The sequence below is a fragment of the Vibrio sp. sp1 genome (assembly GCF_016920955.1).
GTDB classification, from domain to species: domain Bacteria; phylum Pseudomonadota; class Gammaproteobacteria; order Enterobacterales; family Vibrionaceae; genus Vibrio; species Vibrio alginolyticus.
In genome coordinates, this window is the sequence record NZ_CP060589.1 from 922,744 (window position 1) to 980,414 (window position 57,671).

The window sequence follows — 57,671 nt, forward strand, 5'->3', positions numbered from 1 at the left end:
CCATACCCTTGGGACCGACTTCAGCCCCAGGATGTGATGAGCCGACATCGAGGTGCCAAACACCGCCGTCGATATGAACTCTTGGGCGGTATCAGCCTGTTATCCCCGGAGTACCTTTTATCCGTTGAGCGATGGCCCTTCCATTCAGAACCACCGGATCACTATGACCTGCTTTCGCACCTGCTCGAATTGTCATTCTCGCAGTCAAGCGGGCTTATGCCATTGCACTAACCTCACGATGTCCAACCGTGATTAGCCCACCTTCGTGCTCCTCCGTTACGCTTTGGGAGGAGACCGCCCCAGTCAAACTACCCACCAGGCACTGTCCGCAACCCCGATAAGGGGTCAACGTTAGAACATCAACACTACAAGGGTGGTATTTCAAGGACGGCTCCACGCAATCTAGCGACTGCGCTTCAAAGCCTCCCACCTATCCTACACATGTAGGGTCAATGTTCAGTGCCAAGCTGTAGTAAAGGTTCACGGGGTCTTTCCGTCTAGCCGCGGGTACACTGCATCTTCACAGCGATTTCAATTTCACTGAGTCTCGGGTGGAGACAGCGTGGCCATCATTACGCCATTCGTGCAGGTCGGAACTTACCCGACAAGGAATTTCGCTACCTTAGGACCGTTATAGTTACGGCCGCCGTTTACCGGGGCTTCGATCAAGAGCTTCGACCGAAGTCTAACCCCATCAATTAACCTTCCGGCACCGGGCAGGCGTCACACCGTATACGTCATCTTACGATTTTGCACAGTGCTGTGTTTTTAATAAACAGTTGCAGCCACCTGGTATCTGCGACTCTCAATAGCTCCATCCGCGAGGGACTTCACCGTCGAGAGCGTACCTTCTCCCGAAGTTACGGTACCATTTTGCCTAGTTCCTTCACCCGAGTTCTCTCAAGCGCCTTGGTATTCTCTACCCGACCACCTGTGTCGGTTTGGGGTACGATTCCTTACAATCTGAAGCTTAGAGGCTTTTCCTGGAAGCATGGCATCAATGACTTCACATCCGTAGATGCTCGACGTCGTGTCTCAGCCTTAGAAAGAGCCGGATTTACCTAACTCTTCAGCCTACGCACTTGAACCTGGACAACCGTCGCCAGGCCCACCTAGCCTTCTCCGTCCCCCATCGCAATTGTAAGAAGTACGGGAATATTAACCCGTTTCCCATCGACTACGCCTTTCGGCCTCGCCTTAGGGGTCGACTTACCCTGCCCCGATTAACGTTGGACAGGAACCCTTGGTCTTCCGGCGAGGAGGTTTTTCACCCCCTTTATCGTTACTCATGTCAGCATTCGCACTTCTGATACGTCCAGCATGCGTTACCACACACCTTCAACCGCTTACAGAACGCTCCCCTACCCAATATACAAAAGTATATTGCCGCAGCTTCGGTTTACTACTTAGCCCCGTTACATCTTCCGCGCAGGCCGACTCGACCAGTGAGCTATTACGCTTTCTTTAAATGATGGCTGCTTCTAAGCCAACATCCTGGCTGTCTGAGCCTTCCCACATCGTTTCCCACTTAGTAGTAATTTGGGACCTTAGCTGGCGGTCTGGGTTGTTTCCCTCTCCACGACGGACGTTAGCACCCGCCGTGTGTCTCCCGGATAGTACTTACTGGTATTCGGAGTTTGCAAAGGGTTGGTAAGTCGGGATGACCCCCTAGCCTTAACAGTGCTCTACCCCCAGTAGTATTCGTCCGAGGCGCTACCTAAATAGCTTTCGGGGAGAACCAGCTATCTCCAGGTTTGATTGGCCTTTCACCCCTAGCCACAAGTCATCCGCTAATTTTTCAACATTAGTCGGTTCGGTCCTCCAGTTGATGTTACTCAACCTTCAACCTGCCCATGGCTAGATCACCTGGTTTCGGGTCTATATCCAGAGACTGAACGCCCAGTTAAGACTCGGTTTCCCTACGGCTCCCCTAGATGGTTAACCTTGCCACTGAATATAAGTCGCTGACCCATTATACAAAAGGTACGCAGTCACAGGACAAGCCTGCTCCTACTGCTTGTACGTACACGGTTTCAGGTTCTATTTCACTCCCCTCACAGGGGTTCTTTTCGCCTTTCCCTCACGGTACTGGTTCACTATCGGTCAGTCAGTAGTATTTAGCCTTGGAGGATGGTCCCCCATATTCAGACAGGATATCACGTGTCCCGCCCTACTCGATTTCACTGAACACACGTCGTCAACTACGGGACTATCACCCTGTATCGTCGGCCTTTCCAGGCTGTTCGTCTAACGCGTGTAAAGCTTAAGGGCTAGTCCAATTTCGCTCGCCGCTACTTTCGGAATCTCGGTTGATTTCTTTTCCTCGGGGTACTTAGATGTTTCAGTTCCCCGGTTCGCCCTGTTGAGCTATGTATTCACTCAACAGTAATACCTTATGGTATTGGGTTTCCCCATTCGGAAATCCCAGACTCAAATGGTTTTTACTACCTAATCTGGGCTTATCGCAAGTTAATACGTCCTTCATCGCCTCTGACTGCCAAGGCATCCACCGTGTACGCTTAGTCACTTAACCATACAACCCGAAGGAGTTTCGAGTTGATGTTCAAATCACCAAAGTTGTCTCTCATTATTTGAATGAGCGAGAGACATATCGATTTTGCCGGACTCAATTTCGAATAATCACTGTAAAAGTGATATTCCCAAGAACACTTGAATGTGTTTTTTGGTGTTTGTCATAAAGACAAACATTGAGAACTTTACAAACAATCTTAAAAGATTGTTTTGTCAGCTTTCCAAATTGTTAAAGAGCTAGATTTTCTGATGAAAACCATTTTTAAAGATTCTTTTTCAAGAACACTTAAAGATGGTGGAGCTATGCGGGATCGAACCGCAGACCTCCTGCGTGCAAGGCAGGCGCTCTCCCAGCTGAGCTATAGCCCCATCAAGGTGTCGATACTGTCGCCAATTCCTTGGGAAAGAAATTGGTGGGTCTGAGTGGACTCGAACCACCGACCTCTCGCTTATCAGGCGAACGCTCTAACCACCTGAGCTACAGACCCAGTATCGTCTCTATTACTTTATAAACCGTATCAATCTGTGTGAACACTCATCGCAATAATCATCGTTTAAGGAGGTGATCCAGCGCCAGGTTCCCCTAGCGCTACCTTGTTACGACTTCACCCCAGTCATGAACCACAAAGTGGTAAGCGTCCCCCCGAAGGTTAAACTACCTACTTCTTTTGCAGCCCACTCCCATGGTGTGACGGGCGGTGTGTACAAGGCCCGGGAACGTATTCACCGTGGCATTCTGATCCACGATTACTAGCGATTCCGACTTCATGGAGTCGAGTTGCAGACTCCAATCCGGACTACGACGCACTTTTTGGGATTCGCTCACTTTCGCAAGTTGGCCGCCCTCTGTATGCGCCATTGTAGCACGTGTGTAGCCCTACTCGTAAGGGCCATGATGACTTGACGTCGTCCCCACCTTCCTCCGGTTTATCACCGGCAGTCTCCCTGGAGTTCCCGACATTACTCGCTGGCAAACAAGGATAAGGGTTGCGCTCGTTGCGGGACTTAACCCAACATTTCACAACACGAGCTGACGACAGCCATGCAGCACCTGTCTCAGAGTTCCCGAAGGCACCAATCCATCTCTGGAAAGTTCTCTGGATGTCAAGAGTAGGTAAGGTTCTTCGCGTTGCATCGAATTAAACCACATGCTCCACCGCTTGTGCGGGCCCCCGTCAATTCATTTGAGTTTTAATCTTGCGACCGTACTCCCCAGGCGGTCTACTTAACGCGTTAGCTCCGAAAGCCACGGCTCAAGGCCACAACCTCCAAGTAGACATCGTTTACGGCGTGGACTACCAGGGTATCTAATCCTGTTTGCTCCCCACGCTTTCGCATCTGAGTGTCAGTATCTGTCCAGGGGGCCGCCTTCGCCACCGGTATTCCTTCAGATCTCTACGCATTTCACCGCTACACCTGAAATTCTACCCCCTCTACAGTACTCTAGTCTGCCAGTTTCAAATGCTATTCCGAGGTTGAGCCCCGGGCTTTCACATCTGACTTAACAAACCACCTGCATGCGCTTTACGCCCAGTAATTCCGATTAACGCTCGCACCCTCCGTATTACCGCGGCTGCTGGCACGGAGTTAGCCGGTGCTTCTTCTGTCGCTAACGTCAAATGATGCAGCTATTAACTACACCACCTTCCTCACGACTGAAAGTGCTTTACAACCCGAAGGCCTTCTTCACACACGCGGCATGGCTGCATCAGGCTTGCGCCCATTGTGCAATATTCCCCACTGCTGCCTCCCGTAGGAGTCTGGACCGTGTCTCAGTTCCAGTGTGGCTGATCATCCTCTCAGACCAGCTAGGGATCGTCGCCTTGGTGAGCCCTTACCTCACCAACTAGCTAATCCCACCTAGGCATATCCTGACGCGAGAGGCCCGAAGGTCCCCCTCTTTGGCCCGTAGGCATCATGCGGTATTAGCCATCGTTTCCAATGGTTATCCCCCACATCAGGGCAATTTCCTAGGCATTACTCACCCGTCCGCCGCTCGACGCCGTTATCGTTCCCCGAAGGTTCAGATAACTCGTTTCCGCTCGACTTGCATGTGTTAGGCCTGCCGCCAGCGTTCAATCTGAGCCATGATCAAACTCTTCAATTTAAGATTTTGTCGGCTCAATGAATACTGAACATTCCTTTCGCTAATAAATAGCAGAAGTAATGTTTGAATTGACTGTGCTCTTATTGGTTTTTACTTTTGAAAAAGTAAAACAAAACAGCTCAAGGCTGCTTCCCAATTCAAATGGTCACTTCGTTTCATTGAAACCTAATTTGATACCGAAGTATCGAATTGGATTATCATCAACGAGTGCCCACACAGATTGATAGGTCTATATTGTTAAAGAGCTTGCTTTGCGAGAAGTTTTTCTCTCAAAGCGGAGGTGCATTCTAGCGATTTAGTTGTTAGTGTCAAACACTTTTTTAAACTAATTTTTTGTAGAAGCTTTTTACCTCTTCGACCCTGCTGAAGCCTTGTGACGTCTGCTGTGTCGATGGATGCGCATTATAGGGAGAAGATTTTCTTTGGCAATACTAAAAATGCATTTTTTCTAAAAAAACATGCCAAATGGATACTTTCCATCCAACCCTAAAATTACCCAGAAATAACGCTCAGGATTTATACAATTTACCCACAAAAAGCTGTGGATAACTACTCATCACTATCAAAGAAATAAGAAATACGCGAACGCGGATTTAGATACTCTTTTACTTTATCCGGTAATTTTGACGGATGAATCGCGTTAACTATCTTTATATCTTTTGAGGCAAGATCAATGATTGGCGCTTGAGTCCTTGGTACTGATGGATCGTAAACCAAGACATTCGGGAATAATAAATGCGATGCATTCACTGAGATAACCAGGCCGACCATATTATTAGAAAGCTGAACTACGGTACCCGGAGGAAACACGCCCATAAACTTAATTAGGATGTTCAGGTTCTCTTCTTTATATAGGTGTTTACAGTTCTTATATAAATGAGAGAGTGCGGTATAAGGAATCTTTTGATCTGAGACTATCGGTGTATGACACAAGTTATCAAACGCATTGGCTACAGCAATAATTTGAGCAAACTCGTTGATCTCATCTCCTTTCAGGCCTTTAGGATAACCAGACCCATCTCTTAGCTCATGGTGCTGCGCAATCACAATTCTCGCGACTTCGGGAAAAGCCTCGATTTGACTCGCAAGATCGACGCCATATTTAGTGTGCAACTTTAAGTAGTTGGTTTCTGGCTCTGTTAGAGGTAGTTGCTTTCTTAATATTGCAGTCGGGATTTTTATTTTCCCGATATCATGGAATAGTGCGGAGAAGGAAAGCTCTTTCAACTGTGCTGCTGAGTACCCTTTAGCACGGCCAATCATCATCGAGATAACAGCCACGTTCAATGAGTGGAAATAAATATCTTCAAACTCATTTTTTCCGTTCATCAGATGTAACGTAACATTATCATCGCACATTAACTTCTCGACGATATCTTCAATAAGAAGCTTTGCTTCATCAACTGCTGCTGTCGGACGGTTACGGATTTTAGTCATGACTGAACGCATACGTGCCAGAGAGCGCTCAAACTCTTTTTCACACTGAATCACGCGTCGACGGTATGCACTTAACTTTTCTATGCGGTTCTGTTTTTCTTGCCACATTTTTTGAGTTTCATGATCTAACGACGCTTCATTTGTTACTCTGTCAGCTTGTCTTTGATCAACAGGGAGTGGAACGGCATCGCTTTGCTCTGGATTAAAGTAAACGAACTTTACGCCGAGGTGGCGGATCATCTCGACTTGCTCTTGGTCTTTAATCTTAAAGCTATTGAGTAGAAAGGGGTGATCGTTCCACTTTAGCGGAAGACGGATATGTAATCCGGGTTGAATACGATCGACCGTTAGTTTAATGGCTGCCACTTATTCACTACTGATTTATATTTCTTAAGAGAGTTAGAATACTAGTAAATTTTGTGAATAAATTCATCAGTAACTATCAAAACATCAAACCGTTATTTCTAAGCGACTCACTTAATTAGATAGAAGTAAGCTACTTTAAGGAGCGATCTGCTTTGCGTATTTTAAGCTTGGCCTCGAACACTGGCTTGTCTATTACTTCTTGATCTTTGACTAGCCCCATTAACGTTTGTACCGCTACACGGGCCATGTCACTGATAGGAAAGTGCACTGCTGATACTGTAGGGTAAAGACTTTCACAAAGATCAACACTGTCATAGCTAGTTAATGAGATTTGCTCTGGTACAGAAATACTGTGCTCGTGTAAGTACTGCATTGCGCCAACCGTCATTTCTTCACTGCACGAAAAGACAGCCGTCACATCAGGGTGTCGTTGTAAAATTGCAGCCATTGCATCATAACCACTTTGCCGACCATAATTCCCTTCTTCACACCAGCTTTCATCAATATCTATACCAGCATCCTTCATTGCATCAATATACCCAAGCTTTCTCAATACACTGTTATGACGTTGGGATGGACCGGCAATACAAGCAATCTTTCGATGACCACCAGCTAAAAGGTGCTCAACGGCAATACGGCTTGCATGATGATGGTTAAAGGTAACACAACGCTCTTCTATTCCTTCCACGTAGCGATCCAGGAGAACGAAAGGTGTTGGCTGTTTAGCTAATTCACGTAAGTCATCATCTGACAAATAACGACTATGAAGTACATAGCCGTCACAACGTAAATCATTAAAACGCTGAATTGCCTCTTTTTCACCTTGTGCAGAATGATGGCCTTGAGCTGTAATCAAAAACTTCTTATGAATATCCAGCTCGGTCTGAACCTGCTCCATCATCTCGCCAAAGAAGCCCCCCGTATAGTAAGTCACCAATAACCCAACCATATTACTGGATGAGGTTGCGAGTGAACGAGCAATTGCACTAGGACGATAATTCAATTGCGCCATAGCTTGCTCTACTTTTTTTCGAGTTTCCTCGCGAAATTTCCCCTCTCCATTAATAATTCGAGAAACGGTAGAGCGATTTACACCGGCGAGTTCGGCTACATCTTTAATCCTTGCCATAATGCTATTGGGTCCAACTGCAATTGTTATTAAATATTCGTTTGTGTAGAACGGCTGCCAGCAATTCGTAAGGTGCTATAGGGGGCGAAGCTGGCAGCCTTTAATCATACACCGACCATTTGATTGGTAGAAACAAGCTCAGAGTAATCCGTGACAGTTATGCCATGATGAGCTAACTGTTCTTTTAAAATGGGAGAGGTAAGAACTTGTAACTCTAGCTCTCGCTGAAGCGCATAACCACTCTTTAAGATAAGCGCCTGATCGGCCTCTGCCGGGTGGCACATCACCTCAACCAAGTCATAGTCAGCTTTTAAGCTCAATAGATGTGCCATTAAGCCATCCAAGCTCACTTTTTGATCATAAAACTCATCAGTAAAGATATACCTGATTGTCATCGATTCTTGACACAAGCCAGTGCCCCGCAGTGGCACTCTGTATTCATTCGCTACTTCTTTAATAACGGGCAAAATTTGAGGGTGAGTATGCGCGTGATGATGGCTATCTAAGTGGCTTAGCTCTAACCCAAGCGATAAAAAATGTTCCACCTGAGCTTTTGCTTCATCATAAATGACCTGAGTTTCGAAATCCTGCTTACTCCAAAGTTCGTCATAGTTGATAAAGTGCGCTCGGCCGTTGGTCAAGTTAGGATGCTTCGTTATAGGCACACCTGCTGTAAACCTAAGATGAACGCCAATTTTCAAGTCTGGATTATGGCGAGCTAGTTCTAAGGCATGTTGCTCAGCATCCATACCCACCATCATGGTGGTTGAATGAACCACACCTTGCTGATGAGCTTTAACGATGCCGCTATTTACACCTCTCGTTAAACCAAAATCATCAGCATTAAAAATGACTTTCATCGGCGCCCTTCCTTAGTCTTACAACGTCGTTAGTTTAAATTGAGGTAAATACGGAGCGTTCACCGCTAGGATATCATCCAGGATTGACTTGGCGCGGCCAATGTCAGGCACCAATGGGTTATTGGTTAATGCCATAAGCGCCTTGTCATAATTACCTTCGACAGCAGCTTCTATTGTTAGCTGCTCATACGCTTTAACTTGATGGAGTAATCCTTTGATATTGTTTGACAACTCGCCAACCGCAAGAGGTTTCGCCCCCCAGCTACCAATCACGGCACTACATTCAATCACAGCATCGTCAGGTAGGCCGTTGATCGCTCCATTATTTAAAACGTTAACAACATGAATACTATTACGATTGTTATAAATTGAATCAACTAGGTTCAGTGATGCATCAGAATAATAAGCACCACCCCGCTCCTCTAACTCTTTCGGCTTATGATCGAGGGTAGGATCTTGATAGAGCTTAAATAGCGCATTTTCTGTTTCCATTACCTGCTCAGCACGAGTGCCTTTTTCATCGGCACTTTGTTTCTCTTCAGCAAGCATGGCATCAGTTTGGTAGAAGTAACGATGATAAGGACATGGTATCGCCCCCAGTGCTTTTAGAAATGCCGGATCCCACGGCTCTTCCCAGATATTCTTCATACTGAAGTTGGCACCATCACCGACTTTCTCTAATACCGTTTGAGTAATATCTTCCCCATTGAGCCATGCTTTGTGTACCCACACGAGATGGTTTAACCCAGCAAACTCAAGTTGCAGCTCTTTTGGCTCGCACTCCATCATTTCTGCAATCATCATTTCCATTGAAACGGGCACATTGCATAAACCAATACTCTTTACTTTGGTGTACTTACTGACCGCTTCGGAAACTAAACCCGCTGGGTTGGTGAAATTGAGCATCCATGCGTTTGGAGCCAACTCTTCAATGTCTTTACAGATATCAAGAATGACCGGAATGGTTCGCAGTGCTTTAGCAAAACCACCAGGGCCCGTTGTTTCTTGGCCGATGACGTCGTACTTGATTGGGATTCGCTCATCGTTAGCGCGTGCAGCAAGGCCACCAACACGAAACTGCGTCATCACAAAATCCGCATCTTTTATCGCAGCACGGCGATCGAAACCGGCTTTTATCTCAATTTTTGCTCCGGCTTTATCGACCATTCGCTGAGCCAATCCTTTGATGATCTCAAGCTTCTCAGCTCCTGACTCAATGTCCACAAAATGGATTTTCTTAACGGGTAAATATTCTAAGCGCTTAATAACCCCTTCAACCAATTCCGGGGTATAGCTACTACCACCGCCAATAATGGCAAGCTTGATCGCCTCTCTAGACATTTTCATCCCCCTTTATTTGTTCGAGATTTTTTTGTTCAGTGCGACGATTTCTACAGCCATCTCTTGAGCCAAAATCGTAGTCATTAGGTGATCTTGAGCATGCACCATCACTAACGTCATCGGGACTTTCCCTTCTCCCTGATCTTCTTCAATAAGCTGAGTCTGTATTAAGTGGGCTTTATTAATGCACTCTCTTGCTTGAGAGAGCTTCTCATCAGCCGCTTCAAAATCTTGTTCTCGAGATAAACGCAATGCCTCGTAGCTTAAACTTCTGGCTTCACCAGCATTGCAAATGATCTCCATTACAACCAATTCTTGTTCCATCATTTTCTCTCCGAAAATCGGGCCGCGGTAATTGCGGCCCATTAAGCACAGTTAAGCAGTAACGCCTTCGCCTGACGGCTGCGTGTCACCTTTAGTTTCCTTCGTCGTTGGTAGTTCTTGCTCCAACATTTGCTTCTCAAACATTTTGAAGAATGGGAAGTAGATGATTAGATCAAGAATTAATAAACCAATGACGAGCAATACTGGCGCAAAGGTCCAACCGCTACCCCACGAAGCACCTATCAGTGCCGGTGTTGTCCAAGGTGTTGTAGCGACACCCATACCCACAAAGCCGACATGCACAGCAAAATACGCAATCGTAGCGTTGATGACTGGAGCGAAGACGAACGGGATAAACAAGGTCGGGTTCATCACAACTGGGCTACCGAAGATCACTGGTTCGTTGATTTGGAAAAAGCCAGGCACCGCACTCATTCGACCAATGCTCTTAAGGTGAACAGAACGGCTAAACGACATCAGCATAACAAGAGCAAGTGTTGCACCAGAGCCGCCAATAAAGATGTAAAAATCCCAGAACGGTTGAGTAAATACATTTGGAATCGGTTCACCTGCAACAAAGGCTTCAATGTTGGCACCAATGTTGGTCAAAAAGATTGGAGAAAGCAGTCCAACAACAATTGCAGCACCATGAATACCCGCAAACCAAAGCAGCTGGCAAAGCAATAAAGCGCCAATAATGGCAGGCAATGAGTTAGACGCACTAATTAGCGGTTTAAAGATAGCCATAACAGCATCTGGAATCAGCATGTCGTACTGGTTTTGTACGAAAAGGCTAAGTGGATATAAGGTAATGAATATCGCTAAGACTGGTAGCAATACTTCAAATGATCGCGCAATCGCCGGTGGCACCTGCTCTGGCATGCGAATCGTAATATTGTGCTTTTTCATAAAACGGTAGAGCTCCACCGAGAAAAATGCACACATCACTGCGGTGAAGATCCCGGTTCCGCCCATGTGAGACATAGACAACGCGCCATCTTTAGCTGGGGCCGCAATGAGTAAAAAAGACATTAGTGACAATACAGCACTCGTGATCCCATCCATCTTGTAAGCCTTCGCTAAACTATAAGCAACGCCCAGCGAAACAAAAATGGTCATGATCCCCATCGACATGTTGTAGGGCATCATTATGGTATCAAAATGTGTAGTGGCGAAATCGAGCCAAATTCGACCAAAAGTAAAGGTTGTATCTTCGGCAAATGGGGGGAATGCAAAAATCAAAATGAAACTACCGACAATAATAAACGGCATTGCGACAATAAAACCGTCTCTCATTGCGCGAACATGGGGCTGATTCCCCACTTTAGCTGCTATAGGGGCTATATGCTTTTCGACTGCGCCTATAATTGCGTCATAAAGCTTCATAGAATCCATCCTTATTTTAGACAAAAGAATCCCGCATCAAATATTTATATTTGATGTACAGTTATCTTTTTAATTTAAAACTATAGTTTAGTTAATTAATTCTAATGCTTGCTCTAGTACTTCTTCTCCCTTCATCATTCCATAATGCTGAGGAGAAATAGCATCAATGTTTTTACCATGCTCTTGCGCCGTTTTTCTTAGCTCTTCTAGCTGAAAACGTACTTGAGGCCCGAGAAGACAAACATCGTACTCTTTAATTACATCTTCAAACGCATTCACTGACATTGCATCAATTTTGCACTCAATTCCTTTATTTTCAGCAGCTTGCTCCATTTTCTTAACAAGCATACTGGTTGACATCCCTGCGCTACAGCATAAAAGGATCTTTTTCATAGCCTTACTCCCGTTGTGTAAATTTCAACCTGTAAAAACTGTAGCAAAAATAACCAAGACAAAAAAGCGCAACCGGTTGCATTATTCGTGAACACAATCCCAATTTAGAAAATACCACCTATTTTTTTGTAATTATTTAGGTCTAGGATAAAAGTCATAAAATAATTTAAGACATCACATTAAGTTTCAAATTATCAATATTTTACTACTGACAACGTCGTTATTAATTTCTTAAAAGGAATAGAGAATGAAATTTAATAAATTGGCTATTGCAGCGCTTGTAAGTGCCGCACTATCACAGCACTCATTTGCTCAAACCGACTCTAAAGGCACCATTTATCTAACGTTTGATGATGGACCAATCAATGCATCTATTGACGTTATTCAAGTACTTAACCAGGAAGATATCAAAGCGACGTTTTACTTTAATGCTTGGCATTTAGATGGAATTGGTGATGAGAATGAAGACCGTTCGCTAGAAGCCTTAAAGCTCGCATTAGACACTGGTCATATTGTCGCGAACCACAGTTACGATCATATGGTTCATAATTGCGTTGATGAGTTTGGACCGAACAGTGCTGCGGAGTGTAATGCGACCGGGGACCACCAGCTTAACTCGTATCAAGACCCTGTTTACGATGCCTCAATGTTTACGGAAAACTTATCTGTGTTAGCAAAGTATTTGCCGAACATTACAAGCTACCCGAACTACAAGGCAACAGAGTTTGCTAGACTGCCCTACACCAACGGTTGGCGCGTGACGAAAGACTTCAAAGCAGATGGGTTATGTGCCACGTCTGATGACCTGAAACCTTGGGAACCAGGATATGTATGCGATACATCCAACCCATCCAACAGTGTAAAAGCAGCTATCGAGGTTCAAAATATCCTAGCGAATAACGGCTATCAAACTCACGGTTGGGATGTGGACTGGGCACCTGAAAATTGGGGCATTGAAATGCCAGCAAACAGCCTTACAGACGCAGAAGCATTTCTTGGATATGTGGATTCCGCGTTAAACACTTGTGCACCAACAACGATTAACCCGATCAACTCCAAAGCTCAAGAGTTCCCATGTGGTACACCTTTACACGCCGATAAAGTTATCGTTTTAACTCACGAGTTCCTATTTGAAGATGGTAAGCGTGGCATGGGGGCAACGCAAAACTTACCTAAGCTCGCTAAGTTTATACAGTTAGCAAAACAAGCGGGTTATGACTTCGACACAATGGATAACTACACACCGAACTGGCAAGTTGGTCATAACTACGACGCTGGCGATTACGTCTTACACCTAGGTACTGTATACCAGGCTGTAACAAACCATACTGCACAACAAGATTGGGCACCGTCTCCAACCTCTAGCCTCTGGACAAATGCAGACCCAGCCACTAACTGGACTCAGAATGTTTCCTATAAACAAGGTGATGTGGTGACTTATCAAGGTTTGCGTTATCTAGTTGATGTACCGCACGTGTCCCAAGCAGACTGGACTCCGAACACTCAAAATACCTTGTTCACAGCTCTATAGGCTGTTCCTACTATCACCATGTAGTAGTTTGCGCGAGGCATACCCCTCGCGCTTTTTTGTTTTGAAGATCCAGATACAACAAAGCCCCGACTTTCATCGAGGCTCTGTCTTAAAATATGGTACCGGTGGACGGAGTTGATTGGACTGGCATTCCTGCCGTCACCGCGAAGGCAACGCTAACTTCCTTTTGATATTTACGAGCACCTAAAACGACGAAAGGCCGCTATAAAAGCGACCTTTCTATGTATGGTACCGGTGGGCGGACTTGAACCGCCACGCCCGAAGGCAACGGATTTTGAATCCGTCGTGTATACCAATTTCACCACACCGGCATCTTTGGGCTATTGCCCTTTGATGGTTGGCATTATACGTAAGCTTTTGACCTGCGCAAGCAGAAATACCTTAAATAACTATCGTTTGCTGATAATTTCGCCACAAAGTGTGACAAAGCTGTACTCATAAGAAACGTACGCTCCATTTTCTACTACTCTTCCAGATGAAAAAGAGTATACGAAACTCTTTTTAAGTTCTATTCACTGTAATATCAGAAACATAACCATTCCCAATGCTCGACAGCGCATTATGGAGCATCTCTGCGGCATCTTGTGCTTGCATGAAGTGACTCGTGTCCATCGTATTGCCGCTTGTTTTCCAGAATTCCGTATCCATTCCACCAGGATAAACCGCGATAATTTTCATAGGTTTTCCTTTTAGCTCCAAACGAACCGACTCAATTAATCCTTTGATGGCCCATTTCACTGCACAATACGTAGACTCTTGCGCTTTAGGTTGTTGCGCGGCTGTGGACATGATCATGACCACTTTTATTGGATGATCTTTGTAACGCTTTACTAACTCTCTTAGCACATGAATCGCAGAATTCAGGTTGTTATCAATCAACTTTTGAATCTCTTTCGGCTCCTGCTCTTCCAGTAAGCCAAAATAACCACTTCCCGCACTATGAATGACCATTTCAGGGGACTGTTTCACCCCATCAAAGAGCTGTTTCACATTTTGGTGCAATGAGAGGTTGCAAGCTTGATAACCAACGTTATGAGAGAGTTGTTTTGCTAGTGCGGATAGTTTTTCTGTATTTCTTCCTATTACATACGTCTCTTTGCCTTCCGCATCATAACGCTTTGCTAGTTCCGCCCCTAAGCCGCTACTTGCACCTGTAATTACAATCATGCGCTACCTCTTTTCAATCACATACTTTTAATTCATCTATCAATTAAGGTAACAGAATCGTGGTAATTCACACCTCAAGAGCACCATTCTTTGAAGCAAGCAGCTTTCTTACTTTCGTGATGCATGAAATATCAAGCAGAACGACGGGCATTTAACCTATGCTTAAGCAAGAATAACTTTCTGAATTTTCTATCGACTTTCTAGTGAGAACTGAATAGGAGCAAAGAATGACTGGGTCAAAATGGCAGTGGTTACTGAAACAGATGACGCGAAAACTGTGGGTCCGGACGTCACTCTACGCATTACTTGCTGTTGCTACCGCCTTAATGTCGATTGTTTTAAACCAGTTCATTACTCTGCCCCCTGCCATCAACGTCAGCAAGGATTTGTTGAACAACATATTAAATATCCTCGCAACCTCCATGCTTGCAGTGACTACATTCTCTCTCAATATTATGGTCTCAGCGTACAGTGCCGCTAGTGCAGGGGTAACGCCGCGAGCGACAAAACTGTTGATGGAAGACAGCACAACACAAAATGCCTTAGCAACCTTTCTTGGCTCTTTTCTATTTAGTTTGGTAGGAATTATCGCGCTAGGTATTGGGGCCTATCATCAACAAGCACAAATTTATCTGTTCATCGTGACTATCGCCGTAATCGTGATGATCATACTCACTCTGCTACGTTGGATTCAGCACCTTTCCGTACTAGGAAGGGTCAGTGAAACCACTTCATACGTGGAGCAAGCCTTGTTAGATGCGATAAGAAAACGGGGCAAAGAGCGTTGGCTAGGTGCTCACCCGTGGAGCCACCCAGAACATAAACCCAGAGGAAGTAAACCTATTTTGAGCCAAGAAATTGGCTACTTACAGCATGTTGATATGCATCATCTCGATAGTATTGCTGAAGCAAACCAATGCACCATCTACCTTGAGCGACAACCGGGAAGTTTTGTGTACGTAGGTCAACCATTGGCTTGGGTTTGTGGAGAATTGCCAGACGAAAGCGAAGTAACGGCAGCCTTCACGATTCGAACAGAGCGTTCATATGATCAGGACCCTCGCTTTGGTTTAGTCGTTATGGCGGAAATCGCCTCACGAGCACTATCTCCGGCTGTAAATGATAATGGCACCGCAATTGACGTTCTTGGGCGTTCTGTACGAGCACTTTCATTATGGGGAGACCTACTCAGTGAGCCGCCTACCAAAACTCGATATCCTAGACTATTTGTGCCCGCATTGAGCTGCCAGGATTTGTTTGATGATGTCTTTTTGCCGATAGCACACGATGGTGCAGCGCAACTCCAAATACAGATTCGCCTACAAAAGGCCTTGCTAGCTCTCTCTAGTATGCACCCTAAGTTATTTTTGTCACCAGCAATCAAGCTGTCAGAAAAAGCTTTAGAGCTTTCATTAAGCCAACATTATACCGAAGATGAGAAACACCAACTCTCTCAGCTATCTAATCTGGTCACAGACCAAAGAGCCAATGGTTAAGAGAATCGAATTCAGTTGAAACATATTGCTGCACGGCCTCGTGTATCATGACATGTGCTGATAACGTAGGGCAGAAAAGTCACTTAGTTTATACACAATTAAAGACTCTGTGCGTTAGGTCTCTTTTCTCTTGGTGAGGGAATCTATATTCTGACGCACAATTTTTAAGGTAAGTGATGGAATAATGACAACGTCTACAACTCTTCCACCTGCTGGTCTCTTTCGTCGACTTGCAGCGTTGATTTACGACACATTGATTATTATCGCAATTGAAATGATGGCCGCAGGTATTGTTATGGCCGTTGTGTTTGCACTAAATGCAGCAGGATTGTTGAGCTATGGCGAGTACGAAGATGCCGCAGATATGCTCGGAAAGCACCCTGTATTGAGCCCTCTATTTACACTTTATCTTGCGGGTGTGTGGATATATTTCTTTGTGTTCTTCTGGACGCGAGCAGGACAAACTCTTGGGATGCGCGCTTGGAAGCTTCGAGTTCGCAATGCCAAAGACGGAGCACCAATTACGGTAACTCAAGCTCTGATTCGTATTTCGACATCTGGCTTTGGCTTGGCAAATTTGACTGTACCGATTGATCCGAAGAAACGTGGTTTCCACGACATTTGGGCCAAAACAGAGGTTGTTGTATTACCTAAGGCAAATTAACTTGTCTAGGAACACAAAAAAGGAAGGCGTAATGCCTTCCTTTTACATTTGGTTCGGTAAAACTTGGTTTATTCGATGATGCTTCAGTTATAGCTTTCTTCGTAGCAGTGCAATCGCAATAGCTAAGAACACCAAACTCGGGGCCAAAGCACCAAACACTGGGGATATGCCATACACCAAGCTTAATGGACCAAAGAACTCACTGGATATGTAAAAAGTAAACCCGGCAACCACGCCCGACAATACCCTTGCCCCCATGGTCACGCTTCTGAGTGGACCGAAAACAAAAGATAGCGCCATTAACATCATCACAGCAATTGAAAGCGGCTGAGTCAACTTACGCCAAAACGCCAACTCATAGCGAGATGCATCTTGTTCCGATGCTTTCAGGTAAGTCACATAATCATACAAACCGCTCAGTGACAATTCTTCTGGCTTCACGGTCACCACAGCTAGCTTATCTGGTGCCAAAGAGGTGTGCCACTCCATCTGTTCGATGTCTTGCTTTGAAATTACGTTTTCATTTTCCATGTCCGTAATTTGTACGTAGCGCATCAGCCAGTTGTTATCTTGTTGGTAGTCGACTTCTTCGGCGAAAATAACTTTTTGTAGATTCTTATCATCATCAAAACGCCACATATTTAAAGCATAAAGCTTGTCGTCTTCGACTTTACCTATAAAGATAAAGTCGTTTGCGTCACGAGCCCACACACCTGAGCGCACAGACACAATGCTACCACCTGATATCGCAAACGCACGTAAGTCACGGGCCATCTTCTGGGCCTCAGGAGCGCCCCATTGACCTAACGCCATAACGACTATCATGAGCGGGACGGCCGTTTTGAGTACCGATAACCCGATATCTAGCTTAGAGAAACCAGCAGCTTGCATCACCACCAGCTCAGAGCTTGAAGCCAACATACCTAAGCCGATCAGGGCACCGAGTAATGCCGCCATTGGAAAGAACATTTCGATATCACGCGGCACACTGAGTAACACAAAGTACAACGCATGAGTGAGGTCGTACACACCTCGCCCTACTTTACGTAGCTGTTCTACATATTTGATGATGCCCGATAAGCCAACAAACGTCGCTAAAACCAAGGCAGTGGTAGAGATGATGGTTCTACCGATGTAAAGGTCTAAGATTTTGAACACAGCTTACGCGAGCCTCTTCTTGCGGAATTTGTCTTTTATTCGTCTAGCAGCAACGCTGTCCATCATATTCGCCATGATAGCAACAATCAGCAACATCGCATTGATTGGCCACATACCAATAGCAGCCGGGATGTCACCATCTTCTAATGCAGATTTGGTTGCACTGATCGCCAAGAAATACGCTAGGTAGATCAGAATCGCAGGCCCCATTTTGGCAAACCGTCCCTGACGCGGATTCACCGCAGACAAAGGAATAACAAGCATTGTTAAGAGTGGAATGCACACAAATAACGAAATTCGCCATTGTAGCTCCGCTTGCGCCTCTGGATCTGGGTGACCTATCAAGTCAACCGTTGGGTATGCTTCCCAGTCTCGCCCTTTCTTTTTGACCTCACGTTGGCCGATAACACCTTCGTATTCATCGAATTTCGTGATCATATATTCAACGCGAGTAGGCACACCTTCATAACGCGTACCTTCTTTCATAGTGATGATCTGACGACCGTCCGAAAGCTCTTTTACCTCACCAGAAGATGAGAACATCACACTCGGTAACACCGAATCTCGAGGGCGCATCTGCGCAACAAAAACGTTGCTCAAGGTATTGTCTTTAATGTCATCGATGAACACAACCGATGAACCGTCTGGTGTACCTTGGAACTGACCTTTTTTAAGTAGGTCAACGCTGTTTTCTGACGCTACCTGCTCATAAAGCTGCTCAACGCGGTCTTGAGACCACGGCGATAGCCACAACGCATTGAAAGCCGCCACCGCTGAAGTAATCAACGCTAGGTATAAGGCCGCTTGAACCAAGAATTTATTACCAATACCTGTCGCGTTCATTACGACAATTTCGCTCTCTGCATACAGACGACCAAATGTGATCAATATGCCGATATACAGACTTAAAGGCAGCATTAACAGACCCATTGCTGGCATGTTCAAACCAACAATCGAGAAAATCAATCCAGCAGGAATATCCCCATCAGAAGCATCAGCAAGAACACTTATGAATTTCTGGCTTACAAACACCAAAAAAAGTACGAAAAAAATCGCAAATTGGCTCTTGAGTGTTTCGCGGATCAAATATCTAACAATAATCACGCTGAAATTACCTATACAAAACTTGTTTTTTTGGTCGAATCACTATAGTTTCCCGTTGAACCATTTATTTTTTTAAAAATTATAAACTAGATGTTAGTCGCTTAATCAGCTCTGCATGTAAGCCTGGAGCTAAAATTCAACAAGTAAGCGATCATTATCTAACATTTAGAGCAATTTGTCTTCAGGATGTAGGAGTACGCATGGAGTTCAGTGTAAAAAGTGGCAGTCCAGAGAAACAACGTAGCGCATGTATCGTTGTTGGTGTGTTTGAACCACGTCGCCTTTCTCCAGTAGCCGAACAACTTGATAAAATCAGTGACGGTTACATCAGTTCACTACTTCGCCGTGGTGATCTAGAGGGTAAACCTGGTCAGATGCTGCTACTGCATCAAGTACCAGGTGTTTTGTCAGAGCGCGTTTTACTTGTCGGTTGCGGCAAAGAGCGTGAACTTGGCGAGCGCCAGTACAAGGAAATCATTCAAAAGACGATCAGCACACTTAACGAAACAGGCTCAATGGAAGCGGTATGTTTCCTAACTGAACTGCATGTTAAGGGTCGTGATACATACTGGAAAGTGCGCCAGGCTGTAGAAGCGACTAAAGATGGTCTATACACATTTAATCAATTCAAGAGCGTGAAACCTGAGACTCGCCGCCCACTGCGCAAGCTTGTTTTCAACGTACCAACGCGTCGTGAATTGAACTTGGGTGAAAAAGCAATCACTCATGGTCTTGCTATCGCATCAGGTGTCAAAGCCTCAAAAGACCTTGGCAACATGCCGCCAAACGTAGCTAATCCAGCTTACCTTGCTTCTCAAGCTCGTCGTCTAGCGGACGATTACGAAACTGTAACCACCAAAATTATTGGTGAGCAAGAGATGGAAAAGCTGGGTATGACCTCTTACCTAGCAGTAGGCCGTGGTTCTAAAAACGAATCTATGATGTCTATCATCGAGTACAAAGGTAACCCTGACTCAGATGCAAAACCGATTGTGCTCGTAGGTAAAGGGCTAACCTTCGATTCAGGCGGTATTTCTCTAAAACCGGGCGAAGGTATGGATGAGATGAAGTACGACATGTGTGGTGCGGCATCGGTATTCGGTACAATGAAAGCGCTGGCGAAGCTAAACCTACCAATCAACGTTATTGGTGTTCTAGCGGGCTGTGAAAACATGCCTGGCAGCAACGCTTACCGTCCAGGTGACATCCTAACGACCATGTCTGGTCAAACTGTAGAAGTTCTGAACACGGATGCTGAAGGCCGTCTTGTTCTTTGTGACGCACTGACTTACGTAGAGCGTTTCGAACCAGACTGCGTGGTTGACGTTGCAACGCTAACTGGTGCTTGTGTTATCGCACTAGGCCACCATATCAGCGGCGTAATCTCTAACCACAACCCTCTTTCTCACGAGCTAGTAAACGCTTCTGAGCAAGCGAGTGACCGTGCATGGCGTCTACCAATGGCAGACGAGTACCACGAACAGTTGAAAAGCCCGTTTGCGGATATGGCAAACATTGGTGGTCGCCCTGGTGGCACAATTACTGCGGGTTGCTTCTTATCTAAGTTCGCGAAGAAGTACAACTGGGCACACGTCGATATCGCAGGTACCGCGTGGAAATCAGGCGCAGCGAAAGGCTCAACGGGCCGTCCTGTCTCAATGCTTGTCCAATTCCTTTTGAACCGCAGCGGCCAAGAGACAGAAGAGTAATTTCTGAACAGAATCTAAAAGGGCCGCAAGGCCCTTTTTTATTTTCCTAATTTTCTAAAATGAAAGTGGGACTTAAGATGGTCTTAGGAAGAGACCCAAGGCAAGTGAGAGAATGATGCAAACTGCAACCTTCTACATCATTAACGAAGAGAGCCCGCAAGCAACGGTGGCTGGCTTTGAAGAATACATCGTGTTTTTGGCTCAGCACTTTGCTCGCCAAGGCGCTAAAGTGTATTTAAACTGCCAAGACAAACCACACGCCGAGCAGCTCGCTGAAGCCTTTTGGCAAGTTGATGCAGACAAGTTCATGGCACATAACCTCGTAGGCGAGGGACCGAAATACGCCACCAACATTGAAATCGGCCATGAAGGTGTAAAACCTAATTGGAACCGTCAGCTGGTAATTAATTTGGCGGAAAATGAGACAACCTTTGCGAACAAGTTTGCTCAAGTGGTAGACTTCGTGCCCTGCGAAGAAAAAGCTAAACAACTCGCAAGAGAAAGATATAAAATTTACCGTCAAGCAGGTTACCAGCTGCAAACGATCGAAATTCAATATCCTTAACGGTCAATCCTTATAGTTAAGGCGATCTTGTTAAGATCCCTCACTTATAAAGATTGACTAAGATTCAACCATCAACGTATCCATTAAAAGAGCGCTATGGAAAAGACATACAACCCAACTTCAATCGAACAAGCTCTGTATCAGACTTGGGAAGAGAAAGGCTACTTTAAGCCACACGGTGACACTACTAAAGAATCATACAGCATCATGATCCCGCCACCGAACGTCACTGGTAGCCTACACATGGGCCACGCGTTCCAAGATACGATCATGGATACGCTTATCCGTTGTGAACGTATGAAGGGTAAAAACACCCTTTGGCAAGTAGGTACTGACCACGCTGGTATCGCAACTCAGATGGTTGTTGAGCGTAAGATCGCTGCAGAAGAAGGCAAAACAAAACACGATTACGGTCGTGAAGCTTTCATCGACAAAATCTGGGAATGGAAAGGCGAATCTGGCGGCACTATCACTAAGCAGCTTCGTCGTCTTGGCGCATCAGTAGACTGGGACCGTGAGCGCTTTACGATGGACGATGGTCTATCTAACGCCGTTCAAGAAGTGTTCGTACGTCTATACGAAGACGATCTAATCTACCGCGGTAAGCGTCTAGTTAACTGGGATCCAAAGCTACACACAGCGATTTCAGATCTAGAAGTAGAGAACAAAGACACTAAAGGCCACATGTGGCACTTCCGCTACCCACTAGCAGATGGCGTTAAAACAGCGGATGGCAAAGACTACATCGTTGTTGCAACGACTCGTCCAGAGACCATGCTAGGCGATACGGGTGTTGCAGTTAACCCAGAAGATCCACGTTACAAAGATCTTATCGGTAAAGAAATCATCCTTCCTATCGTTGATCGTCGCATCCCAATCGTGGGCGATGAGCACGCAGATATGGAAAAAGGTACTGGCTGTGTGAAAATCACACCTGCGCACGACTTCAACGACTACGAAGTTGGTAAGCGCCACCAGCTACCAATGATCAACATTCTGACTTTCGACGCGAACATCCGCGACGCAGCAGAAGTATTCAACACTAACGGCGAAGCAAGCGACGCTTACAGCACTGAGCTACCAGCTAAATATCACGGTATGGAGCGTTTTGCCGCTCGTAAAGCTATCGTTGCTGAATTCGACGAGCTAGGTCTACTTGAAGAAGTGAAAGATCACGATCTACAAGTTCCTTACGGCGACCGTGGTGGCGTGGTTATCGAACCAATGCTAACTGACCAATGGTACGTACGTACTGCACCTCTAGCGAAAACAGCGGTTGAAGCAGTAGAAAACGGCGACATCCAATTCGTTCCTAAGCAATACGAAAACATGTACTTCTCTTGGATGCGTGACGTTCAAGACTGGTGTATCTCTCGTCAGCTATGGTGGGGTCACCGTATCCCAGCTTGGTACGACAACCAAGGTAATGTTTACGTAGGTCGCACTGAAGAAGAAGTTCGTAAGAACAACAACCTAGAGTCAGTCATTGAACTGCACCAAGACGAAGACGTACTGGATACGTGGTTCTCTTCTGCACTATGGACGTTCGGTACTCAAGGTTGGCCAGAGCAAACTGACGACCTGAAAGTATTCCACCCTTCAGACGTTCTAGTAACTGGTTTCGACATCATCTTCTTCTGGGTTGCGCGCATGATCATGATGACCATGCACTTCGTGAAAGACGAAAACGGCAAGCCACAAGTACCATTTAAAACGGTTTACGTTACTGGTCTAATCCGTGACGAAAACGGCGACAAGATGTCGAAGTCGAAAGGTAACGTACTTGACCCAATCGACATGATTGATGGTATCGACCTAGAGTCTCTCGTAGAGAAGCGTTGTGGCAACATGATGCAGCCTCAACTAGCGAAGAAGATCGAGAAGAACACTCGTAAGACGTTTGAAAACGGTATCGAAGCATACGGTACAGACGCACTGCGTTTCACTCTTGCAGCAATGGCATCAACAGGTCGTGATATCAACTGGGATATGAAACGTCTTGAGGGTTACCGTAACTTCTGTAACAAACTATGGAACGCAAGCCGTTACGTAATGATGAACACAGAAGAGCAAGATTGTGGCTTCAACGGTGGTGAGATTGAATATTCACTAGCAGACAAGTGGATTGAGTCTCAGTTTGAACTCGCAGCGAAAGCGTTTAACAACCATATCGACAACTTCCGTCTAGATATGGCTGCGAACACGCTTTACGAATTCATCTGGAACCAATTCTGTGACTGGTACCTAGAGCTAACTAAACCCGTTCTATGGAAAGGTACTGAAGCGCAACAGCGTGGTACTCGCCGTACACTCATCACGGTTCTTGAGAAGACGCTACGTCTAGCTCACCCAGTGATTCCTTACATCACTGAAACTATCTGGCAAAGCATCAAGCCATTAGTTGAAGGTGTAGAAGGCGAGACAATCATGCTGCAAGCACTGCCTCAATTCGACGAAGCAAACTTCAACCAAGAAGCGCTAGACGACATTGAATGGGTGAAAGCGTTCATTACCAGCATCCGTAACCTACGTGCTGAATACGACATCAACCCTGGTAAGCCGCTTGACGTTATGCTGAAAGCAGCAAATGCAGAAGATGCCTCTCGTCTAGAAGCAAGCAAGCAAGTACTGATGTCACTAGCGAAGCTAGAAGCAGTACGCGTGCTTGAAACTGGCGAACAAACTCCTGCATGTGCGACAGCACTGGTTGGTAAGTCTGAGTTGATGATCCCAATGGCAGGTCTGATCGACAAAGATGCTGAGCTTGCTCGTCTAGATGGCGAAATCAAGAAGACTCACGGCGAAATCAAGCGTATCGAAGGCAAACTAGGTAACGAAGGCTTCGTAGCGAAAGCACCTGAAGCAGTTGTTGCTAAAGAGCGTGAGAAGCTTGAAGGCTACAAAGAGACACTAGCTAAGCTAGAAGAGCAGAAGACAACGATCGCTGCGCTTTAAGCCTCAGTGAAAGAGAAGAATTAACACTTCTCACTTTTGGTTCAAAAGGTTGGTCATCATGGCCAACCTTTTTTGTATACATTTCACCAAAACCATCATCAATAGCTTCCCCCTATCACAACAATACTCATTACCCATTAGCATTAATGAGAATTATTATCGATAATGAACTCATCGAAACAAACACGATTGAGTAATTATCATGAAAAAGACACTAACTTTCGCAGCACTGCATTTTACTATCGCATTTAGTGTCGCTTACGTACTCACAGGCGACATTCTAATTGGTAGTTTAATTGCCATGATTGAGCCTTCAGTGAACACCGTAGCCTTCTACTTTCATGAAAAGGCATGGGCAAAAGTCCCAGCACTTAAAGCTCGTCAGTGGATGACCAAATTAAAAACCGCAAGCTTTGCGACCGTGCACTTCAGCGTCGCTTTTACCGTGGTTTACTTACTAACAGGTGATGCATTTGTCGGCGGCGTAATGGCGATGCTAGAGCCGAGTTTGAACACGGTGGCTTACTACTTCCACGAGAAAGTATGGATGCGTAAATCATCAGAAAAAGCTCCAGTACCGCAGTTTTGTTTACATCACCACGCTTAAACATGGAGGCTCACTACGTCTCCTAACGAGAAAAATGACATTTACCATTGACAAGGTTGCGCACCGCAATTAATTTAATTGCGGTGCGCAACTTTATTTTTAGAGGTAAGTGATAATGAACGCTCGTCAACTTCGACACTACTCCCGTCAAGCCGTCCGATTGCTTGGTATGCTTGATAAACAATGCGGCGATGTCGCTCTCACTCCAGTGCAAGCGCACGCATTGGGTGAAATCCAATTGCAGCCATTGACCATCAATCAGCTGGCACAGCAGCTTAATGTCGACAAGTCCAACGCGAGCCGAACCGTTACTGGTTTGATTAAATTAGGTTTGGTCGAGAGCATCGAAAACCCAAAAGACAAACGTAGTCAACTCGTAGCGATTACAGAGCAAGGCCAACAGGCGTTATCAGAACTGGACCAACAGCAAAACCACTTCTTTGAACAACTGCTTACCCAACTCGATGACAGCGAGCAAGAGCAACTCAAACTTGGTCTAGAGACTTACCTAAAAGGGCTAACAAAAGTGTGTCAGTCTGAGGAATACGTTCTTCGACCTCTTACTAAAGCAGACAACCCGCAAGTCGCAGATGTGATTCGTAAAGTCTCTGCAGAATACGGCTTAACCGCAGACAAAGGTTATGGTGTGGCCGATCCAACGCTTGATGATATGTATTCGGTTTACAATCAATTCGGGGCCGCCTATTGGGTCATTGAACATCGCGGAGAGATCGTTGGTGGCGGTGGCTTTGCCCCTTTAGCTGGCGAGCCAAATGTGTGTGAACTACAAAAGATGTACTTCTTACCTCAAACACGAGGGCACGGTTTAGCCAAACGCATCGTCGCATTGAGCTTACAATTGGCGAAACAATTTGGGTATCAGCAGTGCTATTTAGAGACAACTGAATGTCTGAGAGAAGCGGTAAGCTTGTATGAAAAGCTAGGCTTTGAGCATCTCGATACCCCGCTTGGACAAACAGGGCATGATGCATGTGAAGTAGTGATGCTTAAAACACTGTAATAAAGAGCATTACTAAGAGTTAAAGCACAACATGGGTAACACAAAGCTCCTGGCTCAAGGCAACAGTGAAGTTTTGGTGCTGCCCATCCAACTCAACAGACAACTGGTAGAGATCACTTGGATCAGGATCAGTAAGATCGGCATACTTTGGCGCTTCGATCTGGAATAAAGCGCTCGCATGCTCCGCTCGGACATCAATAGGAATATGGTAAGTCATACCATTAAACTTAACCGATGCAGAGACCAGACCCGGCGCAAAAGTTTGATAGTACAAGTCTACTTTAAACTCGCAACCACCACCGTGGTGCCAAATCTGCTCGGTTGCCACGCGGTCTAAACGTACATTGCGAATGAACTGCAGATACGGTTCTTGCCATACCCCTAAGCGCTCGTCACTCTTTTGGTATTCATGATCTGCAAGTGAACACAACTCCGGTTTATCCTCATCCAACAGAAGATCGTCTTCTTCCTCAAGGAATAGGATCTCAAAACGGTTACGCCCCATCTGCATGAACGGGCGAATGTCTTTCTTGTAGACATTTTGAGAACCGTCACAGTCGAACAATGCTACTCCGTTCAAACGCACTTCTGCATGGTAATCCACACCACCCAACACCATTTCTACCGCTGGGAATGCCATCATGGATTCGTCCACTTCAATGTCATGCATCAGGTGCCACTCTTGCTGACGAATTGCTTCTTCTGTCAGTTCAGCTGGCAATACCTGACTCAAAGGAGCAGGGAAAGTAATGTCATCCTGTGGGATAGAAAGGTCCGTCAGTGGAGAGACTTGCCATAAACCGGCGAGTGAGAGTTGCATATACACCTTGAGCTAGATCAATTTTCACGCATTATAGGGAGAAATCCCCTATAAACTCAATGTGAATTATTTATCGCCTCCACATTCGTCAGTTTTTCAAGGAATAAAAAAACCAGCGTTAAACGCTGGTTTTTCCAAAAGTAGTGAGCTTTGATTACTCGTCGTCTTCATCTTCTTCAGGGTAAAGCGCATCTTCGCCTTCGTAGTACGTACCCCAACCGTCATAGATGATGTCGTATTTTTCTGCCAAGTGAATCAATTTTTCAACTTGCGCATCAATCGCTTCTGCGTCTAGTGCGGACTCCATAGTCGCATCACAGCAAAGCAACTTGTTACCATCTTCATCTTCAGTTTCTTCTGCTTCAAGAACTTCAAAGCCCATCTTGAATGCTTCAACTACCGCTTTTTCTAGCGTGTCAAAATCTTCTGCAAACAGGTGGTGCTCAATTTCGTATAGCGAATCTGGATCGCTGCCATCTTCTAGCAATGCTGCAATGATATCGCGAGTCTCTTCCTTTTGAATCTCAATTAATTCTTCTACTGATAGATATTCATCTTCGTGAGACATGTTTTGGCTCCAGATTAGTTACTTGATGGAAACACAATACCCGATACTGAGTATGCTGATCCGGTGAAATATGGCATGGATTGCGATGAAAAGCCACAAACAAACATCATACCACTGCGATTCTTATCGGTTATTTGAATCTAAATATTAAACCAACCACACAAAGAAACAAAAAATTAACAAAGAATGGCATTTTTTAATATTCAGAACATCCTAATTGACACTTAATGTGGTTATTTTCTCTTTCTATGCGTGTTTATGATGCTTTCTTGAATACACTCACGTGTAAAACGAAGAAGCATAACGAATAAATTCACTTTAATAATGCATAATTTAGAATAAAAATGCACGTTTTATGCACTGTGCGTGTATTCTTTCTCAACGGGAAAATTAGAATAAAAACGCACGCACTCTAATTTTAGTAAAATAGCATTTATATCTAATAATAAATTTCATAAGAATCAAAATAAAAATAAAAAACTCACAAAACCAGAAACACCAGAGTATAAACAAAGCTTGATAACTTGCATCTTTCTAGGAAGCTTGTCATAACTAATGGCTGGAAAATTTGTAAGGATACAAAATGAGCAAGCTGTACGTTGGATCAGAAGTTGGTCAACTTCGACGAGTTCTATTAAATCGCCCTGAACGCGCCCTAACCCACTTAACTCCGTCAAACTGTCATGAGTTGCTATTTGATGACGTTCTTGCTGTAGAAGCGGCAGGTGAAGAGCACGATGCATTCGCACGTACGCTGCGCGAGCAAGACGTTGAAGTGCTTCTCCTCCACGATTTACTGGTCGAAACCCTCGCCGTTCCAGAAGCAAAACAATGGCTGCTGAACACTCAGATTTCTGACTTTCGCTACGGGCCAACATTTGCGCGAGACCTACGCCAATACTTTTCAGAAATGGATGATGAACATCTTGCCTGCATCTTTTTAGGTGGCTTAGCTTACTCAGAGCTGCCGATCTCCTCATCTTCTATGCTGCCAAAAATGAAGCGTCCTCTCGACTTTGTTATTGAGCCACTGCCTAATCACCTCTTTACTCGTGATACCTCATGTTGGGTTTATGGTGGTGTATCGCTCAACCCAATGATGATGCCTGCACGCCAACGTGAAACAAACCACTTACGTGCGATTTATCGTTGGCACCCAATTTTTGCTGGCCAAGATTTTATCAAATACTTCGGTGACGATGATCTGCATTATGATAATGCGAATGTCGAAGGCGGTGATGTGTTGGTTATTGGTAAAGGTGCAGTTCTTATCGGTATGTCTGAGCGTACGACTGCTCAAGGTGTAGAGAACCTTGCAGCGAGCCTATTTAAAGCAGGCCAAGCTACCGAAGTTATTGCAATTGATCTGCCTAAACACCGCTCATGTATGCATTTAGACACTGTGATGACCCATATGGATGTAGATACTTTCTCTGTCTACCCAGAGATCATGCGCAAAGATCTCGACACATGGCGCTTAACACCAAAAGGCAACGGTGAAATGCATGTTGAAGCCTCACATAACTATCTGCACGCGATTGAGTCCGCTCTTGGCTTAGATCAGCTGAAAATCATCACCACTGGTGGCGACAGCTATGAAGCGGAACGCGAACAATGGAATGACGCCAATAACGTTCTAACTGTAAAACCGGGCGTAGTAATTGGTTACGAACGCAATGTATACACCAACGAAAAATACGATAAAGCTGGCATCAAAGTACTGACAGTACCTGGTAATGAGCTTGGTCGTGGTCGCGGTGGCGCTCGCTGTATGAGCTGTCCAATAGAGCGAGACGATATATAACTTACTCGTCCCTTTACATTAGGTGAATCAAAACTAAGGTTGATGTGAATACATCAACCTTTTTTAGCTTTAGTTTAAAATAATTATTCACAATAAAAGCATTTGTATGTTTTAATGGATTCTATTAATCTAATCACATGTACTAAGGGACGAGCTATGGCTTTCAATTTACGTAACCGCAACTTTTTGAAGCTATTGGACTTCTCAACCAAAGAAATCCAGTTTTTGCTCGAACTGTCTGCAGAGCTAAAAAAAGCTAAATATGCAGGAACAGAGCAGAAGAAACTTCAAGGTAAAAACATCGCACTAATCTTTGAGAAATCTTCGACTCGTACCCGATGTGCGTTTGAAGTCGCTGCCTTTGACCAAGGTGCTCAAGTCTCTTACATCGGCCCTTCTGGCTCGCAAATCGGTCATAAGGAATCGATGAAAGACACTGCTCGTGTTCTTGGTCGTATGTACGACGGGATTGAATACCGAGGCTTTGGCCAATCCATTGTTGAAGAGCTTGGTACTTATGCTGGTGTTCCAGTGTGGAATGGTTTAACGGATGAGTTCCACCCAACCCAGATCCTTGCTGACTTCCTGACTATGCAAGAGCACGGCCGTGGTAAACAGCTACATGAAATAACCTTCGCTTACCTAGGTGATGCGCGCAACAACATGGGTAACTCACTTATGGTGGGCGCAGCGAAAATGGGCATGGATATTCGCCTTGTCGCGCCAAAAGCGTTCTGGCCTGAAGAAGAGCTCGTGGCAACTTGTCAAACTATCGCGCAACAAACTGGTGCAAAAATCACGTTAACAGAAAGCGTTGAGGAAAGTGTGAAAGGTTGTGACTTCCTATACACCGACGTTTGGGTGTCTATGGGTGAGTCTGCCGAGGCATGGGATGAGCGTGTAGCGTTAATGACACCTTATCAAATCAATATGGACGTGATTGAGCAAACGGGTAATCCACATGTGAAATTCATGCACTGCCTTCCAGCTTTCCACAATGATGAAACCACCGTCGGCAAAGAAGTCGCTGAAAAATACGGTATGAAAGGCCTTGAAGTAACAGAAGAGGTATTTGAATCGGAATACTCCATCGTATTCGACGAAGCAGAAAACCGTATGCATACCATCAAAGCCGTGATGGTTGCGACGCTAGGAAGCTAAACCAGTGCGCAAAAACAGCCGATAAAAACCATGATGTAATCGCTTGCGCTCACGAAAGTTAAGCGTATAATGCTCGGCAATTTGTCTGAGGATTAAGAAATGACCACGCTGATTGCTGACGTAAAAACGCGATTTGCTCTCGCTAAGCGACTACGCTTACGTGGTGTTATTTTCGTTAATTCTATTGAATTTTAAAACCTCCCCATTGGGGAGGTTTTTTTATGTCCAAAATTCCTTTCGGTTATTTGGATGTAGTCATCAATGTTATAGGGAAGAAGATCATGGCGAACTCGCTTTACCAGAAGCACATCATCTCTATTCCAGAGCTTTCACGCGAAGAACTGGAACTTATCGTAGAAACAGCAGGTAGCCTTAAAAAAGCACCTCGACCAGAACTGATTAAAAACAAAGTCGTTGCAAGTTGTTTCTTTGAACCATCAACACGTACACGTTTATCGTTTGAAACAGCGATTCAGCGCATTGGTGGTGACGTGATTGGCTTTGATAATGATGGTAATACCTCTCTGGCGAAGAAAGGCGAAACACTCGCAGATTCAGTACAAGTCATCTCTTCTTACGTCGATGCCTTTGTGATGCGTCATCCACAAGAAGGCGCCGCTCGCTTGGCATCTGAATTTTCAAATGGCGTGCCAGTGATCAACGCGGGCGACGGTGCAAACCAACACCCAACTCAAACGCTACTCGACCTATACACCATCGCGGAAACACAAGGGCGTCTAGACAACCTGAACGTCGCATTCGTAGGTGACCTAAAATATGGCCGCACAGTGCACTCACTGACTCAAGCCTTAGCAAAGTTTAACAACATCCGCTTCTTCTTTGTTGCACCAGATGCGCTGGCAATGCCAGATTACATCTGCGAAGAACTAGACGAAGCTGGCATTCAATATAGCCTACACACAGACATGGAAAGTGTGATTCCTGAACTGGATATTCTGTACATGACACGCGTACAGAAAGAACGCTTTGACGAATCGGAATACGCACATATTAAGTCGGCTTACATCCTAACAGCGGCACTACTAGAAGGCGCGCGCGAGAACTTGAAAGTACTGCACCCACTACCACGTGTGGATGAAATCACAACTGATGTTGATAAAACGCCTCATGCCTACTTCTTCCAGCAAGCTCAAAATGGCGTGTATGCTCGCCAAGCACTGCTGGCGCTTGTTCTAAACGAAACACTGTAATCGAGGGGAAAAATCATGGCTAAAGAAACTCAATTGCAGGTAGAAGCAATCAAAAATGGTACGGTCATCGACCACATCCCTGCGCAAATCGGCATCAAAGTATTAAGACTGTTCGATATGCACAATTCATCACAACGCGTAACGATTGGACTGAACTTGCCATCATCAGCACTCGGTCATAAAGATCTACTCAAAATCGAAAATGTGTTTATCAATGAAGAGCAAGCGAGCAAGCTAGCGTTGTATGCTCCTCACGCGACCGTGAATCAAATCGAGAATTATGAAGTGGTGAAAAAGCTAGCGTTAGAGCTTCCTGAGCGCATCAATGATGTATTTGAATGCCCGAATTCAAACTGTATTTCTCATAATGAACCAGTAGAAAGCAGCTTTAGCGTGTTCGAGAAGAAACAAGAAATCCGCCTAAAGTGTAAATACTGCGAGAAAGTGTTCTCACGCGAGATCGTAACCGAGCGATAAACACGCCGCACGACTAGGCTTTGATACGTTTAAAATACCCTGCAATGTCGGGGTATTTTGCTCTTTACCTACCGAGGGTTTAGAGGCAAACTGAGAACCTTTATTCCCTACAACTGATGGAAAAAATCAAATGACGAAAGTACTTCACACTGAGTCTGCACCAGCAGCAATCGGTCCTTACGTTCAAGGCGTAGATCTAGGTAACATGGTTCTTACTTCAGGCCAAATCCCAGTAAACCCAGCGACAGGTGAAGTGTCTGCTGATATCGCAGAACAAGCTCGTCAGTCTCTAGAAAACGTAAAGGCTGTAGTTGAATCTTCAGGTCTTAAAGTATCTGATATTGTAAAGCTAACGGTTTTTGTTAAAGACCTAAATGACTTTGGCACAGTGAACGAAGTTTACGGCAAGTTCTTTGATGAGCACGGCGTAGCAAACTACCCTGCACGCTCTTGTGTAGAAGTGGCTCGCCTACCAAAAGATGTTGGCATCGAGATTGAAGCAATCGCTGTTCGCAAATAATTGCACTTGCTGACAAACATAAAAAAACGGGTAGCTCAGGCTACCCGTTTTTTATTGTTTTCTCGTGATGATATCGCAGTAAAACTTAAGCAGCGTTGCGCTGTTTGACTTCTTCATCTAACGATTCAAGCTTCTCTTTCATCTGTTCACGACAGATATTCGCTAACTCGCGAATGCCCTCTTTACCATAGCCTTCAGTGCTGATTGGAGGTAGCATTTCAACAATCACATGACCATTGTTCCAACGGTTCAGCTTAATTTTATTCGTCGAGCTACATACGATAGGAATGATTGGCACACCTGCACCAATTGCCGCATGAAAAGCACCTGTTTTGAATGGCAGCAAACCACGCCCACGAGAACGCGTGCCTTCTGGGAACATCCACACCGAAACATCACTTTCTTTCATGCTGCTCACGACCTGATCGATAGTACCTTTTGCTTTAGAGCGATTCGCTCGGTCAATCAGAATGTTACCCGTAAGCCAGTAAAGCTGACCAAACAGTGGCATCCAAGCCAAGCTCTTTTTACCTACTGTCACAACTTTCGGAGTCACAGCCGCAGAAACAGTAAACATGTCCCAGTTGTTCTGGTGGTTAGCAATGTAAACATGTTGGCCGCGTGAATACGCATCTTCAGGGATACGCAACTCTAACTTAATCCCAAACACACGAGACATCTTGGCAAACAAACGGCCAAAAGTGAAAACGTGCTTAGGGTTTCTAGGGCTTAATAGGCAGTAACCACAACCACCAATAAACATAACAATCGCAAAGATAGCGACAGCAAATACACGTAACAGTGCAATCATTCTTGTTCTCCAGGAACCGGCTTTTGCCAGATACAGCTATTAATATCTCTCTTTCCATAAAGGGAAAATATGGTCATGAGAGTGATATAAAAAAGCCGAAACTCAGGTTTCGGCTCTCTTGATATCCAAGTTACCTGCGGTGCAGTTTAACTTGCCTAGCTCACTCGCTCAATATTTGCGCCAAGTGCAGCCAGTTTATTTTCGATTTTGTCGTAACCACGGTCGATATGGTAAATACGATCAACGACGGTTTCGCCTTTAGCAATGCAACCTGCAATAACCAAACTAGCCGAAGCTCGTAGATCGGTTGCCATCACTTGCGCACCGCTGAGTGACTCAACATCACCACAGATAACCGTATTGCCTTCGATCTCAGCTTTAGCGCCCATACGCATGAGTTCTGGTACGTGCATAAAGCGGTTTTCAAAGATAGTCTCTGTGATCACGCCGCCACCTTTCGCCATCATATTCAGAAGCGTAAATTGAGCTTGCATATCCGTCGGAAAACCAGGATGTGGCGCAGTACGTACACTTACCGCTTTTAGCTCGCGGTCGGTCATATCAACGGAGATCCAATCTTCACCCGTTTCGACAAGCGCGCCAGCTTCTTCCAGCTTGGCGAGAACCGCTTCAAGCAAATGAGCATTAGTGTTGCGACATACCACTTTACCGCCAGATACTGCTGCTGCGACAAGGAATGTTCCCGTCTCAATACGGTCAGCAACCACGTTGTGTTTACAACCGCCTAGGCGCTCAACACCTTCAATCGTAATGGTATCTGTGCCAGCGCCAGAGATTTTTGCGCCAAGCTTATTTAGGAAATCAGCGGTATCGACGATTTCAGGCTCACGCGCAGCGTTATCTAGTGTTGTTGTGCCTTCCGCCAGCGCTGCGGCACACATGATGGTAATCGTCGCGCCTACGCTGACTTTATCCATCACGATGTGCGCGCCTTTTAGACGACCATCCACTTCTGCTTTCACATAACCATCTTCTAATGTAATGGTTGCGCCAAGCTGCTCTAAACCAGAAATATGTAGATCCACAGGACGAGCGCCAATAGCACAACCGCCTGGTAAAGAAACCTGACCTTGACCAAAGCGCGCCACCAAAGGACCCAAAGCCCAAATAGAAGCACGCATGGTTTTCACCAAGTCATAAGGCGCACAGTATTCTGTAATACTGCTTGGATCAACATGAACAGAGCCATTGCGGCTTACTTTCGCGCCTAAACGCTTAAGCAATTCCATGGTTGTATCGATATCACGAAGGTGTGGTACGTTTGCCACTTCTACTGGCTCTTCCGCCAAGATAGACGCAAATAAAATCGGCAGTGCTGCGTTTTTTGCACCTGAAATGGTCACTTCACCAACTAGTGGTTTATCTGACCCAATAACTCGAAACTTTTCCATCAATAAACCTTAAAGCGACATCAATTTCTTATCACGAGCCCACTCTTCTGGTGTGAACGCTTTGATTGATAATGCGTGAATGTCGTTACGCTGGATGTATTCCATCAGAGGAGCATAAATTAGCTGCTGCTTCTTAACGCGGCTCATTCCATCGAAACAAGCATCAACAGCAACCACTTCATAGTGGCTACCTTCACCTTTCACATGCACTTCTTGAAGGTTTAGTGCTTCTTCTAATAACTGTTGTACTTTTGCGCTATCCACAATTTACCCCTGATAATTCTGTATGTGTTTGGCCACTAAAGATTCAACATTGCTCAGTTGAAACAAAGTGCGCAGTTGCGCCGGCACGAAACTGAGCATTATATGACAGTTTTGCTTTTTTGCATGCTCTAATAAGTGGATTAACATCACCATTCCTGCAGAGTCGACGCGCTCTATCTCTTTTAGCGAGCATTCCAGCTCCGATTGAGCAGGTTGCCATTGCTGTGCATACGCCCACAATGAAGGCACTGTATCTCTATCAAGTGCCCCTGTTAGCTTAAGAATGTTTTGATCCAATTGCCACTGAGCGGGAGTCTGGGCCATTATTTCTTAGCCTCGAAGCGGATCGGTTCTGCGGCCAATTTTTCTAGGTCTTTAGCAACAGATAGAATACCTTCTTGACGAATTTTACTGTTCCATTCGGATTGTTTACTAGAAAGCAAACTAATGCCCTCTGCAATCATATCGAATGCTTCCCACTCACCAGAGTGGTTGTCTTTACGCAGTTTAAACTCAAGTTTGATGTTTGGACGCGGAGTATCGATGATATCAACTTTAATGCTTGTAATACGCTTAGAGTCATCAATGCTAGGCTCAGGACCAAACTCAATTTTTTGGTCAGAGTATTGCGTCAACACTTGTGCATAAGACGCAATCAGGTACGCACGAAATGCATCGATAAACTCAAGTACATCTTCACGCTTAGCACCTTTTAAGTTTGGACCAAGAAGTTTTAACCCTGCATAGCGGTAGTTGACGTAAGGCATTAGCTCTTCTTCAACGATCACTTTAAGTAAATTTGGATCTTGTTTGATTTTCGGCTGTTCGGCTTTCAATCTTTCGAACGTGACTTCAGCTACCTGCTTCATCATCTTATAAGGTTCAGTTTTATCCACCTCTGCTGCTGTTGCTCCAAAGACGCTAAACACAGCACAAACTGAAAGTAGTAATCTCGCTAACATAGTTATTCCTTACTTGAGTCGTCTGAACCACCTACGCTGTATAGTACTTGACCAATTAAGTCTTCAAGCACAAGCGCCGATTTGGTGTCTTCGATGGTATCACCATCCACTAGCATGACTTCATCATCAAAAACGAAGCCAGGTACTAAACCAATGTATTGCTCACCAATCAGGCCAGATGTCAAAATTTGTACGCTCGACGTTTCTGGGAACTGATTGTATTTGCTATTGATAGATAGTGTTACAACTGGCAATAAGTTGTCTGGGTTAAGCGAAATACTACTTACTCGACCAATCACAACGCCCCCCACTTTTACGGGAGAACGAACTTTTAAACTGCCAATATTATCGAACTCGGCTTTGAGGGTATAAGTATCACCAGAGCCAATGCTTTTTACGTCAGCAACTTGAAAAATCATCACAAGAATCGCGCAAATTCCCGCTAATACAAAGCTGCCAACCCATAATTCAGTTTTACGTGTTTGTTGCATGATTAATTCCCAAACATCAATGCGGTCAGTACAAAGTCTAATCCTAGTACTGCTAAAGAAGAATGCACAACAGTGCGCGTAGTTGCTCGGCTGATCCCTTCCGATGTTGGAATAGCATCATAACCGTTAAATAGAGCGACCCAAGTAACCGTAATTGCAAACGCAAAACATTTGATCATACTGTTACCAATGTCTTGCCCTAGCTCAACAGAGGACTGCATCGCTGACCAAAAACTGCCGTGATCAACGCCTTTCCAGTCAACACCAACAAGCTGAGCGCCCCAAATTCCCACAGCCATGAAAATCATAGCCAGTAAAGGCATTGAGATAACCCCAGCCCAAAACCGTGGTGCAATCACTCGTTTCAATGGGTCTACCGCCATCATTTCAAGGCTAGACAGTTGTTCCGTTGCTTTCATTAGACCTATCTCTGCGGTTAACGCAGAACCGGCACGACCAGCAAACAAAAGTGCAGTAACAACGGGTCCTAATTCACGGAGTAACGAAAGCGCTACCATTTGCCCCAAACTGCCTTCTGCGCCGTAATCCACCAACACAACATAGCCTTGTAGACTCAAAACCATTCCAATGAACAGACCAGATACGACGATGATCGCCAGCGACTGAACACCAACAGAATAAAGTTGCTTAACAAGCAGAGGAAAGCTTCTGATCGGTTGTGGCTTAGAAAATAGCGCCCCAATCAACATGAAAGTCGCACGACCAAATGCTCCGCAAATAGAAAGCGTGCGTCGACCCAGCGAGGCGACAAAGTGAATGAAGTTATCGACCATCAAATAAGTCCTTTTCGATACTTTGAGAAGGGAAACGAAACGGTACAGGACCGTCGGCATCACCTTGTAAGAACTGCTGGACACGAGGATCAGAGTTTTGAGTCAGCTCTTCTGGCGTACCATAGGCGATGATTTTTCCATCGGCCATCAGGTATACCCAGTCAGCAATACTCATGACTTCAGGTACGTCGTGAGAAACCACAATAGAGGTCAAACCTAACGCTTGGTTTAGATTGCTAATTAGCTCAACCAAAACGCCCATAGTGATTGGGTCTTGCCCCACAAACGGCTCATCGTACATGATCAGGTCAGGGTCAAGTGCGATTGCACGAGCCAAAGCAGCGCGTCTTGCCATACCACCTGAAAGCTCACTCGGCATTAATTGCGCCGCGCCGCGTAGACCGACAGCTTCGAGCTTGAGTAACACCATGGTGCGAATCAAATCTTCCGATAAATCGGTATGCTCTCTCAATGGAAAGGCGACATTATCAAAAACATTCAAATCAGTGAATAAAGCCCCTGACTGGAACAACATGCTCATTTTCTTTCGAGCATGGTAGAGTTTTTTACGCGAGAGAGAGGGAATATTGTCTCCATCAAACCAGATCTCTCCTTGCTCGGGATACAACTGACCACCAATCAAACGCAGCAGTGTTGTTTTACCAATTCCCGATGGTCCCATAATGGCCGTCACTTTGCCCTCAGGAACATGCAGATCAATATCATCAAAGATCATGCGTTCTCTCCGTGAAAAAGTGAGGTTGTTCACGGTGACTAAATCGTTGTTCGACATATCATCTCTTCTACTGTAGGAGCGTTGCAACTCACGGAATCATCAAGCAGATACTCATCGGAGTTGAATTCTACGTTTAATAAAGTAACGTCGGTACATTTATTAGGCTGCAATCATAAGCACATTGGCGTTGAATTTAAAGCACTGTTCAATTAAATAAAGTCGACTATATCCCTGCAATTTCTCATGGTTTATGACCTAATTAGCACGAAGTGTTTAAATCCTAGACCAGAATTGCTCATTTAAATGAGTGAGATTTACATACATTTTCGTTACTAACCTTTAATTTATTCTTCGTTTATCTTCCATTTTAGGCCGCAAAAGGTCAAAATTAGCGGTTATTCATTTTACTTATTTAATACTTAGGAATTCTCATGCTCGAAGCCGTTGCGTTGCTTATAGTCGGTCTTGTTTTGCTTGTTTGGAGTGCAGATAAACTTGTTTTTGGCTCTGCAGCGATAGCCCGCAACGTCGGTATTTCCCCGCTTGTCATCGGCATGACAATCCTTGCGATGGGCTCATCCGCCCCTGAGATGATGGTATCTGCAACCGCTGCTTGGGATGGCAAAACAGATACAGCGGTGGGTAACGTATTAGGCTCAAACATAGCGAACATTGCGTTAATCCTAGGTATTACAGCGCTGATCAAGCCTTTGTCGATTAGCTCCGCCGTCATCCGCCGAGAACTTCCACTCATGATAGCCGTAACCGTACTCGCTGGTATTCTGCTTTGGAATAGCCATCTCGGTTTTTATGAGGGTGTCTTATTGTTTGTACTCTTTGGGGCATTTTTATTTGCTATGTTGCAAATCAGCCGCAAAGAGCAAAAATCAGGTGATGTTTTTCTTGATGACCAAGAGTCAGAGATCCCAGAAGGCGTCAGTAACCCTAAAGCAATCATGTGGGTGGTTATTGGCTTGATACTGCTTCCTTTGGCAGCCAGCATGCTGGTTGATAACGCGGTAATTATTGCTAAACACTTTGGTATGAGCGACCTTGTTATCGGTCTAACTATTATCGCCATTGGCACTAGCCTGCCAGAACTAGCCGCATCACTTGCGGGAGTTTTAAAGGGTGAAGACGACATGGCTGTCGGTAACATTATCGGTTCGAATGTGTTTAACATTCTGGCGGTAATGGGGATTCCTGGCATCATTAATCCATCGGTGCTCAGTGAGTACGCGATGGGACGTGACTTCTGGGTCATGTTAGGCGTTTCATTGTTACTTGTCGCGATGTGTTTGGGTAAATCACGCAGTATTAACCGTATTGAAGGTGCCATCTTGTTTGTGTGCTTCTTAGGTTACCAAGTGTACTTATTCGCAAACATGACCGCTTAATTACCACGATCAATAAGTAGAGATCTGATATGTCCAATCAATTTGATTTTCGCGCTGCTGCTAAACAAGTTCTTGATATCGAAGTTGCTGCTCTGCAAGAGCTAGATACCTACTTTGATGATCAATTTGAAAAAGCGTGTGAACTTATCCTTTCCAACAACGGCAAAGTTGTCGTTATGGGTATTGGCAAGTCAGGCCATATTGGTAACAAGATTGCCGCCACTCTGGCAAGCACTGGGACTTCGGCGTTTTTCGTTCATCCAGGCGAAGCCGCACATGGTGACTTGGGTATGATTAGCCCTGGTGACATTGTGCTGGCAATTTCTAACTCTGGTGAATCAAACGAAATTCTGTCTCTATTTCCAGTATTAAAGCGCCTGAATATTAAGATCATCAGCATGACAGGTAAGCCAGAATCAAATATGGCCAAGCTGTCTGACTTACACCTGCAAATTACGGTACCTCAAGAAGCTTGTCCGTTAGGCCTGGCGCCAACTAGCAGTACGACTGCCACATTAGTGATGGGAGATGCATTAGCCGTAGCTCTGCTTCAAGCTCGTGGTTTTTCTGCCGAAGATTTTGCCCTATCTCACCCAGGTGGTGCACTGGGGAGAAAACTGCTACTTAAGTTGTCTGATATTATGCACTTTGGAGAAGCGTTACCTAAAGTTTCTCCTGACGCATTAATTCGCGATGCCCTGCTTGAAATTTCAGAAAAGGGGTTAGGCATGACAGCCATCGTCGATGAGCACGATGCTATGCTTGGTATATTCACCGATGGTGATTTACGTCGTACCTTAGACAAGCGTATCGATATTCATACGACGGCAATTGGCGAGGTCATGACGACAAACCCAACCACAGCACACCCTGATATGCTGGCGGTTGAAGGTTTGAACTTGATGCAGAATAAAAACATTAACGCTCTGATTTTATGTAAAGACGAAAAAATTGTGGGTGCACTGAACATGCACGATTTACTAAAAGCTGGCGTGATGTAATATCAGCACAAACATTTAAATCATTTATTAGACGAATAAAGGCAATGGTCAGGGAAGTACTGAGCTAAACGATAGGCCTTCATTATATGAGTTTTACTCGCCTTATTTATTTGCTCTTGATCTTCGTTGTAGCGTGGTGCGGTTATTACCTACTAACCCCTAAAGGCAACGACGCAATTCAAGTAGCACCAGATTCTGAACTGCCCATGTTCAGTGGTTCTGGATTAGAAAACATCACCTACGGTGAAGATGGTGTCCGCAGTTACATCATTCGCTCCACTAACTTAGACCATTATGCTAAGAGTGGAGATACTATTTTTAATAACCCGACTTTGATGGTTTACCGTGAAGGTAGCGTCATTGAATGGAAGGTGACTGCCACAAGAGCAGTGTTAGATGAAGACCAAATTTTGACTTTATATGACAAAGTCTTAATGCAAAATCTTCTGCCTGGTGCGAGTTTTGATACCATGGCAACAGACAAATTGGTCATTAATCTAACCAATCGTGATTTTAAAGCTGACCAACAAGTGATGTTGGTTGGACCACAATTTGAAACTACTGGAGGCGCAATGCAAGGCAACTTAAAACAGCATACTGCGACTCTGACAGATGAAGTTCAAGGTCGATATGAAACCGTTACACCTTAGCCTACTGGCACTGGTATTGGCGGCGCCTCAAGCGCTGGCACTCAAGTCGGATACTCAACAGCCGGTTTACATAAACTCTGACACCCAACAGGTGGACATGAAGAGTAACCAGGTTGTTTTTGAAGGCGATGTATCTCTTAAGCAAGGGAGCATCAATATCGATGCTGATAGAATCGTGGTAACTCGCGATCCTAAAACCGAAGCAATTAAACAGATTCAAGCATTTGGTAAACCTGCGAAGTTTTCTCAGCTGATGGACGATGGTAAAACACTTAGTGGTCAAGCTACGGAGTTGGATTACCGTATTTCTACAGACGAACTGACCATGAAAGGTCAAGCGCAGCTGGCGCAAGACAACAACACCATCAAAGGTTCTTCGATTCGTTACCAAATTGGTAAACAAAAGCTAGTCGCAGATAGCTCTAAGGAAGAGCGCGTTACGACCATTTTGCAACCCAATCAGATAGAGAACTAATATGGCAGTACTGAGTGCGAAAAACTTGGCGAAAAGCTACAAAAAACGCAAAGTCGTCACTGATGTTAGCTTAGAAGTTGAATCTGGTCAGATTGTTGGGCTGCTCGGTCCAAACGGTGCGGGTAAAACCACCTCGTTTTACATGATTGTCGGCTTAGTACCTCGCGATGAAGGCACCATTACCATTGACGACAATGACATCAGTATTTTGCCGATGCATAGCCGTTCACGACTTGGCATTGGCTATCTTCCGCAAGAAGCGTCGATTTTCCGTAAGCTTTCAGTAGAAGATAACATCATGGCCGTACTTGAAACTCGTCAAGAAATGACGAGGGAAGAGCGCCAAGATAAACTGGAAGATTTGTTGGAAGAATTCCACATCCAGCACATCAGAACCAGTGCTGGTATGGCACTATCAGGGGGTGAGCGACGCAGGGTGGAAATCGCTCGAGCTTTAGCGGCCAACCCTCAGTTCATTTTATTGGATGAACCTTTCGCTGGTGTTGACCCAATTTCGGTTAATGACATCAAGAAAATCATTGAGCATCTGCGCGATCGTGGTCTCGGAGTGTTAATCACTGACCATAATGTACGTGAAACACTGGACGTATGTGAAAAAGCCTATATCGTGAGCCAAGGGCACCTAATTGCATCGGGAACTCCGGCAGAAGTTCTCAATAATGAACAGGTGAAACAAGTTTATCTCGGCGAACAATTCCGTCTATGATTATATTAGGAACGGTAAGATTCTGAGCATTACAAGGTAAGTAACACTGAATGAAACCTTCATTACAACTCAAGCTAGGTCAGCAGTTAGCCATGACGCCACAGTTGCAGCAAGCGATTCGCTTATTGCAATTGTCGACACTCGATCTTCAACAAGAAATCCAAGAAGCGTTGGACTCAAACCCATTATTGGAAGTTGAAGAAGGCCAAGACGAGCCTCTAGCAAACGGTGAAGATAAGTCAGCGGTCGAGGCTGCTGATAGCAACAGTGCTAGCGAACCAACAGAAATTGACGTTCCAGATAGCTCCGATGTGATAGAGAAATCAGAAATTAGCTCTGAACTTGAAATCGACACGACTTGGGATGACGTCTACAGCGCGAATACTGGTAGCACTGGCTTAGCTCTTGATGATGATATGCCCGTCTACCAAGGCGAAACCACTGAATCATTACATGATTACCTCATGTGGCAGCTTGACCTAACACCATTCAGTGAAACCGACCGCACGATTGCATTAGCGATTATTGACGCTGTTGACGACTACGGCTATTTAACTTTGTCGCCTGAAGAGATTCATGAGAGCTTCGATAATGAAGAGATAGAGTTAGACGAAGTAGAAGCCGTTCGTAAACGCATTCAACAATTCGATCCTCTTGGCGTTGCATCGCGTAACTTACAAGAATGTTTGTTACTGCAACTGACGACCTTCCCAGAAGACACGCCATGGCTTGCTGAAGCCAAAATGATACTTGCGGATCATATTGATCACCTAGGCAACCGTGACTACAAGCTCGTCATCAAAGAGACTAAGCTGAAAGAAGCCGATCTGCGTGAAGTCTTAAAGCTTATCCAACAGTTAGATCCTCGTCCAGGTAGTCGCATCACTCCTGATGATACCGAGTACGTAATTCCAGACGTATCCGTTTTTAAAGACAATGGCAAATGGACCGTTTCTATAAACCCGGATAGCGTGCCAAAATTAAAAGTAAATCAACAATATGCTCAGTTAGGCAAAGGTAATAGCGCGGATAGCCAGTACATCCGCAGCAATTTGCAAGAGGCAAAATGGTTAATTAAGAGCTTAGAGAGTAGAAACGAGACGCTACTCAAAGTTGCAAGATGTATTGTTGAACATCAACAAGATTTCTTCGAGTATGGTGAGGAAGCCATGAAGCCAATGGTACTCAATGATGTCGCTTTGGCTGTGGACATGCATGAATCCACGATTTCTCGTGTAACAACGCAAAAATTTATGCATACACCACGTGGTATTTTTGAATTGAAGTACTTCTTCTCTAGCCATGTTAGTACTGACAACGGCGGAGAATGTTCGTCAACAGCAATTCGTGCACTCATTAAAAAACTGGTCGCAGCAGAGAATACTGCCAAACCACTGAGTGATAGCAAGATTGCTGCTCTTCTGGCTGACCAAGGGATTCAGGTCGCAAGACGTACGATAGCCAAATATCGCGAATCCTTGGGAATTGCCCCTTCAAGTCAGCGTAAACGCCTATTATAAGGCACTAACTGAAAAGGAAAGTCTATGCAAATCAATATTCAAGGCCATCACGTTGATCTTACCGATTCAATGCAAGACTATGTAAATTCTAAGTTTCAGAAGCTCGAAAGGTTCTTCGACCATATCAATCAAGTGCATGTTGTACTAAAAGTTGAAAAAATTACTCAAATCGCGGAAGCTACGCTTCACATAAATCAAGGCGAAATCCACGCATCAGCCGATGACGAAAATATGTATGCCGCGATCGATTCGCTGGTAGATAAATTGGTTCGCCAACTTAATAAGCACAAAGAAAAACTAAACAGTCATTAATCATGCAACTGAGCGAAATACTGTCATTGGACTGCACCAAAAGTGCGGTCCACTGCACGAGTAAAAAACGCGCCCTTGAAATGATCAGCCGTATCGTGGCTGATCAAACGGGCCAAGATTCTACCGAGCTGTTCGAATGCATGCTCAATAGAGAAAAAATGGGCAGTACCGGTATCGGAAACGGTATTGCGATCCCTCACGCGAGAATGCAATCAAGCGACAAGGCCATTGCTGTCTTACTGCAATGTGATGAAGCAATCGAATTTGATGCGATTGACAATCGACCTGTCGATCTTCTTTTTGCGCTCCTTGTACCAGAAGAACAGTGCAAAGAGCACCTCAAGACTCTATCCTCTATGGCAGAACGTCTGAGCGATAAGCAAGTATTGAAACTACTGCGTAATGCTCAGAGTGATGAAGAACTTTACGACATCATGATTCACCAATAAGCAGGACTAACTCCATGCGACTAATCGTTGTTAGCGGGCACTCAGGTGCCGGTAAAAGTATTGCGCTTCGTGTACTGGAAGACTTAGGTTACTACTGTGTTGATAACCTACCAGTTAACTTGCTGGACGCATTTGTTCATTCTGTTGCTGACAGCAAACAGAATGTTGCAGTCAGCATTGATATTCGAAATATTCCTAAAAAGCTAAAAGAACTGACGAGTACACTAGAACAGTTAAAAACTGAGCTTGATGTGACCGTGCTTTTCTTGGACGCCAATAAAGAAACGCTACTCAAACGCTACAGCGAAACACGCCGAATTCACCCGTTATCTTTAGGTGGCACCTCCCTCTCGCTCGATCAAGCCATCGAGCGTGAGAAGCAAATTTTGACGCCACTCAAAGCGCATGCAGATCTGGTCCTAAATAGTAGTGGGCAGTCTTTGCATGAATTGAGTGAAACTGTGCGTATGCGCGTTGAAGGCAGAGATCGCAAAGGGCTCGTGATGGTATTTGAGTCTTTTGGTTTTAAATACGGCCTGCCTTCCGATGCCGATTACGTATTCGACGTTCGCTTCTTACCTAACCCACATTGGGAACCAGCACTACGCCCGCTTACAGGTCTGGATGCTCCTATCGCCGCATTTTTAGAGCAACACCAATCGGTGTTAAGTTTGAAATATCAAATTGAAAGCTTTATAGAGAATTGGTTACCTCTACTTGAGAAAAACAACCGCAGCTACCTGACCGTTGCAATCGGTTGTACTGGTGGTAAGCACCGCTCGGTGTACTTAACTCAGCAAATCGGTGAATACTTCGCCAACAAAGGACACCAAGTACAAATTCGCCATACCTCACTAGAGAAAAACGCTAAGGAATAGCCGTGGAGTTAAGTCGTAAAGTATTGATTCAAAACCGCCTTGGCTTACATGCTCGTGCAGCAGTCAAACTGGTCGAACTGGCACAGAGCTTTGAAGCGGTCATCACCATCGACAATGAAGAAGACAAAACCGCCACAGCAGACAGCGTAATGGGCCTGTTAATGCTAGAGTCCGCTCAAGGACAATACGTCACGATCCACGCAACGGGTGGGCAAGCGGAAGAAGCACTGGATGCCGTTTGCCACTTGATCGAAGATAAATTTGATGAAGGCGAGTAGTTTACTCGCTTTTTTCTTACCTCCCATTATCTTTCTCTTCCCTGACCTAATAAATAAATTTGCTTAGTATCATAAGTTGTTATTAAAAGGCGCCTAGAATTAAGTTATTATTCAACGCATTGTAAATATCAGGAATTGGGAGGAATGAATGGCAGAGCAAATTGAATTCGACCAAGCTCACCAAGCCCTCCAAGAAGTCACAGAAGCGCTAGAAAATGGCCGCTTCGTCCATGTTCGTCGTCAATTACAGGACATGGAACCTGAGGATATCGCTCACCTTTTAGAAGCCTCCCCACGTAAGAGCCGTGAAGTTCTTTGGCAACTCACCGACCCTGAAGATTATGGTGAAATCCTTGACGAGCTGAACGAAGACGTCAAAGACAGCCTCGTATCCAAAATGGCACCAGAAGCGCTAGCAGAAGCGACAGAAGGCATGGATACCGATGACGTGGCTTACGTACTGCGTAGCTTGCCTGACAACCTGTCACGCGAAGTCCTGTCGCAAATGGACTCCTCTGACCGTCTACGGGTCGAAACTGCCCTATCCTACCCAGAAGACACCGCGGGTGGACTGATGAACACCGACGTCATCACAATTCGTGGTGACGTCGATGTGGACGTAGTTTTGCGTTATCTACGTATGAAAGGCGAGCTTCCAGAAGCTACGGATGCCCTGTATGTGATCGATGAAGAGAGTAAGCTCATCGGTGAACTGCCGATCACGACGCTTATTACCACTCAGCCAGACGTAAAAATCATTGATGTAATGGAAGACGCGGACGAGGCCATCACCGTCGATACTAGCGACTCAGATGTTGCGAGTCTGTTCGAACGCCGTAATTGGGTATCTGCACCTGTTGTTGATGAAAACTTGCATTTGGTCGGCCGTATCACCATCGATGACGTGGTTGACGTTATTCGTGAAGACGCGGAACACTCGATGATGAGTATGGCGGGTATGGACGATGACGAAGATACTTTCGCGCCTGTTGTAAAATCAGCTCGCAAACGCAGTATCTGGCTTGGCGCTAACGTATTAGCCGCCCTTGCTGCTGCTTCCGTTTCTAACATGTTTGAGGCCACATTAGATCAAATGGCGGCCATTGCGGTATTGATGACGATTGTTCCGTCCATGGGTGGTGTCGCTGGTAACCAAACCGTCGCACTAGTGATTCGTGGTCTTGCTCTTGGTCATATCGGTGACTCAAACAAACGCGAACTGTTAATGAAAGAAGCCTCGATCGGCTTACTTAACGGCATCATGTGGGCGCTGATTATTGGCGGTATTGTTGTTGCTTGGAAAGGTAACTGGATGCTCGGAGGAATCATTTCCGCCGCCATGCTGACCAACTTATTGGTCGCAGGTATTGCAGGAGTAACGATTCCAATCCTATTGAAAAAAATGAACATCGATCCTGCTTTAGCTGGTGGTATGGCATTAACAACGGTGACGGATGTGATTGGTTTATCTGTCTTCTTAGGGCTTGCCACAATACTGATTACCTAACAGAAAAAACGAAAAAGCCTGATGAACACATCAGGCTTTTTTGATTCTGAATTGCTAGAAAAGCTTATTCACCCGCCACTTTCATGGTATCCAGTAGGATAGAGCCCGTTTGGATTTGTGAGCGCGTTTCAATATCACTACCAACCGCCACAATCTTGGTGAACATGTCTTTTAGATTACCTGCGATGGTAATTTCTGATACTGGGTATTGGATTTCGCCATTCTCAACCCAGAAGCCTGCGGCACCGCGAGAGTAATCACCCGTTACCACGTTCACACCTTGTCCCATGACTTCAGTCACTAGAAGACCAGTACCGAGCTCTTTAAGCATTTGTTCGAAGTTTTGGCCTGTCGACTTCACGTACCAGTTATGAATCCCACCAGCGTGACCTGTCGGCGTCATCTTCATTTTACGTGCGGCATAACTGGTTAACAGATAAGTTGCTAGCACACCGTCGGTAATGATCTCACGGTCTTGAGTGTACACACCTTCACTATCGAATGGACTTGATGCCAAACCACGCAATACATGCGGACGTTCTGAGATATTGAACCATTCAGGAAGCACTTGTTTGCCTAGATGGTCAAGTAAGAAAGAAGATTTTCGGTACAAGTTACCACCGCTGATCGCCATAACGAGATGGCCAATCAAGCCTGTCGCAACATCAGCCGCAAACATGATTGGGTATTGACCTGTTTTTAGACGCTGCGCATCTAAGCGGTTAACCGTATTCTCTGCCGCCTTACGACCCACCGTTTCTGGGGTCCATAAGTCATCACGATGACGTGCCACGGTGTAGCTGTAATCACGTTCCATCTCGCCGTTTTGACCAACGCCAATTACACAACAGCTAGTACTATGGCGGCTAGACGCATAACTAGCTAATAAGCCATGGCTATTGCCATACACTTTCACGCCGTAATGACTATCATAACTCGCGCCATCACTTTGCTTGATTGCATTGTTATAACTTAGCGCCTCTTTTTCTGCTGCAATCGCCACATTGGCAGCATAGTCTGGATCGGGTGCGTCTGGGTGGAAAAGATCAAGCTCAGGGATCTCTTGCACCATGTATTCTTTTGCTGCAGGGCCTGCAAATGGGTCTTCAGATGTGTAATGTGCAATATCTAGCGCCGCTATAACGGTTTGCTCGATTGCAGCTTCACTTAAATCAGACGTGGAAGCACTGCCTTTGCGTTGACCTCGGTAAACGGTAATGCCCAGCGCACCATCGCTGTTGAACTCGACATTTTCTACTTCACCCATACGAGTTGAAACACTTAAACCAGTGCTTTTAGTAATTGCGACTTCGGCGGCGTCAGATTTTGCCGATGCAAGCTTTAAAGCTCTTGCTACGGCTTGCTCTAGCTCGGTACGTTGCTCAGCAACCTGCTGTTTAATATCCATTGTCTTTCACATCTTGTCTTTGATGAACAATAGGATAACAAGAATTTCGCTTTCTCCCCATGATTCTTGTTAAAATACTCATAATATTAATCAAAACACAGGCAACTGAAATGGCACGTAAGAATCAAAAAGCGCCATGGGAACCAGAAGAAGAGATCATCTGGGTAAGTAAATCCGAGATGAAGCGAGACATGGAAGAACTGCAAAAGCTAGGTGAGGAGCTTGTCGGCCTCAAACCTTCAGTTCTAGAAAAGTTTCCATTGAGTGAAGATTTGCGAGAAGCAATTGCTGACGCGCAACGTTTTAAAAATGAAGCGCGTCGTCGCCAATTACAACGTATTGGTAAATTGATGCGTTACGAAGATCCAGAGCCAATCCAAGCCGCACTGGATAAAATTCGTAATAAGCACTCTCAATTAACGGCGGTATTCCACAAACTTGAAGCGTTGCGTGATCGCGTAGTGGAAGAAGGTGACAAAGCCATTGATGACGTAATGGAAATGTACCCAGAAGCGGATCGTCAGCGTCTACGCCAACTTGCTCGCCAAGCAGCGAAAGAGAAAAAATCTGGGAAACCAGCAAAAGCGTACCGCGAAATCTTTCAGCTCCTTAAAGGTCTAAACGAAGAAGAGTTTTAATTCGAGGGCTCACGCAATGAGCATTCGATTTAAACGCAAAAAGCAGACGTCAATGTCTGCTTTTTTTATCTTTGGTTTTACAGTCAGCGTTACACTAAGCGATTAACGCGGTCTCCGCGCTCGAAAGCGTTAATGTTCTCAATCAAGATTTCCGCTAAACGTTGAATAGATGAGTCGCTGCCCCATGCAACATGCGGTGTCAGTAACAAATTAGGTAAACTCATATTGGCAATCAGCGGATTGCTCTCATCAGCCGGTTCTTGTGTAAAAACATCAAAACCAGCCGCTGCAATTTCTTGCTGTTTTAAGGCATCCACCAGTGCGCTCTCATCCACCAAACCTCCACGCCCTGTATTAATCAAAATGGAGTTGGACTTCATTTGTTGCAACTCTGCTTGACCAATTAAATTCTGAGTATGATCGTTGAGCGGGCAATGCAAGGTCAGCGCATCGGAGCGTTTTAATACTTCCTCAAACGGCACATAACCAGGCCGACATTCTGCCGCCCCTTTACGCTCAGAAAACAACACGGTCATTCCTAACGCTTGAGCCAGATTCGCCGTCGCTTGCCCTAGTGCCCCGCTACCAACAACACCTAACGTGCTACCACCAATATCCCCGATTGGGTGCGTAAAAAAACAAAACTGCTGGTTACGCTGCCACTCACCTGCGGCAATATCTTGGTGGTACCCAAATAAATTCCGTCTTAAAGCGAATAACATTGACATCACATGCTCGGGCACCGAACGCGTCGCGTAACCACGTACATTAGCAACCGCAATATCATGATTAGCACAGTAGTTCACATCGACGTTGTTAAAACCAGTTGCGGCAACCGCGATCATCCGTAATTTTGGTAGTTGCTCTAATACATGTTGGTCAAGCAGGACTTTATTGCTAATCACGATATCGGCATCTGCTAACCTTTCTATTACCTGCTCAGGCGCAGTTAGGTCGTACTCACGCCAGTGGTGCGGAAAGCCAGGTCGTGGGACCTCAATATGTTCTGGGATGGTCGCTCGGTCTAAAAATACGATGCTTGGCAAAGACATAACAACTCCTTGTTCACGGCTGAAAGACAGGATACATCAACCACAGTAACGAAATAGCCAAAAATAGCGAACTAGAAAGAACCGCTGTTGAGTGCAATTGGCATTAAGGGTGTGGCAACGTTTTATAATCAGGCAATGTACGCTCTGGCGAAAAATAGTTAAAGATCATCGCCTCGGCTTCAGGAGAAAAGTCACAGGGTACAAAAATACTGCTCAACTGTTCTGTGACTGGGTGATAAAAACTTAACTCCGCAGCGTGCAACTCTAAACGCTCTGAAAACTGATACGCCTCTTCAGTTGCATAAAACTCATCACCAATAATCGCATGACCAATCGCCATCAAATGCACGCGTAACTGATGCGATCGACCAGTAATGGGCAGTAGTCGCACAACGGTCGTATGGGTGCCATCAGGGTGCACTTCACGCTTCACTACTTGGAATAAAGTTTGAGATGGTTTGCCGTCGTCAAAACATACTTTTTGTCGTGGACGATTTGGCCAATCACAAATTAATGGAAGATCAATATTCCCTTCTTGCGGCTCAACATGCCCCCAAACACGTGCGTAATACACCTTGTGAGTGAGGCGATATTGGAACTGCTTTTTTAATGCTCGCTCCGCGGGTTTGTTTTTCGCCAGCAACATCAACCCTGATGTCGACATATCCAAGCGATGCACAACTTGAATTTCTGGATGCAACTCTTTGAGGCGGCTCCACATGCTGTCGTAATGCTCTGCAAGGCGACCAGGGACAGACAGCAGCCCTGATGGCTTATTCACTGCCAGAATGTCGTCATCCTCAAAAACGATATCGACCCAAGGGTCGGTGGGAGGGGTATATTCAAGCATTGCCATGGGAGATCTCTACAAAATAAAAACGCCGCGATTATATACCCAAATAGCACCCAGATGCAGGATTCTGAAGAAAAGTTCAACCTAATAAAACAAAGTCAATCCTTTAGCATAAAAACTAAAAATAGCACGTTGTAAATTTAGTTTGACAACAAGACGCATAACTGAATAGAGTGCTAGATGCACACAGCATGATATTCGCAAAGAATACTTAAAATAAATACACCAAAACACAGCATTTAAAAGACATTACCGTTGCGCAGTATAGGGCGATCGCTCAGCTTGTCATGTACTGCGGTATGTATCTCTTTAGAAAGATACATAAGATAAAAAGGACAATAAGCAATGGACTCCGCCGTTATAGATAAACCCCAATCCAAACTTTCCTTATTTTTTCGTTCGCTAGGCCCCGGCATATTAATGGCATCTGCTGCGGTCGGTGGCTCTCACCTCGTGGCATCAACCAAGGCTGGTGCGATTTATGGTTGGCAATTGGCTGCACTGATTCTGCTCGTAAACCTGTTTAAATACCCTTTTTTCCGAGCAGGCGTACAGTACACCATGGGGACAGGGCTCACCTTGGTTGAGGGCTACGCGAAATTAGGCCGGCCTTATCTATGGCTATTTCTATTTCTGAGCGTGGTATCGGCCGTCATCAATACCGCCGCTTTGTTGATGTTTAGCGCTAGCTTGCTGGGCTACTTCATTCCGTTTTCACTATCAATGGCATCACTCAGTATCATTGTGATTGTTACCTGCCTGCTCATATTATTTGCTGGCCATTACAAAGCGCTCGATACGCTATCTAAAGTGATCATGTCGGTGTTAACCATCGCGACTTTACTCGCTGTTTCTATCGCCTTTGGTAACCCTGTTGAACAAGTGGCCAACTTCGAGCCACCGTCACCTTGGTCTATTGCGGCTATTGGTTTTATCGTTGTGACAATGGGGTGGATGCCTGCACCGATAGAGATCTCCTGTTTAACCTCAGCATGGCTAAAACGCCAATCAAGCCAGCAAGAAGTAACATACCGCTCTGCTCTATTTGACTTTAATGTCGGTTATATTGGCACGGCGTTTCTTGCCATTATCTTTGTATCGCTAGGCTCTTTGATGCTTTATGGATCTGGCGTTGCGCTTGAAAGCTCTGGTGTTGGCTTCTCCCACCAATTGGTTGGCTTATATGCGGCAACGATTGGCGAATGGTCTCGTTACTTGATCGCGGTAATTGCGTTTTTCTGTATCTTTGGCAGCACGATTACCGTTATTGATGGCTATTCTCGCGTTATTTCGGATTCTCAACGCCTACTGCGCTCACAACCAGACACTAACCCTAAAACCACTTCAGCGATCATGCTGGTAGTCTCCTTACTTGCATTGGGTATTGTGGTTTTCTGGGCTTCTGCGTTATTGCCTATGCTGAACTTTGCGATGATCCTCGCCTTTATGACCACGCCATTCTTTGCTCTGCTAAATTACACATTAGTGAGCAAAACTGAGTTACCTGAGCCTTTGGCTGTTGGACCTAAACTAAAGTGGTTGTCGATTGCAGGCCTGATTTACTTGTTTGGCTTCTTGGCTGTATTTATCTGGTGGAAGTGGTTGATGTAAATGAGATAGCTATCAGTGATTAATGCATTCCGCTTAAAGAAACTAAACCGTAAATAAAGAAAAAGGTCTTCAACTGAAGACCTTTTTTAATGAGCAATAAATACTTACTTAGTTGTGGCTCACCACAATCAAACGCAGCGAGTCGAGCTGAACCTGAGCTTGGTTGATGTAACCAGTGAGCTCTTTAATTTGTGCGTCGATAGCTTCAATTTCTTCGTCACGAATATTTGGGTTCACCGCTTTCAGTGCTTGCAAACGCTCAAGCTCTGCATTCAAACTGTGCTGCATATCTTGATGAGCTTGTTTGCGTACTTCTTCGACCTTCTCTTCAATAAGAACATCACCGGCTTCAATTAAGCGGTGTACGTCTTTCTGTACCGACGTAACCAACTTGCTACCTAAGTGACGGTTTACAGGGCTGAGCTGGCGGTTAAAGCTTTCAAACTCCACTTGAGCAGACAAATCATTACCACGCGAGTCCATCATTAAACGGATTGGCGTTTTCGGTAAGAAGCGCGCGATACCACTGCGTTTTGGCGCTTGCGCATCTACCGCGTAAATCAACTCAAGAAGAATAGTCCCGACTGGTAACGCTTTGTTTTTCAATAGAGATACCGCAGACGTCCCCACCCCTTCACTCATAAGAAGATCGATACCACCCTGGATCATTGGGTGTTCCCAACTGATAAAGTGCATATCTTCACGAGATAAAGCCGTATCACGATCAAACGTGATCGTCGCTCCTTCGTATGGCAGACCTGGGTAGCTTGGCACCATCATGTGCTCAGATGGGGTCACAATCAGGGCGTTTTCACCTTTATCGTCTTGATTCAAGCCAATCGTGTCAAAAAGAGAAAGTGCGAAGGTGACCAGATTGGTATCGCCGTCAGTTGATTCAATTTTCTCAACGATTTGTTGTGCTTTTTCCCCGCCATTTGAATGCATTTCTAATAGGCGATCACGGCCTTGCTCCAATTGGGATTTCAGCTCTTTATTCATTTTTGCTGACGCTTCAATGATCTCATCTAGCGTGCTGGTATCACCAGAGGCAAGAATTTCAATCAGATCATCGGAGTACTTATCGTAAACAGCACGGCCTGTTGGGCAGGTTTCCGCAAAAGCGCTCAGGCCTTCATCGAACCAACGTGCTAGGATCGCTTGCGATGTGCCTTTCAGGTAAGGAACATGAATGTCGATATCGCGATTTTGACCGATACGGTCCAAACGACCAATACGTTGCTCAAGCAAGTCTGGGTTAAATGGCAAGTCGAACATGACAAGTTGGTTGGCAAACTGGAAGTTACGACCTTCAGAGCCGATTTCGCTACAGATAAGAACTTGTGCTCCACCTTCTTCTTGCGCAAAGTAAGCCGCCGCTTTGTCACGTTCAAGAATCGACATACCTTCGTGGAAAACGGTGGCGCGGATACCTTCACGCTCACGCAGTGCTTGCTCCAATTGCAGTGCGGTACTCGCACGAGAAGCAATCACGAGGATTTTCTCGCTGCGCTTCTCTTTTACTTTTTCAAGCAACCAATTCACACGCGAGTCAAACTGCCACCAGCTCGCGTCATCGCCTTCAAATTCTTGGAAAATTTCTTCCGGGTAAAGGTTCTTCATCGCACGTGCTTCAGAACTCATCTTACCGCCAATCATTCCAGCAACACGCATTGATGTAGTGTATTGCGGTGGAATATCCATTGGCATCAGATGCACGTTACGCGTAGGGAAGCCTTTGATGGCCGCGCGCGTGTTACGGAACAAAACACGCCCTGTACCATGACGATCCATCAAGTTATCGATCAGCTCTTGGCGTGCCGACGCTTTAGCTTCTTCGTCCGCTTCACTTTCAATAATACGGAAAAGTGGTTCTACGTCTTGCTCAGAAAGCAGTTCAGTAATTTGGTTTTTTGCTTCATTAGGTAGCTTTTCACCGGAAAAGAGTGAAGTAATCGCATCTGCTACGGGCGCGTATTGCTCTTCTTCCTCAACGAATGCTTCGTAAGCATAGAAGCGGTCTGGATCCAACAAACGCAGACGAGCAAAGTGACTCTCACGACCAAGCTGCTCTGGCGTTGCAGTCAGTAGCAACACACCTGGAGTACGTTCAGCCAAGCCTTCTACCACTTGGTATTCACGGCTCGGTTTATCTTGGCTCCATTCAAGGTGATGCGCTTCATCGACAACCAGTAGGTCCCATTCACCTTCCAGTGCTTGTTCAAAACGCTTGCGGCTCTTGCGTAGGAAATCCAAAGAACACAGCACATATTGCTGAGTATCAAATGGGTTTTCTGCATCCGCAAACGCTTCGATACAGCGCTCTTCGTCAAAGATAGAGAAATGCAGATTGAAACGACGCATCATCTCAACCAGCCATTGATGCTGCAGTGTTTCAGGCACCACAATCAAAATGCGTTCGGCACGACCAGACAGAACTTGTTGGTGGATGATCATGCCCGCTTCGATGGTTTTACCCAAACCTACCTCATCCGCCAATAAGACGCGTGGCGCGTGACGACGGCCAACTTCGTGCGCGATGTAAAGCTGATGAGGGATCAAACCTGCACGCATACCACATAGGCCACGCATTGGGCTCTTATGCTGCTCAAACTGGTTGGTTAGCGCACGGTAACGCAGAACAAAGTTGTCCATACGGTCGATTTGACCGGCGTACAACTTATCTTGAGGTTTGTTAAAACGAATTTGGTTGCTAAGGAAAATCTCACGCAGAACAACAGCGGTTTCTTGCGTGTCTTCACGAGTACCGAAATAGGTGTAAAGACCTTCATCTTCCAGTACTTCTTCTACTTTTAGAGACCAACCTTCTTGGCAATCGATGACATCCCCAACATTAAAGGTGACTCGGGTAACAGGTGCATCGTTACGTGCGTAAACTCGGTTTTCCTCTGACGCTGCAAACATCAATGTCACAGTACGAGCATCCATTGCTACAACGGTACCTAAACCTAAATCGCTTTCCGTATCGCTAATCCAGCGCTGCCCCAAAGCAAATGTCATGAATTGACTACCTCGTTATTAGTTCTTGATTCGTATTTCTTGTTGGTCTACTCATGCCCGTGGGCATGGATAATAGTTTAGATCTGATTCTGGCTTCTGCTATGCCGATAGCATTCGTCATTTCAGTATGAACTGAGTATTTTTTAAGCCAGCTCAACATGATAAATCGGACGTAGCCTATACGCAGAAAAAGGTCGCTAATCTTACTTGAAGCTGTGATTTAGGTCACGCCGAAACCGCACCAAGCAGAAACTTTTTTTCCCAAACTCTAAATGCAATCAAATTGTAAAATACTCATGCCAATTATTAAGTTGTAGAACGTAAATATTACGTATACTTCTAATGAGGGGCGTTTAAAACCATTGCATATGATTTAAGCGCGTTAGTACACGATTAGGATCAACACGGGTTTGCAGTAAGTTGTCTTGCTACTCGGTTGCACACTAGCCGACATCAGCCCGACAACCTCTATTGCAAGCAATCAGAGTTAGGTCACTTCACACCTATTTGGAAACGACCTAACAACTCGCATGCAGAGCCGTACTACGGCAAGGAGACGCTATGGGCGATACCGATCGGAAACTGTTTGTACTCGATACCAACATTCTTCTTCATGAACCCTTTGCCATCTTCTCTTTCCAAGAACACGATGTCGTTATCCCCATGACCGTGTTGGAAGAACTCGACCGAATCAAAGACAGTAAGCGCGACGTTGCAAGAGATGCGCGCGTGGCTATTCGCACCTTGGAAGATTTGTTTAAAGAAGCAACGCCAGATGAAATCTCTGAAGGCATTCCTGTTTCTAAAGACAACCCCGACCAAGGTACTATTTCCATTTTGGCGGATTTTGAACTGCAGGAAACCGTCAAAGCCTTCGCCGACAAAGCCGGTGACAACCGTATTCTCAACGCGGTGCTTTATCTGCAAAATAAACGTGCACCACGCGAAGTGGTACTGATCACGAAAGACATCAACATGCGTCTGCGAGCCAAAGGGGCTGGTGTACGCTTTGTTGAGGATTATAGAACCGACCAACTGATTGACGACATTCAATACCTAACCAAGGGCTTTCAATTGCGTGAAGGTGATTTCTGGAGCGGTATTGAGGAAGTAGAAAGCTATGCACTGGGTGGAAAAACTTACCATAAACTCAGTCGCGAACCCTTCGACCCAACCTTTATCAACCAATACGTTATTGATGAAGACAGTGACTTTGCTGGTCGCGTAGAAACCATCAATGAAGACAAGTTAACGCTTCTCGACCTGAGCCGCGAACGCCTAATGCATCGCAAGGCTTGGGACATCACACCTAAAAATATCTACCAGGGAATGGCGTTAGATGCCTTACTCGATCCAGAAATTGACTTGGTGATTCTAACGGGTGCGGCGGGTAGTGGTAAGACATTACTGGCAATGGCTGCAGCATTGGAACAAACCATTGAAAAAAGCATGTTCGATAAAATTATCGTAACACGTAACACGCCAGATATCGGTGAATCCATCGGCTTCTTACCCGGATCCGAAGAGGAGAAAATGATGCCGTGGTTAGCGGCGGTGACCGATACCTTGGAAGCACTACATAAACACGATCACTGCACTGAAGGCTCATTGAAGTACATCTGCGATAAAGCCAACATTCAATTTAAATCGATCAACTTTATGCGTGGCCGTTCGATTCAAAATGCGTTTGTACTGCTTGATGAGTGTCAAAACCTCACTGCATCACAAATCAAAACCATCATTACCCGCTGTGGTGAAGGAACCAAAATCGTCTGCTCCGGTAACTTGGCGCAGATTGACTCTCATTACCTCACCCCAGTGACATCAGGATTGACGTACATGGTTGAGCGCTTCAAGAACTTTGAAGGCAGCGCAAATATTCACCTCAACGGCGTGGTTCGTAGCCGCTTGGCGGAATTTGCTGAAGAAAACCTGTAATTGACACCGACTCGCAAAGCAAAAGAGCGCTCTAATGAGCGCTCTTTTTATAACG

The 57,671-nt window shown here is 45.3% G+C and carries 52 protein-coding genes, 3 tRNA genes and 2 rRNA genes (1 of these 57 running past the window's edge); 28 read left to right on the forward strand and 29 right to left on the reverse strand.

The features are described from left to right. From H9L11_RS04370 to H9L11_RS04420, 11 genes are all read right to left on the reverse strand, one after another. Positions 1 to 2,533, reverse strand: a 23S ribosomal RNA gene (locus tag H9L11_RS04370); it reaches 354 nt to the left of the window's first position. A 292-nt stretch (positions 2,534 to 2,825) separates the two neighbouring features. Beyond that, positions 2,826 to 2,901, reverse strand: a tRNA-Ala gene (locus H9L11_RS04375). A 42-nt stretch (positions 2,902 to 2,943) separates the two neighbouring features. Continuing rightward, positions 2,944 to 3,020 (reverse strand) — tRNA-Ile (locus tag H9L11_RS04380). Between the two features lie 67 nt (positions 3,021 to 3,087). After that, positions 3,088 to 4,639: ribosomal RNA gene (locus H9L11_RS04385) — 16S ribosomal RNA — on the reverse strand. The 16S and 23S rRNA genes sit together here with 2 tRNA genes alongside, the layout of an rRNA operon. Positions 4,640 to 5,188: 549 nt before the next feature. Continuing rightward, positions 5,189 to 6,442 carry an HD-GYP domain-containing protein gene (locus H9L11_RS04390; protein WP_005381029.1) on the reverse strand — a complete coding sequence of 418 codons (1,254 nt, stop codon included), beginning with the start codon at positions 6,440 to 6,442 and terminating at the stop codon, positions 5,189 to 5,191. A 130-nt stretch (positions 6,443 to 6,572) separates the two neighbouring features. Then, positions 6,573 to 7,571, reverse strand: coding sequence for a LacI family DNA-binding transcriptional regulator (locus H9L11_RS04395; protein WP_054702626.1), 999 nt, complete (start codon positions 7,569 to 7,571; stop codon positions 6,573 to 6,575). A 104-nt stretch (positions 7,572 to 7,675) separates the two neighbouring features. Beyond that, entirely contained in the window at positions 7,676 to 8,431 is a 756-nt protein-coding gene (chbG, locus tag H9L11_RS04400; RefSeq protein WP_054579416.1) for a chitin disaccharide deacetylase, read from the reverse strand. An 18-nt stretch (positions 8,432 to 8,449) separates the two neighbouring features. Continuing rightward, positions 8,450 to 9,772 carry a 6-phospho-beta-glucosidase gene (locus H9L11_RS04405; protein ID WP_005381048.1) on the reverse strand — a complete coding sequence of 441 codons (1,323 nt, stop codon included), beginning with the start codon at positions 9,770 to 9,772 and terminating at the stop codon, positions 8,450 to 8,452. A gap of 12 nt (positions 9,773 to 9,784) precedes the next feature. Continuing rightward, positions 9,785 to 10,096 carry a PTS lactose/cellobiose transporter subunit IIA gene (locus tag H9L11_RS04410; protein WP_031777269.1) on the reverse strand — a complete coding sequence of 104 codons (312 nt, stop codon included), beginning with the start codon at positions 10,094 to 10,096 and terminating at the stop codon, positions 9,785 to 9,787. 51 nt (positions 10,097 to 10,147) lie between these two features. Beyond that, positions 10,148 to 11,482, reverse strand: a complete 1,335-nt coding sequence (locus H9L11_RS04415) for a PTS sugar transporter subunit IIC (protein WP_170897658.1) — start codon at positions 11,480 to 11,482, stop codon at positions 10,148 to 10,150. Between the two features lie 87 nt (positions 11,483 to 11,569). Next, the gene (locus H9L11_RS04420) at positions 11,570 to 11,875 is read right to left on the reverse strand and encodes a PTS sugar transporter subunit IIB (RefSeq protein WP_020480920.1); all 306 of its coding nucleotides are present in this window, start codon (positions 11,873 to 11,875) and stop codon (positions 11,570 to 11,572) included. A gap of 247 nt (positions 11,876 to 12,122) precedes the next feature. Between H9L11_RS04420 and H9L11_RS04425 the strand changes: the two genes are divergently transcribed. Then, entirely contained in the window at positions 12,123 to 13,406 is a 1,284-nt protein-coding gene (locus H9L11_RS04425; protein ID WP_205391008.1) for a carbohydrate-binding protein, read from the forward strand. A 247-nt stretch (positions 13,407 to 13,653) separates the two neighbouring features. On the opposite strand, the gene H9L11_RS04430 is transcribed toward H9L11_RS04425, so the two are convergent. Together H9L11_RS04430 and H9L11_RS04435 are read right to left on the reverse strand one after the other, a co-directional pair. Next, positions 13,654 to 13,738 (reverse strand) — tRNA-Leu (locus H9L11_RS04430). Between the two features lie 190 nt (positions 13,739 to 13,928). Further along, positions 13,929 to 14,594: an SDR family NAD(P)-dependent oxidoreductase gene (locus H9L11_RS04435; RefSeq protein ID WP_017636177.1), complete on the reverse strand. Its 666-nt coding sequence runs from the start codon at positions 14,592 to 14,594 to the stop codon at positions 13,929 to 13,931. Between the two features lie 227 nt (positions 14,595 to 14,821). On the opposite strand from H9L11_RS04435, the gene H9L11_RS04440 reads away from it, so the two are divergent. Further along, a complete protein-coding gene (locus H9L11_RS04440; RefSeq protein WP_017636178.1) occupies positions 14,822 to 16,090 on the forward strand; it encodes a DUF2254 domain-containing protein in 1,269 nt (422 codons plus the stop codon). 184 nt (positions 16,091 to 16,274) lie between these two features. Continuing rightward, complete coding sequence (locus H9L11_RS04445; RefSeq protein WP_017636179.1) at positions 16,275 to 16,754, forward strand: RDD family protein; 480 nt, start codon at positions 16,275 to 16,277, stop codon at positions 16,752 to 16,754. An 87-nt stretch (positions 16,755 to 16,841) separates the two neighbouring features. Here H9L11_RS04445 and lptG read toward each other — a convergent pair whose 3' ends face one another. Together lptG and lptF are read right to left on the reverse strand one after the other, a co-directional pair. Beyond that, complete coding sequence (gene lptG / locus H9L11_RS04450) at positions 16,842 to 17,912, reverse strand: LPS export ABC transporter permease LptG (RefSeq protein WP_005381071.1); 1,071 nt, start codon at positions 17,910 to 17,912, stop codon at positions 16,842 to 16,844. 3 nt (positions 17,913 to 17,915) lie between these two features. After that, on the reverse strand, positions 17,916 to 19,016 hold the full coding sequence (lptF, locus tag H9L11_RS04455; RefSeq protein ID WP_005381072.1) for an LPS export ABC transporter permease LptF: 1,101 nt from the start codon (positions 19,014 to 19,016) through the stop codon (positions 17,916 to 17,918). 200 nt (positions 19,017 to 19,216) lie between these two features. On the opposite strand from lptF, the gene pepA reads away from it, so the two are divergent. The 5 genes from pepA to H9L11_RS04480 all read left to right on the forward strand — a co-directional run bounded on the left by pepA (position 19,217) and on the right by H9L11_RS04480 (position 25,873). Continuing rightward, positions 19,217 to 20,725, forward strand: a complete 1,509-nt coding sequence (pepA, locus tag H9L11_RS04460; RefSeq protein ID WP_005381073.1) for a leucyl aminopeptidase — start codon at positions 19,217 to 19,219, stop codon at positions 20,723 to 20,725. A gap of 115 nt (positions 20,726 to 20,840) precedes the next feature. After that, entirely contained in the window at positions 20,841 to 21,290 is a 450-nt protein-coding gene (locus H9L11_RS04465; RefSeq protein WP_031777270.1) for a DNA polymerase III subunit chi, read from the forward strand. Positions 21,291 to 21,386: 96 nt separating this feature from the next. Further along, complete coding sequence (locus H9L11_RS04470) at positions 21,387 to 24,245, forward strand: valine--tRNA ligase (protein ID WP_205391009.1); 2,859 nt, start codon at positions 21,387 to 21,389, stop codon at positions 24,243 to 24,245. A gap of 202 nt (positions 24,246 to 24,447) precedes the next feature. Continuing rightward, positions 24,448 to 24,852 (forward strand): DUF2061 domain-containing protein, encoded by a 405-nt coding sequence (locus H9L11_RS04475; protein WP_205391010.1) that lies wholly within the window; start codon positions 24,448 to 24,450, stop codon positions 24,850 to 24,852. Positions 24,853 to 24,967: 115 nt separating this feature from the next. Then, complete coding sequence (locus H9L11_RS04480) at positions 24,968 to 25,873, forward strand: bifunctional helix-turn-helix transcriptional regulator/GNAT family N-acetyltransferase (RefSeq protein ID WP_205391011.1); 906 nt, start codon at positions 24,968 to 24,970, stop codon at positions 25,871 to 25,873. A gap of 19 nt (positions 25,874 to 25,892) precedes the next feature. Here H9L11_RS04480 and H9L11_RS04485 read toward each other — a convergent pair whose 3' ends face one another. Together H9L11_RS04485 and rraB are read right to left on the reverse strand one after the other, a co-directional pair. Next, on the reverse strand, positions 25,893 to 26,693 hold the full coding sequence (locus H9L11_RS04485) for a hypothetical protein (RefSeq protein ID WP_205391012.1): 801 nt from the start codon (positions 26,691 to 26,693) through the stop codon (positions 25,893 to 25,895). 154 nt (positions 26,694 to 26,847) lie between these two features. Then, positions 26,848 to 27,261 carry a ribonuclease E inhibitor RraB gene (gene rraB, locus H9L11_RS04490; protein WP_005381081.1) on the reverse strand — a complete coding sequence of 138 codons (414 nt, stop codon included), beginning with the start codon at positions 27,259 to 27,261 and terminating at the stop codon, positions 26,848 to 26,850. A 583-nt stretch (positions 27,262 to 27,844) separates the two neighbouring features. Here rraB and arcA point away from each other — a divergent pair. From arcA to H9L11_RS04520, 6 genes are all read left to right on the forward strand, one after another. Then, positions 27,845 to 29,065, forward strand: coding sequence for an arginine deiminase (arcA, locus tag H9L11_RS04495; RefSeq protein WP_005381082.1), 1,221 nt, complete (start codon positions 27,845 to 27,847; stop codon positions 29,063 to 29,065). A 156-nt stretch (positions 29,066 to 29,221) separates the two neighbouring features. Next, positions 29,222 to 30,226, forward strand: coding sequence for an ornithine carbamoyltransferase (locus tag H9L11_RS04500; protein ID WP_193837568.1), 1,005 nt, complete (start codon positions 29,222 to 29,224; stop codon positions 30,224 to 30,226). A gap of 99 nt (positions 30,227 to 30,325) precedes the next feature. Continuing rightward, complete coding sequence (locus H9L11_RS04505) at positions 30,326 to 30,421, forward strand: hypothetical protein (protein ID WP_005381084.1); 96 nt, start codon at positions 30,326 to 30,328, stop codon at positions 30,419 to 30,421. An 86-nt stretch (positions 30,422 to 30,507) separates the two neighbouring features. Continuing rightward, a complete protein-coding gene (gene pyrB, locus H9L11_RS04510) occupies positions 30,508 to 31,437 on the forward strand; it encodes an aspartate carbamoyltransferase (protein WP_005381085.1) in 930 nt (309 codons plus the stop codon). A gap of 15 nt (positions 31,438 to 31,452) precedes the next feature. Further along, positions 31,453 to 31,914, forward strand: a complete 462-nt coding sequence (gene pyrI / locus H9L11_RS04515; RefSeq protein ID WP_005381086.1) for an aspartate carbamoyltransferase regulatory subunit — start codon at positions 31,453 to 31,455, stop codon at positions 31,912 to 31,914. Between the two features lie 130 nt (positions 31,915 to 32,044). After that, positions 32,045 to 32,434, forward strand: coding sequence for a RidA family protein (locus tag H9L11_RS04520; RefSeq protein ID WP_005381087.1), 390 nt, complete (start codon positions 32,045 to 32,047; stop codon positions 32,432 to 32,434). A gap of 85 nt (positions 32,435 to 32,519) precedes the next feature. Here the strand turns inward: H9L11_RS04520 and H9L11_RS04525 are convergent, their stop codons facing one another. The 8 genes from H9L11_RS04525 to mlaF form a co-directional block, all read right to left on the reverse strand. Then, complete coding sequence (locus tag H9L11_RS04525; RefSeq protein ID WP_005381088.1) at positions 32,520 to 33,245, reverse strand: 1-acylglycerol-3-phosphate O-acyltransferase; 726 nt, start codon at positions 33,243 to 33,245, stop codon at positions 32,520 to 32,522. 155 nt (positions 33,246 to 33,400) lie between these two features. Next, positions 33,401 to 34,657, reverse strand: a complete 1,257-nt coding sequence (gene murA / locus H9L11_RS04530) for a UDP-N-acetylglucosamine 1-carboxyvinyltransferase (protein WP_005388419.1) — start codon at positions 34,655 to 34,657, stop codon at positions 33,401 to 33,403. A 9-nt stretch (positions 34,658 to 34,666) separates the two neighbouring features. Further along, positions 34,667 to 34,921, reverse strand: coding sequence for a BolA family iron metabolism protein IbaG (ibaG, locus tag H9L11_RS04535; RefSeq protein ID WP_005381092.1), 255 nt, complete (start codon positions 34,919 to 34,921; stop codon positions 34,667 to 34,669). A gap of 3 nt (positions 34,922 to 34,924) precedes the next feature. Further along, positions 34,925 to 35,245, reverse strand: a complete 321-nt coding sequence (locus H9L11_RS04540; RefSeq protein ID WP_005381093.1) for a lipid asymmetry maintenance protein MlaB — start codon at positions 35,243 to 35,245, stop codon at positions 34,925 to 34,927. Next, a complete protein-coding gene (gene mlaC / locus H9L11_RS04545; protein WP_017821301.1) occupies positions 35,245 to 35,883 on the reverse strand; it encodes a phospholipid-binding protein MlaC in 639 nt (212 codons plus the stop codon). Before mlaC ends, H9L11_RS04540 begins: the two co-directional genes overlap by 1 nt. A gap of 2 nt (positions 35,884 to 35,885) precedes the next feature. Continuing rightward, on the reverse strand, positions 35,886 to 36,374 hold the full coding sequence (gene mlaD, locus H9L11_RS04550) for an outer membrane lipid asymmetry maintenance protein MlaD (RefSeq protein WP_005381099.1): 489 nt from the start codon (positions 36,372 to 36,374) through the stop codon (positions 35,886 to 35,888). Positions 36,375 to 36,376: 2 nt separating this feature from the next. Continuing rightward, on the reverse strand, positions 36,377 to 37,168 hold the full coding sequence (gene mlaE / locus H9L11_RS04555) for a lipid asymmetry maintenance ABC transporter permease subunit MlaE (protein ID WP_005381100.1): 792 nt from the start codon (positions 37,166 to 37,168) through the stop codon (positions 36,377 to 36,379). After that, entirely contained in the window at positions 37,158 to 37,961 is an 804-nt protein-coding gene (gene mlaF, locus H9L11_RS04560) for a phospholipid ABC transporter ATP-binding protein MlaF (RefSeq protein ID WP_205391013.1), read from the reverse strand. The genes mlaE and mlaF overlap by 11 nt, the downstream gene beginning before the upstream one ends. A 374-nt stretch (positions 37,962 to 38,335) precedes the next feature. On the opposite strand from mlaF, the gene H9L11_RS04565 reads away from it, so the two are divergent. The 11 genes from H9L11_RS04565 to mgtE all read left to right on the forward strand — a co-directional run bounded on the left by H9L11_RS04565 (position 38,336) and on the right by mgtE (position 47,098). After that, the gene (locus H9L11_RS04565; protein ID WP_005381102.1) at positions 38,336 to 39,301 is read left to right on the forward strand and encodes a calcium/sodium antiporter; all 966 of its coding nucleotides are present in this window, start codon (positions 38,336 to 38,338) and stop codon (positions 39,299 to 39,301) included. A 29-nt stretch (positions 39,302 to 39,330) separates the two neighbouring features. Then, positions 39,331 to 40,302, forward strand: a complete 972-nt coding sequence (gene kdsD, locus H9L11_RS04570) for an arabinose-5-phosphate isomerase KdsD (protein WP_005381104.1) — start codon at positions 39,331 to 39,333, stop codon at positions 40,300 to 40,302. 86 nt (positions 40,303 to 40,388) lie between these two features. Next, positions 40,389 to 40,952, forward strand: coding sequence for an LPS export ABC transporter periplasmic protein LptC (gene lptC / locus H9L11_RS04575; protein WP_149191739.1), 564 nt, complete (start codon positions 40,389 to 40,391; stop codon positions 40,950 to 40,952). Further along, entirely contained in the window at positions 40,933 to 41,427 is a 495-nt protein-coding gene (lptA, locus tag H9L11_RS04580; protein WP_005381109.1) for a lipopolysaccharide transport periplasmic protein LptA, read from the forward strand. Before lptC ends, lptA begins: the two co-directional genes overlap by 20 nt. 1 nt (position 41,428) lies before the next feature. Further along, positions 41,429 to 42,154 (forward strand): LPS export ABC transporter ATP-binding protein, encoded by a 726-nt coding sequence (gene lptB / locus H9L11_RS04585; RefSeq protein WP_005381111.1) that lies wholly within the window; start codon positions 41,429 to 41,431, stop codon positions 42,152 to 42,154. A gap of 50 nt (positions 42,155 to 42,204) precedes the next feature. After that, positions 42,205 to 43,674, forward strand: a complete 1,470-nt coding sequence (locus H9L11_RS04590; protein ID WP_005381112.1) for an RNA polymerase factor sigma-54 — start codon at positions 42,205 to 42,207, stop codon at positions 43,672 to 43,674. A 24-nt stretch (positions 43,675 to 43,698) separates the two neighbouring features. Beyond that, positions 43,699 to 43,986: a ribosome hibernation promoting factor gene (hpf, locus tag H9L11_RS04595; protein ID WP_005381114.1), complete on the forward strand. Its 288-nt coding sequence runs from the start codon at positions 43,699 to 43,701 to the stop codon at positions 43,984 to 43,986. A 2-nt stretch (positions 43,987 to 43,988) separates the two neighbouring features. Next, a complete protein-coding gene (ptsN, locus tag H9L11_RS04600; RefSeq protein ID WP_005381116.1) occupies positions 43,989 to 44,435 on the forward strand; it encodes a PTS IIA-like nitrogen regulatory protein PtsN in 447 nt (148 codons plus the stop codon). Between the two features lie 14 nt (positions 44,436 to 44,449). Beyond that, positions 44,450 to 45,313, forward strand: coding sequence for an RNase adapter RapZ (rapZ, locus tag H9L11_RS04605; RefSeq protein ID WP_005381118.1), 864 nt, complete (start codon positions 44,450 to 44,452; stop codon positions 45,311 to 45,313). 2 nt (positions 45,314 to 45,315) lie between these two features. After that, positions 45,316 to 45,591, forward strand: a complete 276-nt coding sequence (locus H9L11_RS04610) for an HPr family phosphocarrier protein (protein ID WP_005381120.1) — start codon at positions 45,316 to 45,318, stop codon at positions 45,589 to 45,591. A 148-nt stretch (positions 45,592 to 45,739) separates the two neighbouring features. Beyond that, positions 45,740 to 47,098 (forward strand): magnesium transporter, encoded by a 1,359-nt coding sequence (mgtE, locus tag H9L11_RS04615; protein ID WP_005381121.1) that lies wholly within the window; start codon positions 45,740 to 45,742, stop codon positions 47,096 to 47,098. A 64-nt stretch (positions 47,099 to 47,162) separates the two neighbouring features. On the opposite strand, the gene pmbA is transcribed toward mgtE, so the two are convergent. Continuing rightward, positions 47,163 to 48,506, reverse strand: a complete 1,344-nt coding sequence (gene pmbA, locus H9L11_RS04620) for a metalloprotease PmbA (RefSeq protein WP_054577139.1) — start codon at positions 48,504 to 48,506, stop codon at positions 47,163 to 47,165. A 110-nt stretch (positions 48,507 to 48,616) separates the two neighbouring features. Between pmbA and yjgA the strand changes: the two genes are divergently transcribed. Continuing rightward, a complete protein-coding gene (gene yjgA, locus H9L11_RS04625; RefSeq protein ID WP_033907410.1) occupies positions 48,617 to 49,144 on the forward strand; it encodes a ribosome biogenesis factor YjgA in 528 nt (175 codons plus the stop codon). An 89-nt stretch (positions 49,145 to 49,233) separates the two neighbouring features. On the opposite strand, the gene H9L11_RS04630 is transcribed toward yjgA, so the two are convergent. Further along, positions 49,234 to 50,196, reverse strand: coding sequence for a D-2-hydroxyacid dehydrogenase (locus H9L11_RS04630; protein ID WP_017636188.1), 963 nt, complete (start codon positions 50,194 to 50,196; stop codon positions 49,234 to 49,236). Positions 50,197 to 50,299: 103 nt separating this feature from the next. Then, positions 50,300 to 51,052 (reverse strand): pseudouridine synthase, encoded by a 753-nt coding sequence (locus tag H9L11_RS04635; RefSeq protein ID WP_017821305.1) that lies wholly within the window; start codon positions 51,050 to 51,052, stop codon positions 50,300 to 50,302. 342 nt (positions 51,053 to 51,394) lie between these two features. Here H9L11_RS04635 and H9L11_RS04640 point away from each other — a divergent pair, with 342 nt between their 5' ends. After that, positions 51,395 to 52,660, forward strand: a complete 1,266-nt coding sequence (locus H9L11_RS04640) for a divalent metal cation transporter (RefSeq protein ID WP_064377045.1) — start codon at positions 51,395 to 51,397, stop codon at positions 52,658 to 52,660. Between the two features lie 108 nt (positions 52,661 to 52,768). Here the strand turns inward: H9L11_RS04640 and rapA are convergent, their stop codons facing one another. Beyond that, the gene (gene rapA / locus H9L11_RS04645; RefSeq protein WP_064377046.1) at positions 52,769 to 55,678 is read right to left on the reverse strand and encodes an RNA polymerase-associated protein RapA; all 2,910 of its coding nucleotides are present in this window, start codon (positions 55,676 to 55,678) and stop codon (positions 52,769 to 52,771) included. A 561-nt stretch (positions 55,679 to 56,239) separates the two neighbouring features. Here rapA and H9L11_RS04650 point away from each other — a divergent pair. Next, positions 56,240 to 57,616, forward strand: coding sequence for a PhoH family protein (locus H9L11_RS04650; RefSeq protein ID WP_005381133.1), 1,377 nt, complete (start codon positions 56,240 to 56,242; stop codon positions 57,614 to 57,616). Positions 57,617 to 57,671 lie beyond the last annotated feature (55 nt).

Excerpts from the sequence above, each read along its gene's own strand:
- H9L11_RS04395 (WP_054702626.1), bottom strand. The coding sequence starts at position 7,571 with ATGGCAAGGATTAAAGATGTAGCCGAACTCGCCGGTGTAAATCGCTCT.
- chbG (WP_054579416.1), bottom strand. The coding sequence starts at position 8,431 with ATGAAAGTCATTTTTAATGCTGATGATTTTGGTTTAACGAGAGGTGTA.
- H9L11_RS04405 (WP_005381048.1), bottom strand. The coding sequence starts at position 9,772 with ATGTCTAGAGAGGCGATCAAGCTTGCCATTATTGGCGGTGGTAGTAGC.
- H9L11_RS04410 (WP_031777269.1), bottom strand. The coding sequence starts at position 10,096 with ATGGAACAAGAATTGGTTGTAATGGAGATCATTTGCAATGCTGGTGAA.
- H9L11_RS04415 (WP_170897658.1), bottom strand. The coding sequence starts at position 11,482 with ATGAAGCTTTATGACGCAATTATAGGCGCAGTCGAAAAGCATATAGCC.
- H9L11_RS04420 (WP_020480920.1), bottom strand. The coding sequence starts at position 11,875 with ATGAAAAAGATCCTTTTATGCTGTAGCGCAGGGATGTCAACCAGTATG.
- H9L11_RS04425 (WP_205391008.1), top strand. The coding sequence starts at position 12,123 with ATGAAATTTAATAAATTGGCTATTGCAGCGCTTGTAAGTGCCGCACTA.
- H9L11_RS04435 (WP_017636177.1), bottom strand. The coding sequence starts at position 14,594 with ATGATTGTAATTACAGGTGCAAGTAGCGGCTTAGGGGCGGAACTAGCA.
- H9L11_RS04440 (WP_017636178.1), top strand. The coding sequence starts at position 14,822 with ATGACTGGGTCAAAATGGCAGTGGTTACTGAAACAGATGACGCGAAAA.
- H9L11_RS04445 (WP_017636179.1), top strand. The coding sequence starts at position 16,275 with ATGACAACGTCTACAACTCTTCCACCTGCTGGTCTCTTTCGTCGACTT.
- pepA (WP_005381073.1), top strand. The coding sequence starts at position 19,217 with ATGGAGTTCAGTGTAAAAAGTGGCAGTCCAGAGAAACAACGTAGCGCA.
- H9L11_RS04465 (WP_031777270.1), top strand. The coding sequence starts at position 20,841 with ATGCAAACTGCAACCTTCTACATCATTAACGAAGAGAGCCCGCAAGCA.
- H9L11_RS04470 (WP_205391009.1), top strand. The coding sequence starts at position 21,387 with ATGGAAAAGACATACAACCCAACTTCAATCGAACAAGCTCTGTATCAG.
- H9L11_RS04475 (WP_205391010.1), top strand. The coding sequence starts at position 24,448 with ATGAAAAAGACACTAACTTTCGCAGCACTGCATTTTACTATCGCATTT.
- H9L11_RS04480 (WP_205391011.1), top strand. The coding sequence starts at position 24,968 with ATGAACGCTCGTCAACTTCGACACTACTCCCGTCAAGCCGTCCGATTG.
- H9L11_RS04485 (WP_205391012.1), bottom strand. The coding sequence starts at position 26,693 with ATGCAACTCTCACTCGCCGGTTTATGGCAAGTCTCTCCACTGACGGAC.
- rraB (WP_005381081.1), bottom strand. The coding sequence starts at position 27,261 with ATGTCTCACGAAGATGAATATCTATCAGTAGAAGAATTAATTGAGATT.
- arcA (WP_005381082.1), top strand. The coding sequence starts at position 27,845 with ATGAGCAAGCTGTACGTTGGATCAGAAGTTGGTCAACTTCGACGAGTT.
- H9L11_RS04500 (WP_193837568.1), top strand. The coding sequence starts at position 29,222 with ATGGCTTTCAATTTACGTAACCGCAACTTTTTGAAGCTATTGGACTTC.
- H9L11_RS04505 (WP_005381084.1), top strand. The coding sequence starts at position 30,326 with ATGACCACGCTGATTGCTGACGTAAAAACGCGATTTGCTCTCGCTAAG.
- pyrB (WP_005381085.1), top strand. The coding sequence starts at position 30,508 with ATGGCGAACTCGCTTTACCAGAAGCACATCATCTCTATTCCAGAGCTT.
- pyrI (WP_005381086.1), top strand. The coding sequence starts at position 31,453 with ATGGCTAAAGAAACTCAATTGCAGGTAGAAGCAATCAAAAATGGTACG.
- H9L11_RS04520 (WP_005381087.1), top strand. The coding sequence starts at position 32,045 with ATGACGAAAGTACTTCACACTGAGTCTGCACCAGCAGCAATCGGTCCT.
- H9L11_RS04525 (WP_005381088.1), bottom strand. The coding sequence starts at position 33,245 with ATGATTGCACTGTTACGTGTATTTGCTGTCGCTATCTTTGCGATTGTT.
- murA (WP_005388419.1), bottom strand. The coding sequence starts at position 34,657 with ATGGAAAAGTTTCGAGTTATTGGGTCAGATAAACCACTAGTTGGTGAA.
- H9L11_RS04540 (WP_005381093.1), bottom strand. The coding sequence starts at position 35,245 with ATGGCCCAGACTCCCGCTCAGTGGCAATTGGATCAAAACATTCTTAAG.
- mlaC (WP_017821301.1), bottom strand. The coding sequence starts at position 35,883 with ATGTTAGCGAGATTACTACTTTCAGTTTGTGCTGTGTTTAGCGTCTTT.
- mlaD (WP_005381099.1), bottom strand. The coding sequence starts at position 36,374 with ATGCAACAAACACGTAAAACTGAATTATGGGTTGGCAGCTTTGTATTA.
- mlaE (WP_005381100.1), bottom strand. The coding sequence starts at position 37,168 with ATGGTCGATAACTTCATTCACTTTGTCGCCTCGCTGGGTCGACGCACG.
- mlaF (WP_205391013.1), bottom strand. The coding sequence starts at position 37,961 with ATGTCGAACAACGATTTAGTCACCGTGAACAACCTCACTTTTTCACGG.
- H9L11_RS04565 (WP_005381102.1), top strand. The coding sequence starts at position 38,336 with ATGCTCGAAGCCGTTGCGTTGCTTATAGTCGGTCTTGTTTTGCTTGTT.
- kdsD (WP_005381104.1), top strand. The coding sequence starts at position 39,331 with ATGTCCAATCAATTTGATTTTCGCGCTGCTGCTAAACAAGTTCTTGAT.
- lptC (WP_149191739.1), top strand. The coding sequence starts at position 40,389 with ATGAGTTTTACTCGCCTTATTTATTTGCTCTTGATCTTCGTTGTAGCG.
- lptA (WP_005381109.1), top strand. The coding sequence starts at position 40,933 with ATGAAACCGTTACACCTTAGCCTACTGGCACTGGTATTGGCGGCGCCT.
- lptB (WP_005381111.1), top strand. The coding sequence starts at position 41,429 with ATGGCAGTACTGAGTGCGAAAAACTTGGCGAAAAGCTACAAAAAACGC.
- H9L11_RS04590 (WP_005381112.1), top strand. The coding sequence starts at position 42,205 with ATGAAACCTTCATTACAACTCAAGCTAGGTCAGCAGTTAGCCATGACG.
- hpf (WP_005381114.1), top strand. The coding sequence starts at position 43,699 with ATGCAAATCAATATTCAAGGCCATCACGTTGATCTTACCGATTCAATG.
- ptsN (WP_005381116.1), top strand. The coding sequence starts at position 43,989 with ATGCAACTGAGCGAAATACTGTCATTGGACTGCACCAAAAGTGCGGTC.
- rapZ (WP_005381118.1), top strand. The coding sequence starts at position 44,450 with ATGCGACTAATCGTTGTTAGCGGGCACTCAGGTGCCGGTAAAAGTATT.
- mgtE (WP_005381121.1), top strand. The coding sequence starts at position 45,740 with ATGGCAGAGCAAATTGAATTCGACCAAGCTCACCAAGCCCTCCAAGAA.
- pmbA (WP_054577139.1), bottom strand. The coding sequence starts at position 48,506 with ATGGATATTAAACAGCAGGTTGCTGAGCAACGTACCGAGCTAGAGCAA.
- yjgA (WP_033907410.1), top strand. The coding sequence starts at position 48,617 with ATGGCACGTAAGAATCAAAAAGCGCCATGGGAACCAGAAGAAGAGATC.
- H9L11_RS04630 (WP_017636188.1), bottom strand. The coding sequence starts at position 50,196 with ATGTCTTTGCCAAGCATCGTATTTTTAGACCGAGCGACCATCCCAGAA.
- H9L11_RS04635 (WP_017821305.1), bottom strand. The coding sequence starts at position 51,052 with ATGGCAATGCTTGAATATACCCCTCCCACCGACCCTTGGGTCGATATC.
- H9L11_RS04640 (WP_064377045.1), top strand. The coding sequence starts at position 51,395 with ATGGACTCCGCCGTTATAGATAAACCCCAATCCAAACTTTCCTTATTT.
- rapA (WP_064377046.1), bottom strand. The coding sequence starts at position 55,678 with ATGACATTTGCTTTGGGGCAGCGCTGGATTAGCGATACGGAAAGCGAT.
- H9L11_RS04650 (WP_005381133.1), top strand. The coding sequence starts at position 56,240 with ATGGGCGATACCGATCGGAAACTGTTTGTACTCGATACCAACATTCTT.